The sequence below is a fragment of the Amycolatopsis sp. cmx-11-12 genome (assembly GCF_046269425.1).
In the GTDB taxonomy this organism is placed as follows: domain Bacteria; phylum Actinomycetota; class Actinomycetes; order Mycobacteriales; family Pseudonocardiaceae; genus Amycolatopsis.
The window spans coordinates 113,591-168,901 of sequence record NZ_JADNQM010000004.1; the positions used below are offsets into that span (position 1 = coordinate 113,591).

Annotated in this window: 57 protein-coding genes and 2 pseudogenes (2 of these 59 only partly in view); 32 read left to right on the forward strand and 27 right to left on the reverse strand. The window is 69.1% G+C overall.

Annotated features, from left to right (window positions below; all coding sequences use genetic code 11):
- Positions 1–941: the 3' portion of a tryptophan--tRNA ligase gene (gene trpS, locus ACLARN_RS07030; RefSeq protein WP_409490472.1), read on the forward strand. The gene continues 25 nt to the left of window position 1, outside the view; the window shows 941 of its 966 coding nt (coding positions 26–966); its start codon lies beyond the left edge, outside the window; its stop codon occupies positions 939–941.
- A 49-nt stretch (positions 942–990) separates the two neighbouring features.
- Here trpS and ACLARN_RS07035 read toward each other — a convergent pair whose 3' ends face one another.
- From ACLARN_RS07035 to ACLARN_RS07045, 3 genes are read right to left on the reverse strand one after another with little or no spacing between them, the layout of a single operon-like run.
- Positions 991–1,380, reverse strand: a complete 390-nt coding sequence (locus tag ACLARN_RS07035; protein ID WP_409490473.1) for a (deoxy)nucleoside triphosphate pyrophosphohydrolase — start codon at positions 1,378–1,380, stop codon at positions 991–993.
- Between the two features lie 10 nt (positions 1,381–1,390).
- Entirely contained in the window at positions 1,391–2,719 is a 1,329-nt protein-coding gene (locus ACLARN_RS07040; protein WP_409490474.1) for an ATP-binding protein, read from the reverse strand.
- Complete coding sequence (locus ACLARN_RS07045; RefSeq protein WP_409490475.1) at positions 2,716–3,444, reverse strand: response regulator transcription factor; 729 nt, start codon at positions 3,442–3,444, stop codon at positions 2,716–2,718. The genes ACLARN_RS07040 and ACLARN_RS07045 overlap by 4 nt, the downstream gene beginning before the upstream one ends.
- Before the next feature lie 144 nt (positions 3,445–3,588).
- On the opposite strand from ACLARN_RS07045, the gene ACLARN_RS07050 reads away from it, so the two are divergent.
- The 3 genes from ACLARN_RS07050 to ACLARN_RS07060 are packed head-to-tail and all read left to right on the forward strand — an operon-like array spanning position 3,589 to position 6,538.
- Complete coding sequence (locus tag ACLARN_RS07050; RefSeq protein WP_409490476.1) at positions 3,589–4,680, forward strand: LolA family protein; 1,092 nt, start codon at positions 3,589–3,591, stop codon at positions 4,678–4,680.
- The gene (locus ACLARN_RS07055; RefSeq protein WP_409490477.1) at positions 4,677–5,672 is read left to right on the forward strand and encodes an ABC transporter ATP-binding protein; all 996 of its coding nucleotides are present in this window, start codon (positions 4,677–4,679) and stop codon (positions 5,670–5,672) included. The genes ACLARN_RS07050 and ACLARN_RS07055 overlap by 4 nt, the downstream gene beginning before the upstream one ends.
- A complete protein-coding gene (locus ACLARN_RS07060) occupies positions 5,669–6,538 on the forward strand; it encodes an ABC transporter permease (RefSeq protein WP_409490478.1) in 870 nt (289 codons plus the stop codon). The genes ACLARN_RS07055 and ACLARN_RS07060 overlap by 4 nt, the downstream gene beginning before the upstream one ends.
- A gap of 100 nt (positions 6,539–6,638) precedes the next feature.
- Here ACLARN_RS07060 and ACLARN_RS07065 read toward each other — a convergent pair whose 3' ends face one another.
- From ACLARN_RS07065 to ACLARN_RS07080, 4 genes are all read right to left on the reverse strand, one after another.
- On the reverse strand, positions 6,639–7,745 hold the full coding sequence (locus ACLARN_RS07065; protein ID WP_409490479.1) for a serine hydrolase domain-containing protein: 1,107 nt from the start codon (positions 7,743–7,745) through the stop codon (positions 6,639–6,641).
- 73 nt (positions 7,746–7,818) lie between these two features.
- A complete protein-coding gene (locus ACLARN_RS07070; protein WP_409490480.1) occupies positions 7,819–8,841 on the reverse strand; it encodes an ABC transporter ATP-binding protein in 1,023 nt (340 codons plus the stop codon).
- A complete protein-coding gene (locus ACLARN_RS07075) occupies positions 8,841–10,418 on the reverse strand; it encodes an ABC transporter permease (RefSeq protein WP_409490481.1) in 1,578 nt (525 codons plus the stop codon). The genes ACLARN_RS07070 and ACLARN_RS07075 overlap by 1 nt, the downstream gene beginning before the upstream one ends.
- A gap of 223 nt (positions 10,419–10,641) precedes the next feature.
- Positions 10,642–11,694 (reverse strand): thiamine ABC transporter substrate binding subunit, encoded by a 1,053-nt coding sequence (locus tag ACLARN_RS07080; RefSeq protein WP_409490482.1) that lies wholly within the window; start codon positions 11,692–11,694, stop codon positions 10,642–10,644.
- 74 nt (positions 11,695–11,768) lie between these two features.
- Between ACLARN_RS07080 and ACLARN_RS07085 the strand changes: the two genes are divergently transcribed.
- The gene (locus ACLARN_RS07085; RefSeq protein ID WP_409490483.1) at positions 11,769–12,059 is read left to right on the forward strand and encodes a 4a-hydroxytetrahydrobiopterin dehydratase; all 291 of its coding nucleotides are present in this window, start codon (positions 11,769–11,771) and stop codon (positions 12,057–12,059) included.
- 339 nt (positions 12,060–12,398) lie between these two features.
- Here ACLARN_RS07085 and ACLARN_RS07090 read toward each other — a convergent pair whose 3' ends face one another.
- The 3 genes and pseudogenes from ACLARN_RS07090 to ACLARN_RS07100 all read right to left on the reverse strand — a co-directional run.
- Positions 12,399–12,746 (reverse strand): winged helix-turn-helix transcriptional regulator, encoded by a 348-nt coding sequence (locus tag ACLARN_RS07090; RefSeq protein ID WP_409490726.1) that lies wholly within the window; start codon positions 12,744–12,746, stop codon positions 12,399–12,401.
- Positions 12,747–12,777: 31 nt separating this feature from the next.
- Complete coding sequence (locus tag ACLARN_RS07095) at positions 12,778–13,152, reverse strand: type II toxin-antitoxin system death-on-curing family toxin (protein WP_409490484.1); 375 nt, start codon at positions 13,150–13,152, stop codon at positions 12,778–12,780.
- Positions 13,149–13,298: pseudogene (locus ACLARN_RS07100) on the reverse strand (CopG family transcriptional regulator); the annotation flags it as partial. The pseudogene ACLARN_RS07100 and the gene ACLARN_RS07095, both read right to left, overlap by 4 nt.
- A 109-nt stretch (positions 13,299–13,407) precedes the next feature.
- Between ACLARN_RS07100 and ACLARN_RS07105 the strand changes: the two are divergent.
- Together ACLARN_RS07105 and ACLARN_RS07110 are read left to right on the forward strand one after the other, a co-directional pair.
- Positions 13,408–13,782 (forward strand): hypothetical protein, encoded by a 375-nt coding sequence (locus ACLARN_RS07105; RefSeq protein ID WP_409490485.1) that lies wholly within the window; start codon positions 13,408–13,410, stop codon positions 13,780–13,782.
- Between the two features lie 92 nt (positions 13,783–13,874).
- Positions 13,875–15,236 carry a M20/M25/M40 family metallo-hydrolase gene (locus ACLARN_RS07110; RefSeq protein WP_409490486.1) on the forward strand — a complete coding sequence of 454 codons (1,362 nt, stop codon included), beginning with the start codon at positions 13,875–13,877 and terminating at the stop codon, positions 15,234–15,236.
- A gap of 149 nt (positions 15,237–15,385) precedes the next feature.
- Here ACLARN_RS07110 and ACLARN_RS07115 read toward each other — a convergent pair whose 3' ends face one another.
- Genes ACLARN_RS07115 through ACLARN_RS07125 form a run of 3 tightly spaced genes read right to left on the reverse strand, consistent with a single transcriptional unit; the run spans position 15,386 to position 16,873 of the window.
- Positions 15,386–15,994 (reverse strand): hypothetical protein, encoded by a 609-nt coding sequence (locus ACLARN_RS07115; protein ID WP_409490487.1) that lies wholly within the window; start codon positions 15,992–15,994, stop codon positions 15,386–15,388.
- 26 nt (positions 15,995–16,020) lie between these two features.
- Positions 16,021–16,455, reverse strand: coding sequence for an ankyrin repeat domain-containing protein (locus tag ACLARN_RS07120; RefSeq protein WP_409490488.1), 435 nt, complete (start codon positions 16,453–16,455; stop codon positions 16,021–16,023).
- A 13-nt stretch (positions 16,456–16,468) separates the two neighbouring features.
- On the reverse strand, positions 16,469–16,873 hold the full coding sequence (locus ACLARN_RS07125) for a hypothetical protein (protein ID WP_409490489.1): 405 nt from the start codon (positions 16,871–16,873) through the stop codon (positions 16,469–16,471).
- A 126-nt stretch (positions 16,874–16,999) separates the two neighbouring features.
- Here ACLARN_RS07125 and ACLARN_RS07130 point away from each other — a divergent pair, with 126 nt between their 5' ends.
- Positions 17,000–17,476, forward strand: a complete 477-nt coding sequence (locus tag ACLARN_RS07130; RefSeq protein WP_409490490.1) for a hypothetical protein — start codon at positions 17,000–17,002, stop codon at positions 17,474–17,476.
- 88 nt (positions 17,477–17,564) lie between these two features.
- On the opposite strand, the gene ACLARN_RS07135 is transcribed toward ACLARN_RS07130, so the two are convergent.
- Positions 17,565–18,119, reverse strand: a complete 555-nt coding sequence (locus ACLARN_RS07135) for a hypothetical protein (protein WP_409490491.1) — start codon at positions 18,117–18,119, stop codon at positions 17,565–17,567.
- 19 nt (positions 18,120–18,138) lie between these two features.
- Between ACLARN_RS07135 and ACLARN_RS07140 the strand changes: the two genes are divergently transcribed.
- Complete coding sequence (locus tag ACLARN_RS07140) at positions 18,139–18,507, forward strand: hypothetical protein (protein ID WP_409490492.1); 369 nt, start codon at positions 18,139–18,141, stop codon at positions 18,505–18,507.
- A gap of 15 nt (positions 18,508–18,522) precedes the next feature.
- Here ACLARN_RS07140 and ychF read toward each other — a convergent pair whose 3' ends face one another.
- Entirely contained in the window at positions 18,523–19,605 is a 1,083-nt protein-coding gene (gene ychF, locus ACLARN_RS07145) for a redox-regulated ATPase YchF (protein ID WP_409490493.1), read from the reverse strand.
- A 105-nt stretch (positions 19,606–19,710) separates the two neighbouring features.
- Here ychF and ACLARN_RS07150 point away from each other — a divergent pair, with 105 nt between their 5' ends.
- Both ACLARN_RS07150 and ACLARN_RS07155 read left to right on the forward strand, forming a co-directional pair.
- The gene (locus ACLARN_RS07150) at positions 19,711–21,162 is read left to right on the forward strand and encodes a DNA-3-methyladenine glycosylase 2 family protein (protein WP_409490494.1); all 1,452 of its coding nucleotides are present in this window, start codon (positions 19,711–19,713) and stop codon (positions 21,160–21,162) included.
- A 12-nt stretch (positions 21,163–21,174) separates the two neighbouring features.
- Complete coding sequence (locus tag ACLARN_RS07155; protein WP_409490495.1) at positions 21,175–21,675, forward strand: methylated-DNA--[protein]-cysteine S-methyltransferase; 501 nt, start codon at positions 21,175–21,177, stop codon at positions 21,673–21,675.
- 83 nt (positions 21,676–21,758) lie between these two features.
- Here ACLARN_RS07155 and ACLARN_RS07160 read toward each other — a convergent pair whose 3' ends face one another.
- Positions 21,759–24,710, reverse strand: a complete 2,952-nt coding sequence (locus tag ACLARN_RS07160) for an AAA family ATPase (protein ID WP_409490496.1) — start codon at positions 24,708–24,710, stop codon at positions 21,759–21,761.
- Entirely contained in the window at positions 24,707–25,858 is a 1,152-nt protein-coding gene (locus ACLARN_RS07165) for an exonuclease SbcCD subunit D (protein ID WP_409490497.1), read from the reverse strand. The genes ACLARN_RS07160 and ACLARN_RS07165 overlap by 4 nt, the downstream gene beginning before the upstream one ends.
- 178 nt (positions 25,859–26,036) lie before the next feature.
- Between ACLARN_RS07165 and rmuC the strand changes: the two genes are divergently transcribed.
- The 4 genes from rmuC to ACLARN_RS07185 all read left to right on the forward strand — a co-directional run bounded on the left by rmuC (position 26,037) and on the right by ACLARN_RS07185 (position 29,614).
- The gene (rmuC, locus tag ACLARN_RS07170; RefSeq protein WP_409490498.1) at positions 26,037–26,951 is read left to right on the forward strand and encodes a DNA recombination protein RmuC; all 915 of its coding nucleotides are present in this window, start codon (positions 26,037–26,039) and stop codon (positions 26,949–26,951) included.
- A 566-nt stretch (positions 26,952–27,517) separates the two neighbouring features.
- The gene (locus tag ACLARN_RS07175; protein WP_409490499.1) at positions 27,518–28,156 is read left to right on the forward strand and encodes a hypothetical protein; all 639 of its coding nucleotides are present in this window, start codon (positions 27,518–27,520) and stop codon (positions 28,154–28,156) included.
- A gap of 7 nt (positions 28,157–28,163) precedes the next feature.
- Positions 28,164–28,565, forward strand: coding sequence for a hypothetical protein (locus ACLARN_RS07180; protein ID WP_409490500.1), 402 nt, complete (start codon positions 28,164–28,166; stop codon positions 28,563–28,565).
- Between the two features lie 194 nt (positions 28,566–28,759).
- Positions 28,760–29,614: a DUF6542 domain-containing protein gene (locus tag ACLARN_RS07185; protein ID WP_409490501.1), complete on the forward strand. Its 855-nt coding sequence runs from the start codon at positions 28,760–28,762 to the stop codon at positions 29,612–29,614.
- Between the two features lie 91 nt (positions 29,615–29,705).
- On the opposite strand, the gene ACLARN_RS07190 is transcribed toward ACLARN_RS07185, so the two are convergent.
- Positions 29,706–30,719: a 4-hydroxy-3-methylbut-2-enyl diphosphate reductase gene (locus tag ACLARN_RS07190; RefSeq protein WP_409490502.1), complete on the reverse strand. Its 1,014-nt coding sequence runs from the start codon at positions 30,717–30,719 to the stop codon at positions 29,706–29,708.
- A 152-nt stretch (positions 30,720–30,871) separates the two neighbouring features.
- Here ACLARN_RS07190 and ACLARN_RS07195 point away from each other — a divergent pair, with 152 nt between their 5' ends.
- The 6 genes from ACLARN_RS07195 to ACLARN_RS07220 all read left to right on the forward strand — a co-directional run bounded on the left by ACLARN_RS07195 (position 30,872) and on the right by ACLARN_RS07220 (position 35,353).
- A complete protein-coding gene (locus tag ACLARN_RS07195; protein WP_409490503.1) occupies positions 30,872–31,537 on the forward strand; it encodes a lipid droplet-associated protein in 666 nt (221 codons plus the stop codon).
- Positions 31,534–32,799: an exodeoxyribonuclease VII large subunit gene (gene xseA / locus ACLARN_RS07200; RefSeq protein WP_409490504.1), complete on the forward strand. Its 1,266-nt coding sequence runs from the start codon at positions 31,534–31,536 to the stop codon at positions 32,797–32,799. The genes ACLARN_RS07195 and xseA overlap by 4 nt, the downstream gene beginning before the upstream one ends.
- Positions 32,796–33,191 carry a hypothetical protein gene (locus tag ACLARN_RS07205; protein ID WP_409490505.1) on the forward strand — a complete coding sequence of 132 codons (396 nt, stop codon included), beginning with the start codon at positions 32,796–32,798 and terminating at the stop codon, positions 33,189–33,191. Before xseA ends, ACLARN_RS07205 begins: the two co-directional genes overlap by 4 nt.
- The gene (locus ACLARN_RS07210) at positions 33,188–33,409 is read left to right on the forward strand and encodes an exodeoxyribonuclease VII small subunit (protein ID WP_125674025.1); all 222 of its coding nucleotides are present in this window, start codon (positions 33,188–33,190) and stop codon (positions 33,407–33,409) included. The genes ACLARN_RS07205 and ACLARN_RS07210 overlap by 4 nt, the downstream gene beginning before the upstream one ends.
- Positions 33,410–33,493: 84 nt before the next feature.
- Complete coding sequence (gene glpX, locus ACLARN_RS07215; RefSeq protein ID WP_409490506.1) at positions 33,494–34,564, forward strand: class II fructose-bisphosphatase; 1,071 nt, start codon at positions 33,494–33,496, stop codon at positions 34,562–34,564.
- A 9-nt stretch (positions 34,565–34,573) separates the two neighbouring features.
- Positions 34,574–35,353 (forward strand): S1 family peptidase, encoded by a 780-nt coding sequence (locus ACLARN_RS07220; RefSeq protein WP_409490507.1) that lies wholly within the window; start codon positions 34,574–34,576, stop codon positions 35,351–35,353.
- Positions 35,354–35,434: 81 nt separating this feature from the next.
- Here the strand turns inward: ACLARN_RS07220 and ACLARN_RS07225 are convergent, their stop codons facing one another.
- Complete coding sequence (locus ACLARN_RS07225; protein WP_409490508.1) at positions 35,435–36,424, reverse strand: NAD(P)/FAD-dependent oxidoreductase; 990 nt, start codon at positions 36,422–36,424, stop codon at positions 35,435–35,437.
- Between the two features lie 113 nt (positions 36,425–36,537).
- Between ACLARN_RS07225 and ACLARN_RS07230 the strand changes: the two genes are divergently transcribed.
- Positions 36,538–37,935 (forward strand): class II fumarate hydratase, encoded by a 1,398-nt coding sequence (locus ACLARN_RS07230; protein ID WP_409490509.1) that lies wholly within the window; start codon positions 36,538–36,540, stop codon positions 37,933–37,935.
- On the opposite strand, the gene ACLARN_RS07235 is transcribed toward ACLARN_RS07230, so the two are convergent.
- Positions 37,932–38,513, reverse strand: coding sequence for a TetR/AcrR family transcriptional regulator (locus tag ACLARN_RS07235; RefSeq protein ID WP_409490510.1), 582 nt, complete (start codon positions 38,511–38,513; stop codon positions 37,932–37,934). The genes ACLARN_RS07230 and ACLARN_RS07235 overlap by 4 nt on opposite strands.
- Positions 38,514–38,557: 44 nt before the next feature.
- Here ACLARN_RS07235 and ACLARN_RS07240 point away from each other — a divergent pair.
- Positions 38,558–38,860: pseudogene (locus ACLARN_RS07240) on the forward strand (SRPBCC family protein); the annotation flags it as partial.
- On the opposite strand, the gene ACLARN_RS07245 reads toward ACLARN_RS07240, so the two are convergent.
- A complete protein-coding gene (locus tag ACLARN_RS07245; protein ID WP_409490511.1) occupies positions 38,840–39,841 on the reverse strand; it encodes a DMT family transporter in 1,002 nt (333 codons plus the stop codon). The pseudogene ACLARN_RS07240 and the gene ACLARN_RS07245 overlap by 21 nt on opposite strands.
- Before the next feature lie 52 nt (positions 39,842–39,893).
- On the opposite strand from ACLARN_RS07245, the gene ACLARN_RS07250 reads away from it, so the two are divergent.
- The 4 genes from ACLARN_RS07250 (at position 39,894) to ACLARN_RS07265 (ending at position 43,795) form a co-directional block, all read left to right on the forward strand.
- Positions 39,894–40,142 carry a hypothetical protein gene (locus ACLARN_RS07250; protein ID WP_409490512.1) on the forward strand — a complete coding sequence of 83 codons (249 nt, stop codon included), beginning with the start codon at positions 39,894–39,896 and terminating at the stop codon, positions 40,140–40,142.
- A 237-nt stretch (positions 40,143–40,379) separates the two neighbouring features.
- Complete coding sequence (locus ACLARN_RS07255; RefSeq protein WP_409490513.1) at positions 40,380–41,222, forward strand: helix-turn-helix transcriptional regulator; 843 nt, start codon at positions 40,380–40,382, stop codon at positions 41,220–41,222.
- Between the two features lie 256 nt (positions 41,223–41,478).
- Entirely contained in the window at positions 41,479–42,990 is a 1,512-nt protein-coding gene (locus tag ACLARN_RS07260; RefSeq protein WP_409490514.1) for an ATP-dependent DNA ligase, read from the forward strand.
- A gap of 103 nt (positions 42,991–43,093) precedes the next feature.
- A complete protein-coding gene (locus ACLARN_RS07265; RefSeq protein WP_409490515.1) occupies positions 43,094–43,795 on the forward strand; it encodes a Pr6Pr family membrane protein in 702 nt (233 codons plus the stop codon).
- On the opposite strand, the gene ACLARN_RS07270 is transcribed toward ACLARN_RS07265, so the two are convergent.
- The gene (locus ACLARN_RS07270; protein WP_409490516.1) at positions 43,739–44,968 is read right to left on the reverse strand and encodes an NADH:flavin oxidoreductase/NADH oxidase family protein; all 1,230 of its coding nucleotides are present in this window, start codon (positions 44,966–44,968) and stop codon (positions 43,739–43,741) included. The genes ACLARN_RS07265 and ACLARN_RS07270 overlap by 57 nt on opposite strands.
- Positions 44,969–45,063: 95 nt before the next feature.
- Positions 45,064–45,531 carry a DUF309 domain-containing protein gene (locus ACLARN_RS07275; protein ID WP_409490517.1) on the reverse strand — a complete coding sequence of 156 codons (468 nt, stop codon included), beginning with the start codon at positions 45,529–45,531 and terminating at the stop codon, positions 45,064–45,066.
- A 35-nt stretch (positions 45,532–45,566) separates the two neighbouring features.
- On the opposite strand from ACLARN_RS07275, the gene ACLARN_RS07280 reads away from it, so the two are divergent.
- From ACLARN_RS07280 to ACLARN_RS07290, 3 genes are read left to right on the forward strand one after another with little or no spacing between them, the layout of a single operon-like run.
- The gene (locus ACLARN_RS07280; protein WP_409490518.1) at positions 45,567–47,006 is read left to right on the forward strand and encodes a GuaB1 family IMP dehydrogenase-related protein; all 1,440 of its coding nucleotides are present in this window, start codon (positions 45,567–45,569) and stop codon (positions 47,004–47,006) included.
- Positions 47,007–47,038: 32 nt separating this feature from the next.
- Positions 47,039–48,073 (forward strand): glycosyltransferase family 2 protein, encoded by a 1,035-nt coding sequence (locus ACLARN_RS07285; RefSeq protein ID WP_409490519.1) that lies wholly within the window; start codon positions 47,039–47,041, stop codon positions 48,071–48,073.
- Entirely contained in the window at positions 48,070–49,668 is a 1,599-nt protein-coding gene (locus tag ACLARN_RS07290; RefSeq protein WP_409490520.1) for an alkaline phosphatase family protein, read from the forward strand. Before ACLARN_RS07285 ends, ACLARN_RS07290 begins: the two co-directional genes overlap by 4 nt.
- Before the next feature lie 72 nt (positions 49,669–49,740).
- Here the strand turns inward: ACLARN_RS07290 and ACLARN_RS07295 are convergent, their stop codons facing one another.
- Positions 49,741–51,033, reverse strand: coding sequence for a PhoH family protein (locus ACLARN_RS07295; protein ID WP_409490727.1), 1,293 nt, complete (start codon positions 51,031–51,033; stop codon positions 49,741–49,743).
- 728 nt (positions 51,034–51,761) lie between these two features.
- Here ACLARN_RS07295 and ACLARN_RS07300 point away from each other — a divergent pair.
- Complete coding sequence (locus ACLARN_RS07300; RefSeq protein ID WP_409490521.1) at positions 51,762–52,001, forward strand: hypothetical protein; 240 nt, start codon at positions 51,762–51,764, stop codon at positions 51,999–52,001.
- 70 nt (positions 52,002–52,071) lie between these two features.
- Here the strand turns inward: ACLARN_RS07300 and ACLARN_RS07305 are convergent, their stop codons facing one another.
- Positions 52,072–52,848, reverse strand: coding sequence for an isoprenyl transferase (locus ACLARN_RS07305; RefSeq protein ID WP_409490522.1), 777 nt, complete (start codon positions 52,846–52,848; stop codon positions 52,072–52,074).
- Positions 52,849–52,981: 133 nt separating this feature from the next.
- On the opposite strand from ACLARN_RS07305, the gene trhA reads away from it, so the two are divergent.
- Positions 52,982–53,623, forward strand: coding sequence for a PAQR family membrane homeostasis protein TrhA (trhA, locus tag ACLARN_RS07310; RefSeq protein ID WP_409490728.1), 642 nt, complete (start codon positions 52,982–52,984; stop codon positions 53,621–53,623).
- A 281-nt stretch (positions 53,624–53,904) separates the two neighbouring features.
- On the opposite strand, the gene ACLARN_RS07315 is transcribed toward trhA, so the two are convergent.
- A complete protein-coding gene (locus tag ACLARN_RS07315; RefSeq protein ID WP_409490523.1) occupies positions 53,905–55,020 on the reverse strand; it encodes a BBE domain-containing protein in 1,116 nt (371 codons plus the stop codon).
- Positions 55,017–55,311: the 3' portion of an FAD-binding protein gene (locus tag ACLARN_RS07320; RefSeq protein WP_409490524.1), read on the reverse strand. The gene runs 155 nt beyond the window's last position; the window shows 295 of its 450 coding nt (coding positions 156–450); its start codon lies beyond the right edge, outside the window; it ends in the stop codon at positions 55,017–55,019. Before ACLARN_RS07320 ends, ACLARN_RS07315 begins: the two co-directional genes overlap by 4 nt.

Here is a 55,311-nt window from a genome sequence, read left to right on the forward strand (position 1 = left end):
CGTCCGGCCACGTCCACGTCGGGAATCACCTGGGGGCCATTTCCCGCTGGGCGGACGAGGGCGGGCCGGACGACCTGTACTTCGTCTCCGACCTGCACGCGATGACGAACTCGCACAATCCGGCGAAGCTGCGCTCGATGGCTTCCGAGCAGCTGGCCGTGCTGATCGCGGCCGGGATCGAGCCGGACCGCGTGTTCGTGCAATCCGACATAGCCCGCGAACTGGGCGCCCTCAACTGGGTCCTCGAATGCACCTGCAACTACGGCGAGGCCGCCAGGATGATCCAGTTCAAGGAGAAGTCGAAGGGCCAGGCGGGCGTCCGGCTGTCCCTGCTGACCTATCCGGTGCTGATGGCGGCGGACATCCTCTTGCAGGGCGCGGACGAGGTCCCCGTCGGCGAGGACCAGCGGCAGCACGTCGAACTGGCGAGGACGCTGGCGAAGCGGTTCAACTCCACCTACGGCGACGTGTTCACCATGCCGAAGGCGGTGCTGCCGCCCGCCGGTGCCCGCGTCATGGACCTCGCCGTGCCGACGCGGAAGATGTCGAAATCGACGCGGGAGGAGGCCGGAGTCGTGTTCGTCCTCGACGAGCCCGACCAGGTCAGGCGGAAGGTGAAACGCGCGGTGACGGACGGCGGGTCGAAACCCGCCTACGCGCCGGAAACCCGGCCGGGGATGGCGAACCTGCTGGACATCCTCGCGGCCTGCGTCAAGGAGAAACCCGAGGTCCTGGCCGACCGGTACGACTCCTACGGCCAGGTGAAGGAGGCCGTCTCCGAGGCGCTCATCGAGGAGTTGCGGCCGGTCCGGGAACGCGCGCTGGCGCTGCTCGCCGACCCCGGTGAGCTGGAACGGGTCCGGAAAGCGGGTGCCGTCCGGGCGGCGGAACGCGGTGAGCACCGGCTCCAGTCCGCGCTGCGGCTCATCGGCGCCGGCTGAGCCGCGTGAAGGCCCCCTTCACGCGGCTCAGCCGAGGGAAGGGGGGCCTTCACGCGGGAAGCAACAGAGCGTGGAGGGCGGGCAGGAGGATTCGATCCGCGGGCAGCCAGTCGAGATCGTCGAGTTCAGCGGTGGAGATCCACCGGACGTCCTTGTGCTCCACCGCCCGCGGCTCATCCCTCGCCGAGACCAGCGAAGCGGCGTAGATCCGCAGCACCTTCCCGCCCGGCAACGGGACGTCCTCGCCGACCCGGCCCCCGACCGTCACCGCGACGTCGAGTTCCTCCAGGCATTCACGCGCCAGAGCGGCCTCGTCGCCTTCGCCGTCCTCGACCCGTCCGCCCGGTAGTTCCCATTGCCCGGCGTGGTCGGCGGGCCAAGCCCGCTGCTGCGCCAGCAACTGTCCGTTCCGCACGATGGCGGCGCCCACGATGACCACGCGGCTCACCCTACTGAGGCCGTGCGGCCTGCCAGACGATCTGGAAGCGCGCCCCGCCATCGGGTGATTCGCCGACGCGTACCCGGCCCCCGCGCCGCCGGACGGCCTCCGCGACCATCGCCAGTCCCAGCCCGGTGCCGCCGGAGGACCGCGCCCGCGAATCGGACACGCGGTAGAACCGGTCGAAGACCCGCTCGCGGTGTTCCGGCTCGATGCCCGGTCCGTCGTCGTCGACCACCACCCGGACGGTGGACCGCGCCGCGAGCACCGACACCACTATCTCCCCGCGCGCGTACCGGCAGGCGTTGCGCAGCAGATTGCTCAGCACCAGTTCGACCTCAGCGTGCGTGGCCAGCGCCCACGCCGTCCCGGTCGTGCCGCTCACCCGGATGTCCGGCGCGTCGGCGGGCATCCGCGCGACCGCCGCCCGCACCTCGCTCACCAGCTCGACCGGTTCCGCGGGCGGCACCTCCCCCGCGTCCGACCTCGCCAGCGCCAGCAGCCCGTCGAGTAGCGCGGAAAGCCGTTCCGCCTCCTCGAGGACGTCGGACAGCGTCTCCTGCGAGAGTTCGGGATCGGGGTTGGTGACCGCGACCTCGGCCTGCACCCGGATCGACGCGACCGGCGACCGCAGTTCGTGCGCGGCGTCCCCGGTGAACCGCCGCAGCCGCTCGGCGGCCTCTTCCTGACGCGCCAGCAGCGCGTTGAACTCTTCGGCCAGCGCGCGGAGTTCGTCGTGCGAATCGGGCAGCGGCAGACGCGCGCCCGGAGGGAGCGCCCGCACCGACCCGCGCATCCTGGCCACCGGCCGCAACGCGAACCGCACCAGCAGCCACGTCGCGATCCCCGCGCCCACCGCCCCGACGGACGCGACCACGAACAGCCACAGCCCGGCGGAACGCACAGCGGTGGCGAAACCGACAAGACCCGCGCCGGCGACGACCAGCCGTTGCTGCCCGTCGGGCGCGGTGACCACGGTCCCCACCCAGCGCCAGCTGTGCTCACCACCGGTCGTGACCGATTCCCCCGCTTTCAGCGCGCGGACCTCCGAGGGCCCGAGATTCGCGGGCGGCACGCCGTCCACCGGGCCGCCGCCGGTGTCGAGCACCCGGACGGTGACCGCCGAGGCCGTCGGCGTCCGCCCCGTCGCGACGTCGGCCTTCGCGGTGTCCAGCTGGGCACTGAGTTCCTTGTCGACCGATTCGGTGAGCAGTGGCTGGAGATTGTCCCCCGCGACCGCGGCCAGCCCGAGCAGGAACCCGAGCGTGACGGCGGCCGTGAGAAGGGTGATCCGGACCTGGAGCGAACGGCGGCGCCACCAAGACGGCGACCCGATCACCCCTGGCCCGCAGGGGCGATGACCTCGTCGAGCTGCGCGTCCGAGGCCAGGTAGCCGTGCCCGCGCACGGTACGGACCAGCGCGCCCGCGCCGACGGCGTCGAGCTTGCGGCGCACGTAACCGACGTAGACCTCGACGACGTTGCGGGTCGCGGCCTGTTCGTCTCCCCAGACGGCGCGCAGCAGTTCGTCCTTGGTGACCACCGTTCCCGCCCGGCCGGCCAGCACCTCCAGCAGCGCGAATTCGCGTGGGCTGAACGCCACTTCGATGCCGTCGTAGCGGACCTGCCGCAGGCTCCGGTCGACTTCGAGCGCACCGATCCGCAACGGCCCTCGGATCGCGTCCGGCGACGCCCGCCGCAGCACCGCGCGTACCTGCGCGACCAGGACGACGAACGAGAACGGTTTCACGAGGTAGCCGTCGGCGCCGAGGTCGAGGCCGTCCGCCTGGTCGACCTCGCCGTCCTTCGCGGAGATCATCAGCACCGGCGTGGTGACGCCGAGCGCGCGCAGCCGTTCGAGTACGCGGTAGCCGGAAAGACCCGGGAGCATGATGTCGAGCAGGACGACGTCGAAGGAGCCCGTCTGCGCGAGTCGCAGGCCGCTGGGCCCGTCGGCCGCCGTGACCACGTCCATGTCCTCGGCGCGCAGGCCGCGCTGCAACGCCTTGCGCACGCCGGGCTCGTCGTCGACCACCAGTACTCGAGGTTTCACGTTCCTCATCATTCACGCTTTCACCAGCTCACGCGCGAGCTCTCAGCGCCATCTCAGCTCCGACGGCGGAGTCTGAGTGGTATCTCAGCGTTTCCGGGGAAGCGTTGTCGCCAAGACCCGAGCACACTGGGGTTCGGGGAACCAGGGAGAGACAGCATGGATCCGAAGAGGAAGGCCATCGCCGCGGCGGTGGTGGGGACGGCACTCGGCGTCGGCGGGCTCGCCGTCGTCGCGATGCCGGCCACCGCGGGTGACGCACCGATCTTGCCGCAGATCAGCGCCGAAGAGCTGGTGCAGTCCACGCTCAACGCGAAGCCGTCGTCGTTCGACGGGAAGGTCAAGGTCAACAACGACCTCGGCCTGCCCCAGGTCGGCAGCACGCTGCCCGGGGTGTCGGCGCTCGACATCGACTCGGCGCAGGTCTCCACCGACGGCGCGGGCAAGAGCAAGATCTCGCTCACCGAGGGCTCGAGCCAGCAGACGATCGTCCGGAACGGCCAGACCGTCTGGGAGTACAACTCCAAGGACAACTCCGCCACCAAGGTGACCGTCCCGGCCGAACTGGCCAAGGAGCACCAGAACAAGGTCGAGGGCCAGGCCGTCGACCCGGCGACGGTGGCTTCGGAACTGCTCGGCAAGGTGCGTGAGACCAGCACGATCGCCGTCGACGGGACGTCGTCGGTGGCCGGCCGTTCCGCGTACGAACTGGTGCTGACGCCGAAGCCGACCGAGCGGACGCTCCTGCGCGAGATCCGCGTCGCGGTCGACGAGCAGACCCGGATGCCGCTGCGGCTGACGGTGCTGGCCAACGGCACCGCCTCGCCTGCGTTGGAGGTCTCCTTCAGCGAGATCAACTTCGCGAACCAGCCCGCGTCGAACTTCGAGTTCACCCCGCCGAAGGGCGCGAAGGTGACCGAGAAGACCGCCGAGGTCGAGCCGAAGGACCGTGAGCTCGCCGAGCAGGCGAAGTCCGACCTCAAGGTCGTCGGCGACGGCTGGGACACCGCCATCACCGGCAAGATCCCGGCCGACGCGCTGGCGAAGGCCGGCGAGGCCAAGGGTGAGGACGGCCGCGCGGTCGACCCGAAGGCGCTGCTTTCGCGGTTCGCCAAGCCGGTCAGCGGCGCCTGGGGCAGCGGCTGGCTGCTGACCACCAAGGTCGGCAGCGGCGTGCTGACCGACGACGGCCGCTACGCCGTCGGCGCGGTGCCGGAGCAGGTCCTCTTCGAGGCATTGGCCGCGAAGTGACCACAACGTTCGAAGCCGGGGCGGGCGTCTCTCAGGAGGCGTCCGCTCCGGCGGTACCCATGGCGGCCCGCACCAGGGGCCTGCGCAAGGTCTACGGCCGCACGGTGGCCGTAGACCACGTCGACCTCGACGTTCCCGAAGGCGCCGTGCTGGGGATGCTCGGCCCCAACGGTTCGGGCAAGACGACGACCATCCGGATGTTGCTCGGTCTCGTGCGGCCCACCGAAGGCGAGGTCGAACTCTTCGGCAAGAAGATGCCGGACGAGGCGGCGCACGCGCTGCCCGACGTCGGCGCGCTGGTCGAAGGGCCGGGCTTCCACCCTTTTCTTTCCGGACGGGACAACCTGCTGCGCGTCGCCGCGGCCGAACCGAGGCTGGCCTCGGCCGGGATCCCCGGAGCGGTCGACTCGGCACTTGAGCGGGTCGGCCTGACCGACGCCGCGACCCGGCGCTACAAGGGCTATTCGCTGGGGATGAAGCAGCGGATGGGGCTCGCGAGCGCGCTGCTCGTGCCGCGTCGGATGGTTGTGCTCGACGAGCCGACGAACGGCCTCGATCCGGCCGGTACCAGGGAGATCCGCCGGATCATTGCCGAACTGCACGCCGACGGGGTCACCGTGCTGGTGTCCTCGCATCTGCTGGCCGAGGTCGAAGCGACCTGCACGCACGTCGCGGTGCTCCAGTCGGGGAACGTGATCGCCCAGGGCGAGCTCGCGGAACTGCTGGAGTCGGGGAACGCGGCACTGCTGGTGCGGACACCTGACGCCGAACTCGCGGTGGAAACGTTGCGGGAGAACAGGATCGGCAGCAGGCTCACGCCGGACGGCGTCCGGGTGGACCTCACCGCGGCCGAGGCGCCCGACGTCCTGCGTCATCTGGTGACGGCCGGGGTGGCCGTGCACGAGGCGGCGAGGGCGAGGACCGGGCTCGAAGACCTGTTCGCCCGGCTGACCCAGCCGGAGTCCACTGTAGACGGTGAGGGGGAGTCGTGACCCACGCTCTGGCCGCGGCACCTGCGGCACGGACCGGCCAGGACAGCGTCGGCTTGCTCCGGTTGTATCGCGCCGAACTGCGCTGGATCTTCCGGCGGCCCCGCACGCTGGCCGTGCTGGGACTGCTCGCGCTGATCCCGATCGTGATCGGGGCCGCGCTGACGCTGGTCGACGCGTCGGAAACGAGCGGCGGACAAGACGGGGCGCTGCTCGCCTCCGCGGTCAACAACGGGTTCATCCTGCCGGTCGCGGCCCTGACCATGACGCTGGCGCTACTGCTCCCGCTCGCTTCGGCGATGGCCGGGGCGGACGCGATCGCCGGCGAGGCGGCGCACGGGACGCTGCGGGGCTGGCTGGTCGCCCCGGTCGGCCGCGGCAGGCTGCTCACGATCAAGGCGTTCGGCGTCGCGACGGTTTCGGTGATCGCCGTACTGTCCATGACGTTCACCGGTTTCGCCACCGGGCTCATCATCAGCGGCGCCGACTCGATGTTCACCCTCACCGGCTCGACGCTGAGCGTCTGGGACGCGCTGGGCAGGCTCCTGCTCGTGGCTCTGTGGGTGACGCTGCAACTGTGGGCGGTCGGCGCGGTCGCGCTCGCGATCTCGTCGTTCACCGAGCACCCGATGCTGGTGGTCGCCTCGGTGCTGGCCGGGACGATCGTGTTCACCATCCTCGGCTTCCTGGACGCGGTTTCGTGGCTGCATCCGTTCCTGCTCAACAAGGACTGGTCACTGGCACCGGCTTCGGTGCTGATGGATCCGCTGGACACGGCGTTGCTCGGCGAAGGCGCTCTCCGCGCCGCTTGCTACATCGCCATCGGGCTCTCGATCGCCTACGCGCGCCTCACTACGCGCGACGGGTGACCGCTCGGTCCAGGTGGTGCCTGGCGCAAGTAATCCTCTAGTTGCGGTAGTTGCGTGTGCAAGGACCGCAACCAGAGGACTACTTGCGACCCATCCGCGGTCAGCGGCAGAAGACCGCCTTCGCCATGGGGAGCACCGCTTCAGTGGGCGGGTCTTGCTCGTACGGGTTGAGGGACACTGTCAGCGACTTGCCCTTTCCGTCAGTGAAGGCGACGGTGACGTAGCCGATCAGCTGCCCTGTGTGCCCCCACACCGGCTTGGGGCCATCCGCGCAGGGGATCGCGAACTCCTGCAATCCCAGGCCGTAGCGGAACAGCGGAACCGCCTCCCGCATTCGCCGCATCTCCGTGAGGCTCTTCTGGCTCGTCAGGCGTCCCTTGAGCAGAGCGGTGACGAACGTGGTCAGGTCGCGCGTGGTGGAGATCATCTCGCCCGCCGCCCAGTCCAGTGACGGATCCATGTCGGTGGCGTCCACGATCGTCGGCGGCGTCCCGGGCAGTGGTTCGTAGCCGCGGGCGTGCGGCTTGGGCAGGGAGGGACGGTGGCCCGGCACGCTGGTGTGCGTGAGGTGGAGCGGGCGCAGGATCCGTCGCGCCACCTCCTCGCCGTACGGGTGCCCGGTCAGCCTCTCGACCAGCAGGCCGGCCACGACGTAGTTGGTGTTCGAGTAGTGCCAGGACTCGCCAGGGTTCTCGAAGTCCGGGCCTTTCGCGAACGCCACCTTCAGCAGTTGCGAAGGCGTGTAGTCGTCGAAGCGGGCATCGGCTCGCCAGCGATTGGTCGAGTGGCCCGGTTCGCTCATGTAGTCGTGCAGGCCGCTGGTGTGCTGCAGGATGTGCCGGACGGTGATGCGCCCGCCATCGGGTACGACGCCCGGCAGATGCCGCTCGATCGGATCGTCGAGTGCCAGCCGTCCCTCGTCGGTCAGCTGCAGGAGCACCGTCGCCGCGAAGGTCTTGGTGACGCTGCCGATCCGGAAGTGGCCGTCGGCGGCGGCCGGTGCCCCTGATGCCAGGTCACGTACGCCCACCGCGTGCGACCACTGGCCGGTGCCGGTCCGGACGTGGATCAGCCCGGCCGTGATGTGGCGGTCGGTGGCGAGGGCGGTCAGCCGGTCGTGCAACTCGGCGACGGGAATGTCCGGCGTGGCCGGTGCGGCGGCCGGACTGATGGCGAGAACGAAGGACAAGATCGTCTTCAGGAGCATGGTGACGACGGTATGCAGGGCGGGCCCCGCGAGCCCTGAGGAAAACCGCAGGTTTCAGACCGGACTACCGCATTTAGGGGCCGACTTGCGGGAGTTGGGCGACGCCGTCCGGGTCCAGGGCGAGCCGCACGGTGTCGCCAGGACGCAGATCGGCGGTCACCGGTGCGACGGCGTCCACAGTGGACTCATCGCCGAGCGCGACCACGAGCCGGACGTGCTCCCGCCGGTGCACCACGGCGGTGACCGCGCCCTCGACGCCGTCCGGGGAAACCCGCAAACCGTGCGGCCGCAGCCCCAGCCGCACCGCGCCGTCCTCGACGTCGGGCAACGCGACCTCGCCGAGCGCGGTCCGCACCACCCCGCCGGACACCTCGCCGTCGACGAACGTCGTGACGCCGAGGAACCGCGCGACCCCCTCGTCCACCGGTTGCCGCCAGACCCGGCGCACCGCGCCCTCCTGCCGGATCTCGCCGTCGTCCAGTACGGCGACCCGGTCGGCCAGGGTGAACGCCTCTTCCTGGTCGTGCGTGACCAACAGCGCGGTGATCTTGCTGCGCCGCAACAGCGCCGCGAGGTCGATGGCCAGCTGTTCCCGCAGTCCGGCGTCCAAACCGGACAGTGGTTCGTCCAGCAGCAGCAACCGCGGTTCCGGCGCCAGCGCGCGGGCCAGCGCCACCCGCTGCGCCTGCCCGCCGGACAGTTCGGTCACCCGCCGCCGCTCGTAACCCTTGAGCCCGACCAGGTCCAGCAGCGCGCGGACCCGCTCCGCGTGCTCGGCGCGCGGGACGTCGTGCATCCGCAGGCCGAACGCGATGTTCGAGGCGACGTCCTTGTGCGGGAACAGTTGCCCGTCCTGGAACACCAACCCGAACTCCCGCCGGTGCACCGGGACACCGGCGAGGTCCTCACCGTCCCACCGCACGGCGCCCGAGGTCAGCGGCTCCAGCCCGGTGATCGCCCGCAGCAGCGTCGACTTCCCCGAACCGGACGGGCCGAGCAGCGCCAGCACCTCGCCGTCGGCGATATCCAGCCTGGCGTCCTTCACGGCCGCGAAAGATCCATAGTGGACGGTCAGATCCCGTACCGACAGCGACACTAGAACTCCCCTACCGAATTCTGCCCGCGGACCGCGCCGAACCGGTCGATCAGCACCACCGCCACCACGGTCACGATCATGAGCAGCGCGCAGGCCGCGTAGGCCATCTGGTTGTTCAGTTCACCCGGCCGCGAGATCAGCGTCGCGACGGCGACCGGCAGCGTCGGCGCGTCCGGCCTGGCCAGGAAGCTCGTCGCGCCGAACTCGCCGAGCGCGACCACATAACCGAAACCGGCCGCCGCGACCAGCGAACGCGCCGTCAGCGGGAGGTCGATCTCGCGCCACACCCGGCCGGGACTCGCGCCGAGCGTCGAAGCGGCCTGCCGCAGCCGGACGTCGACCGACCGCAGCACCGGCAGCACCATCCGCACGATCAGCGGGATGATCACCAGGGCCTGCGCGAGCGGCACCAGCAGTGGCGACGTCCGCAGATCACCCGGCAGCGCGTCGAGCGTGATGAGGTAGCCGAAACCGACGGTCACCGCGGAAACGCCCAGCGGCAGCATCAGCGCCGCGTCCATCGTCTCGCCCATCCCCCGCGCCAGCCTGCCCGGCGTCCGGCGCAACGCCACCAGCACGACCGAGGCCAGCACGCCGACGATCATCGCCAGGATCGTGGCGTCGAACGCCGTCCGCAGGGACATCGACGCCGCGTCCCAGCCCGAGACCTGCAGCGCGCCCTGGGATCCCTGGCCGCCGAGCGCCGCGTACCCGGCGAGGCTCCAACCGTCCGAAGTGGACACCGACTCGACGAGCAGCGCCACGATCGGCGTCATCAGGAGCACGATCACCGCGAGACCGGCGGAAACGGCCCACCACTCGCCGCCTCTCGGCCGCCGCGCGGTTTCGGACCGCGAGCGCAGCCGGACCGCGTTCCCCCGGCGGCGCCTGGCCAGCGCGCCCACCACCAGCGCGGCGACGACGGCGGCGAACTGCACCAGCGACAGCGCGGCGGCACCGGAGAGGTCGAGCAGTTCGACCGTGCGCAGGTAGATCTCGGTCTCCAGCGTCCGGAACTTCGCCCCGCCGAGAATGAGCACGACCCCGAAGCTGGTGGCGCAGAACAGGAACACCACCGCGGCCGAGGACGCGATGGCGGGCGCGAGCGCGGGCAGCGTCACCGAACGGAAGGCACGCCACGGCGACGCGCCGAGAGCCCGCGCGGCGTCCACGGTACGCGGGTCGAGATGGCTCCACAGCCCGGAAACGGTGCGCGCGACGACGGCGACGTTGAAGAAGGCGTTGGCCAGCACCAAAGGCAGCAGACCGCCGTCCGGCCAGAGCGCGCGGAACGCCAGGCCGACCACGACGGTCGGCAGCACGAACGGCACCAGCACGAGCGTCCGGACCAGCGAGACACCCGGCAGCCGCACCCGCGCGAGCAGGAACGCGACCGGCAGGCCCGCGAGCACCGCGACGATCGTCGAAACCCCCGCGCTCGCCACGGTGAATCCCGCGAGTCTCCAGGTCAGCGGGTCGCCGATGGCCGTGCCGACCCCACCGGAACCGAAGCCCCGGCCGATGATCGCCGCGACCGGCCAGGCGAAGAACACCACGAGGAAACCAAGCGGCAGCACGGCGAGTGCGGCCAGCCCGGCGCCACGGGAAGTCAGCCTGGTGGCGCCTAGCCTGTGTCTCTCAGTGCGCGCTTTCGGATTTCCGCAGCCGGGCCGCGGAATGGGCTGCTCACTCACGTGGCCGTGTCAGCGGCCCGTCTCCGCAAATCCGAGGCCTCCGACCGAAGAGACACGCGCGCGCGTGTCCTCGCCCCACCTGCCAACTTCAGTTTGGGAGACACTCCTAGCCTTCGAACAGCGTGCGCCACTGGGCGATCCACTGCTCGCGACCGGCCTGGATCTTGGCCGGTTCGAGCGTCTTCGGCTGCTGCGGCAGCGGCGCGGCCTGCGCCCAGCCCTGCGGGAGTTCGACACCCTGGCGTGCCGGGTAGACGTACATGTTGCTCGCCACGGTCACCTGGAACTGCTGGGACAGCAGGAAGTCCACCACCTTGCGGGCCTTCTCGACCTGCTTGCCGCCTGCCAGCACGCCGGCGTACTCGACCTGGCGGTAACAGGTGTCCAGCAGCGCCTTCGTACGCGGCTTGCCGTCGTCGCCGAGTTCGGCGGCGGGCGAAGAAGCGTAGGAGACGACGATCGGCCGCGGGCCCTTGCCCGAGGAACCGGAGAATTCCTTGGTGTAAGCCTCTTCCCAGCCGCTGACCGTCTTGAGCCCGTTCGCCTTCAGCTGCGTCCAGTACGCCTGCCAGCCCTGCTCGCCGAACTGGGCGACGGTGCCGAGCAGGAACGCCAGCCCTGGCGACGACGTCGCGGGGCTCTCGGCGACCATCAGGTCCTTGTACTTGGCGTCGGCCAGATCCGCGAACGACTTCGGCTCCGGGATCCCCTTTTCCGCGAAGTACCGGGTGTCGACGTTGACACAGACGTCGCCGAGGTCGACAGCGGAGAGCCGGTGCTCGGGGTCGACGGAGTAACGCTGCGGGCCGCGATCGGCCTCAGGGCTGGTGTACTGCTCGAAAACGCCCTCGGCGAGCGCGCGGGAGGCGAACGTCGAGTCGATGCCGTACGCGACGTCGCCGATCGGGTTCGCCTTGGTCAGCACCAGCTTGTTGGTCAGCGCGCCGGCGTCACCCTGCTTGAGCACGGAGATCTTGATCCCGGACTGCCGCTCGAACGCGTCGAGGACCTCCTGCGGGGCGAGCCACGAGTCGTGCGTCACGAGCGTGACCGTCGCCGGTGCCTGCGGGTCGTTCCCCGGAGTCCCGGAGAGCGAGCAGCCCGCGGCGAGGGCCGCCACCGTGCCTGCCGCAACCAGCGTGCGGAGGGCGCGTTTCATCTAGCCTCCTGCGATTTCAAGGGGGGACCCGTGGCAAACGTGCAGCGTAGCCGACGACGTACCACCATGGAGTCATGGCGGAAATCTTGAACGACAAGCAGGCCGACGAGGCCGTGACCAAGCTCTCCGGCTGGACCCGTGACGGCGTCACGATCGAGCGGACGGCGAACCTCCCGACCTTCCCGAAGGCGATCGAAGCGGTGAGCAGAGTGGCCGAACTGGCGGAGGCGGCCGACCACCATCCCGACATCGACATCCGCTGGCGGACCTTGAAGTTCCGGCTCAGCACACACTCCGCCGGAGGGCTGACGGAGAAGGACTTCGCGCTCGCGTCGCAGATCGACGAGGTCCTCGACGCCGTGTGACCTCCGCCTCGACCGCGCCACGACTCCACCTCTCGGACGTCTACCCAGTACGACCGACGAGAAAAGGACGAATGATGACGCAGGCGATCTTGGTGGGCTTCTCCGCATTCGGCGCGATGGTGGCGGCCGCTGCCGGAGTGCTTTGGTACACCGCGCGCGAGCGGCATCACCAGCACGATCAGTGATCTTCACCACACTGGTGTCGGCAAGGTAACGCGGAGCCTGATCGACGCGCTGTTCCCGGCGGACCTGTCGCTTCTCTCCCCAAGGGAACCGCCGTGAACAACGCCTCGATCACCGCCGCCCAGCGCGCCTGGGTGACCGCCTTCGCCGCCGCCATCACACTGCTGACGATCGTCGTGCTCGGCCTACTCGGCTAGATACGCCTAGCCCGGGCCCCGCCCAGTCGCGGCATGCCTCCACCGGCTCGAACAACGTCCGGCCGAGCGGGGCGAGTTCGTACTCCACTCGTAGCGGCGTCTCGTCGTACACCGTCCGCGTGATCATGCCGTCGCGCTCCAGTGCCCGGAGAGTCTCCGTGAGCACCTTCGCCGTGACGCCCCTCAAGGGCACCCGCAGTTCGGACAACCGGCGCGGTCCTTCTTCCAGGCACAGCACGACCAGACCGGCCCACTTGTCGCCGATCCGGAACGGCGTCAGGTTCGACGGGCACCCTGGCGCGAACATGTCGGGACTCAGTGGCTTCACCCGTTCGAAGTTACCCGAGCGGTTTGGTCCACACCGCCAGTTTCACGGCGGCCTCGGCATACCTCAGCGAGCCGACGGACATCGCGATCACGAGGTCGTACGCGTCGTCTTCCGGCGCGTCGAGATCGTGGCCGTTGAGCCCGTAGAAGACGAACGTGGCCATCCAGGCGAGGCGTTTGTTGCCGTCGATGAGCGCGTGGTTGCGCGCCAGCGACTCCAGCAGCACCGCCGCCTTCTCGTGCAGCTCCGGATACGCGTCCCGGCCCATCAACGACGCCTGTGGCCGGTGCGCGGAGGAGTCGAGCAGGCCGAGGTCGCGGATCTTGGGCACCCGGAGGTCTTCCGCGAGCGCCAGGAGGTCTTCGACGGTGAGGTACTCGATCACTGCGCGAGACGGTCGAGAAGAGCGGCGTAGCGCTCCCGGCCGTCCTTGGACAGCGCCCGGACACGGTCGTCACGGACGCGGCGCGCGGCCGCCTCGGTGATGGCGCGGACGGTCGCCTCGTGCTTGCTCACGCCGTCGGCCTCGGCAAACCGCTACGTAGGTCTGCGTAGGCCCGATTGCCGCTTCCAGGCCGACGCCCTTCGCGGCCGCAAGCGGGACTCTTCAGTGGTCGAAAACCCAGTGAGGAGTTCCACCATGAACCGTTCCACCGCCGCCGTCGCCAACGCCTTCTTCCTCTTCGTCGGCGTCGCCGGACTGATCATCCAGATCGTCTCGGGGGTCCCCGGCTTCCCGGACATCCCGCCCGGCCCGTTCATCCTCGGCGTGACCGGGATCCTCGTGCTGACCTTGGCGGCCAAGTACCGCTGGATCCTCTTCCTCGGCATCGCCGCGCCGGTGTTCATCCTGGTGGGAGTCCTGCTCGAAGGCTCGTTCTGGGGACGGCTCGCCGACCCGGGCGACTTCGGCCCGTTCCTCGGGACCGCGCTGCTGATCGGCGGGGTGATCGCGGCCGCCACCTGCGGTGTCGCCGCCGTCTCACAGGCCTACCGCCGGGTGGCCGTGGGCTGAACCGGAAAAAGGGGACGATCGGAGGTTGCTCTGGCAGCCTGGTGACTCTTAGCTACTCGAACGAAGATTCTCCGAGAAGTGAGGGGTGTTCCATGGCAGGTCTGCGCAGACGTGAGGTGCTCGCGGGTGCGGTGGCTTTGGCGGGCGCGGCGACGATCGGGCTGAACCCCGGCACCGCCGCCGCGGCCACGCAGCAGCGTCCGGGCGCACAGTTCCCGCCGTCGCTGGACTTCGGCGACTACCCGGTGATCGCGCGGGTCCGGTCGCGGCGGGCGCTGGAGCACCTGCGGGTGCTCAGCGACAAGATCGGCCCCCGGATCGCCGGGACCGAAGGCGAACTGCGCGCAAGGGACTACATCGCAAAGGTGCTGCGCGAGCTGCGTTACCAGGTCACCTTGCAGCCGTTCCCGATCGCCGACAAGTTCCTCGGCGGCCTGTCGATCGGGCGCGACAGCTGGCAGACCGGCTCGTCGCCGCAGGGCGCGCAGGACGTCACGCGCGAAGCCGTCGTCGTCGACGCCGGTGACGGGACCGCACTTCCGGATGACCTGACCGGCAAGATCGTGCTGATCGCGGCCGTGACGAACAAGGCCGACGCGTACCTCATGGCCGCGCAGCGCGGGGCGGTCGCCGTGCTGCTCGGCCGGATCGGCGCCGACCCCGCGCGCAAACTGTCCGCCTTCTCCCCGACCCTCGCCACGCCGGTCACCGTCCCGGTGCTCGGCCTGGCGCAGGTGCAGGTGGAGCGGCTGCGCGAGCGGCTCGCCAAGGGCTCGGTCAAGGTGAAGGCGTCGGCCACGCACCACAAGAACCTGACGTCGTACAACGTCATCGCCGAGCGACCGGCCACCTTCCCCGGCAAGGACAACGGCGTGGTCATGGTGACCGCGCACTACGACAGCGTCCCCGGCTCGCCCGGCGCCAACGACGACGGCAGCGGCACCGTGCTGTGCCTGGAGCTGGCGCGCGTCCTGCGGCACCTGCCGACGAACAAGACGCTGCGGTTCGCGCTGTGGGGTTCGGAGGAGTACGGGCTGATCGGCTCGCGGCACTACGTCAAGAACCTGTCCGACCCGGAGGCCAAGCGGATCGCGGGCTGCTTCCAGAACGACATGGTCGCCACCAGCTGGGACCCGGCGATCACCTACTGGCTGCTTTCGGTCGACGGTGCCGACAACGCCACGACCGCGGCCGTCAACGCCGCCGCCAAGCGGCTCGGCTACGACCCGCGGGTCAAGGGGCCGGTGGCGCGCGGTTCGAGCGACCACGTGCCGTTCTTCGAGCGCGGGATCGCTTCGGGCAACTTCAGCTGGCGTGGCGAAACCGGTCCGGCGCTGCTGGAGCCGACCTATCACACGCCGGAAGACACCATCAAGGACAACGTTTCCCTTGAGCGGCTTCAGGTTTCGCTGGAGCTGATCGGGTCGGCGGCGTACAACCTGCTGCGGAAGTAGCGGGGCTCGCCGGGTGTCCCCGATATTCGTCGGGGACACCCGGCACAGGCGCCGGATACTGGCCGGGTGCAACGGCCGGCCGACGTGTCCGGAGGCGATCCGGCCGAGGGCGGAACAGCGCCGAGCGTCGTCGCCCTGACAGACTGCCCTCAGCGTGTGTAGGCCACCGGTCCCAAGGCGATCGGGTCCGGATTCTTCGCGACCCAGACGACGGCGAGTTCGCTCAAGCGATCGAGGTGGCCGTCCTCACCGCGGCCTGACCTGACCTGCCTGACGATCTCCTTGGCCTCATCGAGTTCTTCTCCGCCGAGAGGTTCGCCCCGCGTCAGGAAACCCGGGATCGCGTCGGCCATCGCGCGATAAGCGCCATCCCAGTTCGCTCCGCCGTTCCGGAACATCTCGTCGGCGATCCGGCCGGTGACGCGGATGGCCTCGCACTGCACTGTCGCGCCCGCACCGCTCGACGGCACGAGGAGTTCCCAAAGTGCTTTGTGCCGCTCCTGCCAGGATCCGTCGGGCACGACGATCGGCGATACCCCGTCGTGCGTCGACCGCCGGGCGACCGGCTCGACCCCGAAGATCCGGTACAGCTCACTGAGCGCGGCGTCGGTCTCTTCGAGGAAATCGGGGTTGAAGTTCTCCCGGTGGAACTCGAAACCACTACCGATCCGCTCGACCTTTCGGCGCATCTCGGCCGTGATGCTCGCTCCGCGTTCGAGCAGCAGCTTCGCGATCTCGACACACTCGCGGATATTCACGTTTTGCGTACTGATCAGGCCGCGCATCAACAACGTTTGCCGCGCCTGTCGAGCACCTCGGTCGAGGCCCCGTGCTCGATCAGCACTCGCGTCGCCTCGACCCTCAGTCTGTCCACCGCGGCCTGAAGCGGCGTCCGCCCGGATCTGTCGGCCGCCTCGATGTCGGCACCGAGTGAGAGCAGCAAGGGAATCTGCGCGACCGGCTTCGGAGCAGCGCGTGAAGCTCGCGCATGAAGCGGGGTCCTGCCGTAGCTGTCCGGGGAGTCGACGGCGAGCCCCTGCCCGGACAGCCAGACGATGAGCTCATCCGGGCATTCCGGGAAGCCGATGGCGGTCCCTTTGGCATAGCCACCCCGCGCGTCTATCTCGCATTGGCCGAATACGGCTTTGAGTTCGTCCACCGAGGCCGAGGTCAGCATTTCCTCGAAGTCTTGGGGAAGAGTCTTCCGCTTTCGCGCCATCGCGCTCGTCCTTTCAGCCGAACTTCGGGCGCAGGTGTTCGCGCATTTCCCGGAAGTTCTTCGGTTTCACGGCCCAGCGGTCCTCGTCGGCGTCCTCGAACGTCACCTCGTACTTCCCGGCCGTCCGGTCGAACTGCACGAGGATCTTCACCGGCAGCCTCTCACCGGGCCGGTAATAGCCGTCCAGGTACGCGCCCACCGCCGATTCGATGCTCGACCACTTGCAGGACACGGGCGTGATGACGTCTCCGGGCGAGTACGCGTACCCATGCACACTGCGAAACCCTTCACCGAACTCCAGGATCATCGCCAGCGATTCCCAGCCGCCCACCGAGCCCTGCGCGTCCGCGGCCAAGGGCCGATCGTCCATGGCCTCGACCAACGACCTGATGAGATCGACGGTGGCATCGTTCGGCACTGTTCTCCTCGGATTCGGCTCCTACGCGACGGCGAAGATCCTACGATCCGACGCCCGCCGACCGCAGGAGAATAGAAGGACCGTCCTGGTCCTTTCTTACGGCTCACTCTGGCAGGCTTCCCGGCCATGAACGGTGTGCTGACCAGCGTGGTCGCGATATCGGGAACCTTGGCCGGTTCGACCCTCACCTACCTGCTCGGTTTGCTGAACACGCGGCGAACAGAGCGAACGACTCGTGATGAGCGGCTTCGGCAGGAAAGGATCACCGCTTACGTGGCCTTCGCCGAAGCCATGACCGAACTGCGGCAAGCCGTGATCGCGAAGTGGTTCCTCAACCAGCGCGCGGCACCGGCCGAGGACAGGCAGGCCGCGCACACGGAATCGGACAAGCGCGGAGCGACGGCCGATCACGCGCGGCTCAGGATCCAGATGCTCACCGACGATTCCGAGATTCTCCGGCTCGTCGACGCCACCTTCGAACCGATCGCGGCCCTGCATCGAGCACCGGATCTCGCCGCCGTGAAACAGCATGAAGAGCACAGCCAGGAAACCCTGTCAGTGTTCATTCGAACCGCCGGGCGGCAAGTCCGGGGTCTCCCCTGACGAAGTTTGTCCGGACCAACCCGAAGCCGAAGTGCGTGACCCCGTCGAACTCGAATCGGAGCGTGCCGGGGTATCCGTGTCGGTTCGGTCATGACGCCCAGCCGCGGGCGACCTGGCCAAGGACGTCGACGATCTCGCGGGACACGACCTCCAGCTGGCTGCGGCTGCCGATGATCGGACGCGGGTAAGGAGCATCCGGATCGGGCTCGCCACGTGACCGGAGGATCACCCGCGCGATCACGTGCAGCATCTCGGGCTCACCCTGCTGTTCGCCGCCCGCGAGCACCGTCAGGCCGCACTCCAGGGAGTTGAGTCCCCGCCCGAGCCGGATCGCCAGGCTGCACACGACCTGCCCCGCGGCGACCTCCACGGTGAACGACCGATGGCGCGGGGCCGGGAAAGTCGATCCTCGCGAGACCTCGGCCCCGGCCGAGCGATACGCCTGCATGAACTCGCTCGCGGGGAGTGCGGCGAATCCGCCGCTCGCGGTCAGCAGGGAGTCTTCCTCGTAGGTACCCGTCGCCTCGGCGGACCAGTCGCGCCTGGCATCGCACCAGCGGTACCAGGCCTCCGCGAAATCCGTGCGCGCCAGTGCACAGGCAGGCGGCGAGAGCGTCATCCGGTTCCTTCTTCGGTCGGTCACGGCGTGATCGAATGGCCGCATGAAGAAGACGAAACGTCGGCCCCTGCGGTTCCTCGTGATCGCACGCACGGCCCCCGGCCACCACCCGCACCCCATGGAGGTGGCCGTGCACCCGGCAGGCGCGGCTTCACGTTTCTCGATCTCGGTGGGCCCGCATCCCGTGAACGCGGGTGGGCAGGTCGCCCTCTCCCAGGTGCTCGACGAGTCCCGGACCGGACTCAATCCGCTCTGGCAAGAGGAGTTCGACGAGGCGGACCTGCACTGGGTGGTTCCGTACCTCGTTCGCCTCCAGGCCGGAGAGGACACGACGGACGAGATCGTGGCGGCCTACACGGCGCGGCACGACAAGGCACCCGCGACGATCTTCCAGGACCGTTACGGCGTGTGATCACCCCGGCGGAGGTCAGACGTTGAAGCGGAACTCCACCACGTCACCGTCGGACATGATGTAGTCCTTGCCCTCCATGCGCACCTTGCCCGCGGACCGGGCCGCGGCCATGGAACCGTTCTCGATCAGGTCGTTGAACGACACGACTTCGGCCTTGATGAAGCCACGCTCGAAGTCGGTGTGGATCACGCCGGCGGCCTGCGGGGCGGTCGCGCCCTGCGGGATCGTCCAGGCGCGGGACTCCTTGGGACCGGCGGTCAGGTAGGTCTGCAGGCCGAGGGTGTGGAAACCGGCGCGGGCCAGCGAGTACAGGCCCGGCTCGTGCTGGCCGACGGACTCCAGCAGCTCGCGCACGGAGTCCTCGTCGTCCAGCTCCAGCAGTTCGAATTCGACCTTCGCGTCGAGGAACACCGCGTCGGCGGGGGCGACCATCTTGGCCAGCTCTTCGCGACGGGACTCGTCGGTGAGGATGCCTTCGTCGGCGTTGAAGACGTAGAGGAAAGGCTTCGTGGTGAGCAGGCTCAGCTCGCGCAGCGCCTCGAAGTCGACCTCCTTCTGCGCCTGGAACAGGGTCCGGCCGCCGTCGAGGATCTCCTTGGCCTTGACCGCGTTGTCGAGGGCGGGCTTGGCTTCCTTCTTGGTCCGCGCCTCCTTCTCGAGCCGGTGCAGCGCCTTGTCCAGGGTCTGCAGGTCGGCGAGGATCAGCTCGGTGTTGATCGTCTCGATGTCGCTCGCCGGGTCGATCCGGTCGTCGACGTGGATCACGTCCGGGTCGTCGAACACCCGGACGACCTGGCAGATCGCGTTGGCCTCGCGGATGTTCGCGAGGAACTTGTTGCCGAGCCCGGCGCCCTCGGACGCGCCCTTCACGATGCCCGCGATGTCCACAAAGGACACGACGGCGGGCACGGTGCGCTCGGAGCCGAAGACCTTGGCGAGTTCGTCCAGCCGCGGGTCCGGCAGCGGGACGACGCCGACGTTGGGCTCGATCGTCGCGAACGGGTAGTTCGCGGCGAGCACGTCGTTGCGGGTCAGCGCGTTGAACAGGGTGGACTTGCCGACGTTGGGCAGGCCGACGATGCCGAGGGTGAGACTCACGGGCCAGAAGTCTACGTGCCGCCCGCCGCCCCATCCGCCGAGGCCTTGATCGCCGTGTCGGATTTCCGCCAGCCGAGCCCTCGACCTGGTGGCACGATCGATGTCATGACCGAGCAGACCTTGGCCGAACGGGCCGTGTGGCGCGACACCGAACGGTGCTACCGCGCCGTCGCCGCCCGTGACTCCCGGTTCGACGGCCAGTTCATCATGGCCGTCCGCACCACCGGGATCTACTGCCGCCCGTCCTGCCCCGCGTCGACGCCGAAGCAGCAGAACGTCCGCTTCTACCCGACGTCGGCCGCCGCGCAGTCGAACGGCTTCCGCGCCTGCCGCCGCTGCCTCCCCGACGCCGTCCCCGGCTCGCCCGACTGGGACATCCGGGCCGACCTCGCCGCGCGGGCGATGCGGCTCATCTCGGACGGGACCGTCGAGCGCGACGGCGTTCCGGGGCTCGCGCGACGGCTCGGCTATTCCGAACGCCAGCTCGGGCGCGTCCTCACCGCGGAACTCGGCGCCGGACCGCTCGCGCTCGCCAGGGCACACCGGGCGCACTCGGCGCGGCTGCTGATCGAGATGTCCGGACTCCCGCTGACCGACGTCGCGTTCGCGGCGGGCTTCTCCAGCGTCCGCCAATTCAACGAGACGATCCGCGAAGTGTTCGCGACGACGCCTTCGCAGCTTCGCGCGGCGAGTCTGCGTCGAGGGCGTCGCAAAGCCGAAGAGTTACCGACCGGGACCAGGCTGAGCCTGCGGCTGCCGTTCCGGAAACCGTTCGACGCGGCCGGGGTGCTGAACTTCCTGGCCGATCGGGCCGTTCCCGGCGTCGAGCACGTGACGCGCGACGAGTCCGGGGTGACCGGCTACGGGCGCACGCTGCGGCTCGCGCACGGCTCCGGTGTGGTGTGGCTGGCGGCGAAGGACGACCACGTCCTCTGCGACCTGCGGCTCACCGACCTGCGTGACCTCAGCAGCGCGGTGGCCAGGGTGCGGCGGCTGCTCGACCTGGACGCCGATCCCGAGGCGGTCGCGCGGGTCCTCGGGGCCGACCCGGCGCTCGCACCGCTGGTCGAGGCTATCCCCGGCATCCGGGTGCCCGGCACTGTCGACGGCGACGAACTCGTGCTGCGCACGCTGCTGTCCCCCGCCGAGGCGGCGTCGCTCGCCGACGCCTTCGGCGAACGCCTGCCCAGCTGCGACGAGTCGCTGGAAGGGTTGACCACACTGTTCCCGACGGCGGCCCAGGTCGCCGAACACGGTCCGGAACAGGTGGCTGCCGTGGCCCGCGCGCTGGCGGACGGGGTTTCGGTCCACGTCGGCCGCGACCCCCTGGAACTACGGGCGGAGCTGCTCGAAATCCCGGGAATCGGGCCCCGGACCGCGGACTACGTCCTGATGCGCGTACTCGGCGCACCGGACATCTTGCTGACCGGTGATCCGGCGCTGCGCCGAGGCGCGGCCGCCTTGGGCATCGCCGACGAAGAAACGACGCTGGCCGAACGCGGCCGGGCCTGGCAGCCCTGGTCCTCGTACGCCGGCATGTACCTGTGGCGCGCTTGAAAAGGGAGAATGATGAGCATCGCGTATTGGTCCACAATGGACACGAAAATCGGCCCGTTCACCGCCGTGGTGGCGGGTGACGGGGCCGTGCTCGCCTCGGGCTGGACCGGTGACGTCGGCGAGCTGACGCCGCTGATCTCGCCGTCGCTGGCTCCCGGCGAGGTGAAGCAGCGACGGGATCTGGGACCGGTGAGCACCGCGATCCGCCGGTACCACGACGGTGACCTGGACGCGGTCGCCGACATCGAGGTGCGGCAACGGTCCGGCGCTTTCCGGGAGCACGCTTGGGAAATGCTGCGGAAGGTGCCCGCCGGCGAGCCGGTGAGCTATGCGGAGTACGCGGCGCTGGCGGGGAATCCGTCGGCGGTGCGGGCGGCCGCGTCGGCTTGCGCGAAGAACGCGGCGGCGTTGTTCGTGCCGTGCCACCGGGTGGTGCGGACCGGCGGTGCGGTGGGGAACTTCCGGTGGGGCGTCGCGGCGAAGCAGTGGCTGCTGACCCACGAAGCCGCCTGAGTACCCCTCCGCACGTGTTATGAACGGACCTTTCATAACAGATTTTGTTATGAAAGGTCCGTTCATAACAGCCGCAGGGGCACTCAGGCGGCGTGGATCTCCACCGAGGAGCCGGTGCGCGCCTTCCGCACCCGCAGCCGGGTCGGGATCCGCTGCCGCAGTTCCTCCACATGCGACACCAGCCCGACCACCCGCCCACCGGCGCGAAGCTCGTCGAGGATGTTCATGACGATGTCGAGCGTCTCGGCGTCCAGAGTGCCGAAGCCCTCGTCGATGAACAGCGTGTCCAGCAGCGCGCCGCCGGTTTCGGCGGCGACGACGTCGGCGAGGCCCAGCGCCAGCGAGAGCGACGCGAGGAACGACTCGCCGCCGGACAGCGTCTTCGCGGGCCGGACGGTGCCGGAGTAGTCGTCGAGCACGTCGAGACCGAGTCCGCCGCGGGTGCCCCGGGCACCGGCCGCGTCGGAGTGCACGAAGGAGTAGCGGCCCTGGCTCATCGTCCGCAGGCGAGCGGTCGCCGCGACCGCGACCTCCTCCAGCCGCGCGGCCAGGACGTACGAGCGCAGCGACATCTTGCGCGCGTTCTGCCCGCGCCCGTTGACCACCTCGGCCAGCGCCTTCAGTTCGCGATAACGCTCTTCGACCGGCGCCAGTTCCGCCATGAAGGACGTCATCCGCTCGGCCAGCCCGGTCAGGTCCGTGTGCCGGGTCTTGGCCGCCCGCAGTGCCGCGAAGGCCCGTTCAGCCTCGCCCCGGGTGTCCCGCGCCGCTTCCTCCGAAGTCGCGACGTCGATCTCGTCCTCCGGTGAGATGCCGAAGAGTTCCGGTTCGGCGAGGGCCTGCCGCTCGGCCTTCTCCATCACGTTGGCGTCGGCGAGGCTGTTCTCCAGTTTCGTGATCTGCTCGTCCGGCCGCGATGCGGCACGCATCTCGTCGAGATCCGCGAAACCCTTGGCCCGCAACGCTTCCTTGACCAGTTTCGCTTGCTCGTCGCGGCGTTCGCGGGCGCCGACGACGGCGAGCCGCGCTTCGGCCAGCGCGTCGAGACGGGTCGCGAAGCCGAGCAGGTGCCGACGCTTCGCCCCGACGTCGGCGAACTCACCGCGCGCGGATTCCAGCCGCCGTTCCCGTTCGGCCAGCCGCTCCGTCAAGCCGCGCACCTCGGCGGCGGCCTCGACCGCACGCCGCTCGGCCACCCCGCGCTGGTCGGTCAGCTGCTCGATTTTCCGTTCCAGGTCGAGAAGTCGTGTGTCGAGCGCGGGTTTACGCCCGGCCGTCTCCGACAACGAGGTGACCACTTGCCGTGCCTCACCGAGTCCGGCCCGCAGTGTCTCGGCGGTGTGCTCGCCCAACCGTCCGACCAGGACGTCCAGGCGGTTTTCGGCTTCCTGCAACGCGGCTTTCGCCTTTTCCCGCCGGACGTGTGCCTGCTGCTCCGCGAGTTCGGCGCGGCGTTCGTCCTCGGGATCGACCAGTCCGCCGGTGTGCGTCGCCGGCAACGGGTGCTCGGTCGCCCCGCAGACCGGGCAGTTCTCACCCGCGTGCAGACCGGCGGCGAGTTCGGCCGCCATCCCTTCGAGGCGCCGCTCCCGCAGGTCCAGCCGGTGTTGACGGGCATTCTGATGACCGTCCACGGCTTCACTGACCACTCCACGCGCCCGCGTGACGGCCTGTTCCGCCCGAGGCACTTCGTCGGCGTCGCGGACCAGGGCGGTCAGCTCGTCGAGGCGGGTGCGGGCGCCGTCGAGCTTCGCGACGGCTTCGGCGGCCGCGACCGCTTCAGCACGCAGGGCCGAGACCTTCTCGGGCGCGGAAGCGAGTTCGGCCGCGAAGTCTTCGACCTGCTTCTTGGCCTTCTCCGCGACGGCGTTCAGCTGTTCCCGTCGCGCCAGATCCCGTTGCTGCTGCTCACTTTCCGCCACGAGTTCAGCGAGAGCACCCGCCTCTTCACGCAAATTGCCGGCGCGAGCGCGAAGTTCGGCGGCGGAACTGTCCGTGGCGTCGGGCACTTCCTGAGCACGGAGGGCTTCCGTGGACTCGGCCTCCGCGAGCTGATCCAGCCTGCGTTCGAGGAGATCGGCCTCCGCGATCACACCCGCCGCCCGGTGAGCGGCCTCGACCTCTTCCGCCCACTCCGCGCGCTGCCCCGCCTGCTCGGCGATCGCCGAAAGGCGCGTGTACGCGGTGCGAACCCGGCGGATCCGTTCGGCGGTCGACCGGTTCTCCTGCCAGACGACCTCAGCGGTTTTCGCTGCCGCGCGAGCTTTCGTGTCCCATTCCTGTGCCTTGGCGACACGCTCGGCCGACTCGGTGAGCACCGCGTCGACCCACTCGGCCTGTCCTTCTTCGGGCGCTTCCTCCTGGGCGACCTGCGCGAATCGCGCGACCCACTCCCGCAGCGACTGCTGCCGCGCCGACAACTCGCGGCCACGTTCGGCGCGCAGGTTCGCGAACCAGTTCTCGACGTCGGAGAACCGCTCGGTGCCGAACAGCCGCTCCAGCAACTCCTCGCGCTCGGCCGTGTTCGCCCGCAGGAACCGCGCGAATTCACCCTGCGGTAGCAAGACCACCTGGAAGAACTGCTCGTGCGTCATGCCGATGAGCCGTTCGACCGTGCGCGCGACCTCGTCGATGCGGGTGATGCCTTCGGCGACGTGTCCGGCGGGCACCGTGCCGACCCAGCTCAGCACCGCTTTCGCCTGCTGGAGGGTCATTCCCTCGCCGCGGCGCTTGGGCCGCTGGTACTCGGGGTTGCGCGCGATCCGCATCCGCTGGCCCTGCACGGTCAGTTCGAGCACGACCTCCGTGACCTGGTCCGGCTCGGCGAGATCGCAGCGCAGCCGTTTGACCTCGCCACGAGCGCCGGGAACCGTGCCGAACAGCGCGAACGCGATGGCGTCGAGCAAGGTCGTCTTCCCCGCGCCGGTGTCGCCGTGCAGCAGGAACAACCCGTCGGCGCCGAGCGCGTCGAAGTCCACCACCTCGCGGCCCGCGTACGGCCCGAAAGCGGCGACCTCCAACCGGTGCAACCTCATACTTCGCGCTCCCTGCCCGCGGCGCCCAGAGCCGCCAGCACCAGCCGCTCCTCGCTCTCCGACGGCGCGGATCCGCGGCAGTCCTCCAGGAAACTGCGCGTGATCTCGACGTCGGATCGCCCGCGGACGGCTTCGGCGTACTTCAGCGCCGCGCCGTCGTGCCCGCCTTCCGGCTGCCAGTCCATGTGCACGGCGTGCGGGAACCGCTCACGCAGTTTGCGCATGGCGTCGATCGGGCGGACCCGGTCGGTGACCGTGAAGGAGAGGAAATGTTCGGTGAGGCCGTCGTGTTCCGGATCCGACAGCAGATCCGCCAACTCGCCGCGGAGCATCGCGAGCTGCCGCGGAACCGGGAGTTCATGGCGCCGGACCTCGGCGAGACCGTCGGCGTCGAGGTCCACCAGCCACACCGATTTCCGTTGGCGCGTCTCGGAAAACGAGTACGCCAGCGGACTGCCCGAATAGCGCAGGTGCTCGGCGAGGGTCTGCGGCCCGTGCAGGTGGCCGAGTGCGACGTAGTCGACGCCGTCGAACACCGAACCCGGCACCTGCTCGACGCCGCCGACCGCGATGGTCCGCTCGGATTCGGTCGGTTCGCCGCCGGTGACGAAGGCATGCGCGAGCACCACCGACCGCGTTCCGGACGGCCTGCTCGCGAGGTCTTCCCGGATCCACCGCATGGCCTCGGTGAGGACACCGGTGTGGCCACGGGCTTCGGGTACGCCGAGGGCGTGGCGGGCGGGCTCGGGTTCGAGGTACGGGATGCCGTAGAGGGCGACGTCACCGTGTTCGTCGGGCAGCAGCACCGGCTCGGCGAGGCCGTCGATCGTGGCGCGCAGGTGCAGGCCGCCCGCCGCGGCGAATTCGGCGAACGCGCCCAGCCGCGGCGCGGAGTCGTGGTTGCCCGGCGTCATCACCAGCTGCGCCCCGGCCTGACGGAGCCTGCCGAGCGCGGTGGTGGCCACGCGGACGGCCTCCGCCGAGGGCACCGCGCGGTCGTAGATGTCCCCGGACACGAGCACGACGTCGACCGATTCGGCGACCACGAGGTCGGCGAGATGACCGAGCACGGCTTCTTGCTCGGCGAGCAGATCGGCGCCGTGGAAGGTGCGGCCGATATGCCAGTCGGACGTGTGCAGGAGCTTCACGCAGCCCAAGGTAGAGCCGCGCACCGGCCGAGCAAGGGAGGCGCGCCCTTGGCACCGCCGCGCTTTCCGACACGCCGGGGACGGCGCAGGTCAGATACCGAGCGCGACCGGCCACCGGAGTTTTTGTCGGTGGGTTCCGCCATGATGTCCCCGACTCGGATCCGGAGGGGAGGTACCGGTGGCGACGGTGATCACCACCGCGGCCGTCGTGCTCGCGCTTCTGCTGCTCGTCGCCGTCGCGCTGCTGTGGCGGCTGTACAACGACGGCATGCGGAGGGCGGACGCGGCGGCGAAACTGGTCGCCGCCGAACGGTCGAAGGGGGACCAGCAGCAACTCGCGCTTCGCCGGTACGAGGTCGCCTTCGCTTCCATCAGCGGCCGCGGTGAACTGGGCGAACAAGTGCTCCTGGAGACCGCCCGCGCGCTCGGGCTCCGCGAGGAACTGCACTTCACCCTGCAAACGGACCTGGCAGGCGGCGGCGCGGCGAAACCGGACATGGTGCTTCGGGTCGGCGGCGGACGGACAGTGCCTGTCGACGCGAAGGCGAGCATGGCCTGCTGGGCCGAGGCGGTCGAGACCAACGACCCCGAAGAACGGCTCGACGCGCTGCGCGTCCACGTCCGGCAACTCCGGTCACGAGCGGCCGAGCTGGCGGGCAAGGGCTACCAGCGCTGGGCCGACGCGATCTACGGGACGATCATGTTCGTCCCGTCCGACGCGGCCGTGGTGGCCGCGCTGGACACCGACCCGGAACTGCTGCGCTGGATGCTGGACCGCCGGGTCTTCCTCTGCGGGCCCACCGGCTTCGCCGTACTGGCGTCCGCCGCGCTGTTCGCCGCGACCGAGCGCGCCCTGGTCGAAGACGTCGAGCAGGTTCGTGCGGGCGCCGCGGCCGCACACCGGGCCGCGGGCAACGCGGTCGACGCGCTGAACCTGTCGAGCACCCACCTTCAGCGCTTCATCTCGGCCCGGCGACGGGAACTGGAAGCGCTCGAGAGCTTCCGGAGCACCGTCTCCCCGCTGACGGACGCCGCGGGCAGCCCGGCTCAAGTGCCGATGATCCGGAAGGCGGACGAGCTTCCCGCGTCGTGACGGTCCTCGTGAGCGGTAAAGGGCGGTTAAGGCACCTGGCGGTGAGCGAGGGCCGAAGGCCCGGCCTACCTGCTTGCAGGAGCGTTGTCGGACAGGCCGACGGTGGCCGGGGCGGGTTCCACCACGTGTTCCGCGTCCAATCACGCAAGTTCTCCGGCTGGACACGCGTGATCTCCATCCAGTCACGCGTGTCCTCCCTAAGACCACGCGACAACGAGGGGGGTCCTTTCGCGCGGCCACGAATTCGCCAACAGCATCACCCAACGACCCAAAATCCACACAGTGCCCACTCACGACAGCCGCACCGATGCCTCGCCGGCATCCTGGGCCGCGCACCATCGTTAGCACTGAGTCCCAACGAATCAATGAACCCGAAACGAACTCTCGCACAACTTGTTCCTCTGGATTCGACCCAGAGCACCCACTCGAATGGATGAAGCGGCCGCCGAAATTTTCCGAGTACGCTCGATACGGGGTGAGACTGCATGGGGATGCATTTTGTCGATTCTCGATCTTGCCCGATCGGCAACATCACTTGATGCACCATGATCTTGGGGGTCATCAGAATGTCCTTGAAGACTTTCACTGGCACACGCAAAAAAGCACACTTAATCGCACTCGGAATCGGTTCACTTTCCCTCATCATCGGGCTCACCGGCACTCCCGCTTCAGCCGCATCCGCAGCGGGCGAGGTACGGGAGATCTCCATCGAGACGAAGTCGGCGAAAGAGTTCGATTCGGTCCTGAAGCTGACGTTCGACAAGCCTGTCACACAAGGGGAAGCGGACCGTATCCGGCAGGACATGTCCAAGCAGGCCCCGGTGCAAATGTCGAAGGTGGAGGACTACATCTCCTGCGAGGGAGATCTCACGAGGTCGAACCAGCATGGAACGTGGACCGTGCAGTACGTCTGCTTCAACGGATACGGCACGATTCCGTGGGGATTCAAGATCGCACCCAATGTGCAGGCCATCGCGGCGAGCAATGTGACCGAAGACGGTTTGCGCTGGTGGCGAAACGGGGCGAGCATGCCGAAAAACGCGGGACACAATGTGCCCGCTTGGTACCATTTCCACGGAACCATGAATCCGGTCTACCACTACAACACGGTTCAGTATCAGGATTACCTGACATTCCGGCACAATCTGGGATCAGGCGGGACGGCGACGCTGACCTTCGCGGGCGCGCTCGACCTTCTCCCATAATGAGGACATGAACGATTCGATCGACTACGCGCGACAGGTCTCCCAGGCGGTACTTGACCGCCTGGGAGACCTGTCGCCGCCGTGGCAGGTGCTCGCCGTCGAAGAGCATGTGGAGACCTCGGCGCCGCCGCCGGGTTTGACGGTGCCGAACAGTCTGCTGGTGACCATCGGCGGCGAGGACGGTTCCGTCCAGGTGTACTTCTCACTCGACGTCCCGGTCGACGAAGCCACGGCGGCGACTGCCGGCCAGATCCAGGACCACGCGATCGAAGAAAGCGTCGGCGCCGCCCTGCCGCCGTGCCCTGGCCATCGCCATCCGCTGAGCGCGAGATCGATCGACGGCGTCGCCAACTGGGTCTGCCCTCACGATGCGACGTACCACCGGGAGCCGATCCTGCCTCCCGGCTGACCCGCGACTACCTGCGGTTTCCGGAACCGGAGGCTCCGTTTCACCTCTCCTGACAACCTTGTCGCCCCCTCGCCCGTCTTACCTTCGAGAAACACCCGGGCAGTCCGTCCGGGTGGTCGAGGATGACCACTACCAGGCGATTGACCTACCGCCTGTTGGCGGTATGTCCGCAGCTTGGATATACGGTGGGGCCTGTGACCGCGATTCGCGATCGCCAGAGCGATCCTGATGCCGACGACGTTCCCGTTGCCTGGGACGAGCGTCCCCTCGTCGGCGCCAGGCGTGGGCTGCCCTGGTGGGCGGCCGTACTGGTGGGCTTCGGGCTCGCCATCCTTGGCGCCTTCGTCGACATGATGATGCAGAAGGACCTGGGCCTGCTGTTCAAGGCGTGCTATGCCGTCGGCGCGGTGGCCGCGGTGGTGGCCGTCCAGCGCCGCGGGCTGTTCGGCCCGATGGTGCAGCCGCCCCTGGTCCTGGCCGTGACCGTGCCGGGGGTCATCCTCCTGACCTCGGACGGCAGCAAGGGCACGGACCTGCTGTCCAGAGCCGTCGACGTCGGCGGTCCGTTGATCAACGGTTTCCCGACGATGGCCATCACCACCGGCGTCACCTTGGCGATCGGCGTTTTCCGCATCTACCGCGAACGCGATCCCGACGCCCCGGTGAAGCTGAAGTCGAACGCCAAGCCGGAGCGTCGCGAGGAGGCCAAGCCGGCCGCGGCGGGCCCTCGCCGTCCGGCCTCCCGGACCGGGCAGACGCCGCCCCCGCCGTCGCGCCGTGGCGCGCCGCGGGATGACACGCCGCCGCGACGCCGTCCGGTCGATGACGAACGCCGTCCTCGCCGCGACGCCGAACCCGGTGTTCGCAAGCCACCGCCGCCGGGACGTCAGCCGCGACGTCCGCGTCCGCCGGAAGACGGCGAACCTCGCCGTCGCGACCCTCGCGGCGAGAGCGCCCCCGGTGCCCCGCGCCGCCGTCCGCCGCGGGCGGACGACCCTCGCCGTGGCGGTCAGCCACCGCGCCGCCGCCCCTGGGACGACGAGCGCTGAAGCAAGGGACCTTTGCTCTCACCTAAGCCGCTGACCAGCGGAAAGGGCCGCCTGAGGAGTTCCTCGGACGGCCCTTTTCGTATCGGGAGCCTCAGGCCTTGCCGACCTTCCGCAGTTCGTGCGGCAGCGCGAAAGCGATCTTCTCGTTCGCCGTGGTGACCTCGTCGACGTTGCCCCAGCCACGCTCGGCCAGCCACGCCAGCAGGTCCATGACCAGCACCTCCGGCACCGAAGCGCCACTCGTGACGCCGACGGTCTCGACGCCTTCGAGCCACGCTTCGTCGACTTCGTGCGCGAAGTCGACCAGGTGCGACGCGCGCGCACCCGCCTTCAGCGCGACCTCGACCAGCCGCTTCGAGTTGGACGAGTTCGTCGAGCCGACGACCAGCACCAGGTCGCACTCGTCGGCCATGGCCTTGACCGCGACCTGGCGGTTCGTGGTGGCGTAACAGATGTCGTCGCTGGGCGGGTCGGCCAAGCCGGGGAACTTGTCCCGCAGCTGGTCGACGCGCTCCATGGTCTCGTCCACCGAAAGGGTGGTCTGTGAAAGCCAGATGACCTTCGAGGGGTCGCGGATCTCGACCTTGTCGACGTCCTCGGCGGTGTCGACGAGCTGCACCTTGTCGGGAGCCTCGCCGGCGGTGCCCTCGACCTCTTCGTGGCCTTCGTGGCCGATCAGCAGGATGTCGTAGTCGTCCTTCGCGAACCGGTTGACCTCTTTGTGCACCTTCGTCACGAGAGGGCAGGTCGCGTCGATGGTCCGCAGATTGCGCTCGGCCGCCTCGGCGTGCACCGCGGGCGAAACGCCGTGCGCGGAGAACACCACCAATTCGCCTTCCGGCACCTCGGAGGTCTCGTCGACGAAGATCACCCCGCGTTCGCGCAGGGTGTCCACGACGTGCCGGTTGTGCACGATCTCCTTGCGCACGTACACGGGTGCGCCGTAGAGCTCGAGTGCCTTTTCGACGGCGATGACCGCGCGATCGACGCCCGCGCAGTAGCCGCGAGGCTTGGCGAGCAGGACACGTTTGCCACCTGCCGGCACACCGGACTCGGTGATCGTCGGACTGCCGGCTGGCGTGATTCCGGGACTCGCAGAACTCATGACCCCCAGGGTACGGGCTGCCTCGGGGGCTCCTCGCACTCACGTTCAGGTGACCTGGGAACCCCTCTAAAGTATGTGCGTGGAGTCACGTCCTGTGAGCCGACCCACCCGTTCGGTTGGGCAGGATGGACCAGATACGGCAGGCTAGACGTATGAAGCCTCTCCCGCTCCCCCTCCGGGTCGCCGCGGGCCTCGCCGTCACCACCGCCGAGCGGGTTCGCGAACTCCCCAAGCAGCTCACCGGGCTCCCCGTCACGGTGGTCAGCCAGGTGCTCCAGTTCTCCATGCGCGTGCAGCAGCACGTCACCGAACTCGCGATCAAGGGCGACGACGCGCTGTCGGTCCTTCGCCCGGTCGAGGACACCCCCAGCTGGGCCACCTTCGACGAGGACCTCCCGCCTGACGTGCCCGAACGCCGCTACGAACGCGACTCGTGCGTGGTCCCGCTGCGTGAGGACGCCGACGTCCCCGAACCGCGCGCCGAGTCGAACGGTCACTTCCACGACCTCGAAGCACTCACCGAGGACCCGTGGGCCGAGGAGGAGCGCGCGCTCGCCGAGGACCACGCCGACGGCGAGTTCGACAGTTCCGCGGCACTCGTCGATTCGAGTCCGGCCGGGCTGGAGGACTACGACACGCTCACCTTGCCGCAGTTGCGCGCCCGCCTGCGCCGGTTCGACCTGGCGCAGCTGGAAGAGCTGCTGACCTACGAACGGGCGAACGCCGACAGGCCGTCGTTCGTCGGCATGCTCGCGCGTCGCATCGGGAACGTGAAGAAGGCGGAAACAGAAGACGGCGACAGCGCGGAAGGCCAGTGAGCGCCGAGCCCACCTCCGCTCCGGCGGGCCCGTCCACCACCGCCGAGAACCCGTGGCCGGTCCGCACGGTCGCCCGCAAGGTCGGCGAGTGGATCAACCGGCTCGGCGTGGTCTGGGTGGAGGGTCAGGTCACGCAGATCTCGGCCCGCCAGGGCACCAACACCGCCTTCCTGACGCTGCGCGACCCGTCGGCGGACGTCTCGATGTCGGTGACCTGCCCGATGGGCCTGCTGCGCACGATCGAACCGCCGCTGCGCGAGGGCGCGAGTGTCGTGGTGCACGCGAAGCCGACGTTCTTCATGAACCGCGGTTCGTTCAGCTTGCGCGCCAACGAGATCCGCGCGGTCGGCATCGGCGAACTGCTCGCGCGGATCGAGCGGCTGCGACGGCTGCTGGCCGCCGAGGGCTTGTTCGCACCCGAGCGCAAACGCAAGATCCCGTTCCTGCCCAAGGGAATCGGGCTGATCACCGGCCGCGCGTCCGCCGCCGAACGCGACGTGCTGGTGAACGCGCAGGCCCGCTGGCCGCATGTCGCGTTCAAGGTGATCAACACCGCCGTGCAGGGATCGCTCGCCGTCCCGCAGATCCTCCAGGCACTGTCCAAACTGGACCGCGACCCGGACGTCGACGTCATCGTGATCGCGCGCGGCGGCGGCAGCGTGGAAGATCTGCTGCCGTTCTCCGACGAGGCCCTGTGCCGCGCGGTGTCGGCGGCCGGGACCCCGGTGGTCAGCGCCATCGGGCACGAACCGGACACCCCGCTGCTCGACCACGTCGCCGACCTCCGCTGCTCGACACCGACCGACGCCAGCAAGCGGATCGTGCCCGACGTGCGCGAGGAGACCCAGCGGGTCCACCAGATGCGCGACCGCGGCCGCCGCGCCCTGCACGGCTGGGTGGACACGCAGGTCAGGCTGCTGAACCAGATGCGCAGCCGCCCGGTGCTCGCTGACCCGCTCGGCCCGATCCAGCGTCGCTCCGACGACGTCGAGATCCACCGTGAACGCGGGCGCCGCGCGATGCTCACCCTGCTCGCCAAAGACCAGGCGGAGATCGCCAGCGCCCGGGCGCGGCTGACCGCGCTCGGCCCCGCGGCGACCCTCGAACGCGGCTACGCGGTGGTGCAGTACACCGACGCCGAAGGCAACCTCCAGGTACTCCGGTCCGTCTCCGAAGTCGCGGACGGCGCGAAACTGCGCGTCCGCGTGGTCGACGGCGCACTCGGCGCCGTCGTCTCAGGAGAGCCGGAGGAGGGGCGTTGACCTTTCTGCCGTTGACCGTGGACGCCGCGAAGCGCGCCGACGCCCCCGAAGTGCTGCGCAACGCGCTGCTGACCGACCGCGCCGCCGGGGAATGCTGGACGGTCCTGCTGGCCGGATGCGAATTCGGCGTCAAACGCGGCCTCGACGCCCAGCTGCGAAGACTCTCGGAGGCGACAGCGGAACATGTCGGCACCCGATGGTGGTTCTCGGACGGCTCCGCGCACCGCAAACGGGTGGCGCGGGCCCAGGAGAACCTCCTCGCGGCGATCGCGGAGGGTGACGGCCAGGAGTTCGCTCTCGCCTTCGTGGGTTACGACAACGCCATGGCCGGCGCGGTAGTGTGCGCGGGTATCGGCAAGCACCGACGTCCGGTAGAAGGAAGCACAGCGTGAGCGAGACCGCCGAACTCGGCTACGAACAGGCCCGCGACAGGCTCGTCGAGGTCGTCCGCGAGCTCGAAGCGGGCGGGCTTTCCCTGGAACAGTCGCTGGCCCTGTGGGAAAAGGGCGAGCAGCTGGCCAAGGTCTGCGAGCACCACCTCGAGGGCGCGCGCGAACGGATCGAAGCCGCGCTGTCCTCCGTCGAGGACGAGACCGGCAACGGTCAGTGACGTTCACCATGCTCCTGCGCCACCGAACCGCCGTGGGTATCTGAGAGACTGGGACCCCGCCGAGTTCCTGACCCGGGAGGCCTCATGCCCACCCCCACCTCGTCCGCCAGCTCTTCTCGACGCCCTGAAGCGCCCGATCGCAACCTCGCGATGGAACTGGTCCGCGTGACCGAAGCCGCCGCGATGGCCGCGGGCCGCTGGGTGGGGCGAGGGGACAAGATCGGCGGGGACGGTGCCGCCGTGGACGCGATGCGCCAGCTGGTCTCGACCGTGTCGATGCGCGGTGTCGTCGTCATCGGCGAGGGCGAGAAGGACGAAGCCCCGATGCTGTTCAACGGGGAAGAGGTCGGCAACGGCGACGGACCGGACTGCGACGTCGCAGTCGACCCTGTCGACGGGACGACCCTGATGGCCAAGGGCATGCCGAACGCGCTGGCCGTACTCGCGGTCGCCGAACGCGGCGCGATGTTCGACCCGTCAGCGGTGTTCTACATGGAGAAGCTCGCCGTCGGCCCGGACGCCGCCGGCAAGGTCGACCTGGCCGCCCCGGTCGCGGAGAACATCCGCCGGGTCGCGAAGGCCAAGAACTCCAGCGTTTCCGACGTCACCGTGTGCGTCCTCGACCGGCCGCGTCACGAGCAGCTGATCAAGGAGGTCCGCGAGGCGGGCGCCCGGATCCGGTTCATCTCCGACGGCGACGTCGCGGGCGCGATCGCCGCGGCCCGGCCGAGCACCGGCGTCGACATGCTGCTCGGTATCGGCGGCACCCCCGAAGGCATCATCGCCGCCTGCGCGATGAAGTGCCTCGGCGGTGAACTCCAGGGCCGCCTGTGGCCGAAGGACGACGCGGAGCGCGAGAAGGCGCTGGCCGCGGGCCACGACCTCGACCGCGTACTCGGCAACGACGACCTCGTCCGCGGCGACAACGTGTTCTTCTGCGCCACCGGCGTCACCGACGGCGACCTGCTGCGCGGCGTGCACTACCGCGCGGGCGGCGCGACGACTCAGTCGATCGTGATGCGCTCGAAGTCCGGCACGGTCCGGATGATCGACGGCTACCACCGGCTGACCAAACTCCGCTCGTACTCGTCCGTCAACTTCGACGGCCACCTCGACGATTCACTGGAAGACGGCGTAGTTCCCCCGCTCCCCTAAGGAGAATCCGTGCTCAAGCGCGTGCTCGTGGTCCTGTTCGCGGCGATGGTCTTCACGCCGGTCGGACAGGCCACGGGCGCGGGCGACCTCGTCGGCGGCAGAGAGGCCGACGAGCCGTATCCGTTCATCGTCTCGCTGCATTCGGCCTCCGGTAAGGCTTTCTGCGCCGGCGCGCTGATCGCGGCGGACTGGCTGGTGACGGCCGGGCACTGTGTCGAGGGCAAGAACCCGGCGAACCTGGGCGCGCGGATCGGCAGCAACGACAACACCCAAGGCGGCGAGATCGCGAAACTCGCCGAGATCGTCGTGAATCCGTCCTACAACCCCGATCCCGAGCACGCGGGCGGCGACCTCGCGCTGGTGCGGCTGGCCGCCCCGGTGAAAGCGGCGCCGGTCCCGATCGGGGCCGTCGTGGCACCGGGGACGCCGACACGGCTGCTCGGCTGGGGTCAGACGTGCCCGACTTCGGGCTGTGGCAAGGGTCCGGCGAAGTTGCGGCAGCTGGACACGAAGATCGTCGAAGGCACGCGCTGCACGGCGAAGTTCGACGGCGCCGTCGAACTGTGCACCGACAACCCGGGCGGGAATTCGGGTTCGTGCTACGGCGATTCCGGCGGTCCGGAAATCGCGAAGGTAGCCGAGAAGTGGGTGCTGCTGGGCACGATCAGCCGTCCGGGTAACGCGGACCCGGTGTGCGCGACGTCGCCGTCGATCGCGACTTCGGTGGTGGCCTACGCGCAGTGGATCGCGGAGAAGACCGTTCCGCCTACGCCCGCTCCGCCTGCTTAACGTGTTATGAACGGTCCGTTCGTGTTATGAACGGTCCGTTCATAACAGGATTTGTTATGAACGGACCGTTCATAACACTCGCTACTCCGCGTTGCTGGAGTGACCGGGGAACAGATGCGCGTCCGGATCCAGCATGACCGCGATGTTGTTGACCGCCGTCGCCGCTTCCCCGAACCCGGTCGCGATCAGCTTCACCTTCCCCGGATACGCCGCGACGTCGCCCGCCGCGTAGACCCGTTCGCGCGGGGTCGCCATGGTCGAGTCGACGGCGATCGCGCGATGGTCGATCTTCAGTCCCCAGCTTTCGATCGGCCCGAGATCGGCGGTGAAACCGAGCGCGGCGACCACCGAATCGGCGGGCAGCACCTCGGCCGCCTCGCCCTTGACCTGGATTTCGACCTCCGCCAGCGCACCGTCGCGGTCGAAGAACCGGGTGACCTCGGCATCGGTGACGATCCGCACGCCGAGTTCCCGCGCCTGCCGCACGATCGACTCGGCCGCGCGGAACTTGGCGCGCCGGTGCACGAGGGTGACGCTCGCGGCGACCGGATGCAGGGCGAGCACCCAGTCGAACGCCGAGTCCCCGCCGCCGACGACGACCACGTGCTGGCCGGCGTGCGCTTGCAGCGCGGGCACGAAGTGGACCATGCCGCGGCCGAGCCAGCCGTCCCCGGCAGGCAGCGGACGCGGGGTGAACTCGCCGATCCCGGCGGTGATCAGCACCGCCCCGGCGCGCAGGACCTGCCCGCCGTCGAGGGTGATGGTGATGCCGTCCTCGACGCTTTCGAGCTTCTCGGCCTTGCGGCCGAGCAGATACGCGGGCTTCCACGGCGCCGCCTGGTCGAGCAGGCCCTGCACCAGATCCCGTCCCCGGATTTCGGCGAACCCGCCGACGTCGTAGATCATCTTTTCCGGGTACATCGCGGTGACCTGACCGCCAGCTTCCGGCAGTGAATCCACGACGGCCATCGAAAGGCCGCGGAATCCCGCGTAGTAGGCGGCGAAAAGGCCCGTCGGACCTGCCCCGATGATGACGAGGTCGTACGACGTTTCCCCAGCGGACTCGCTCATTCGGCACTCTCCCGGCCGGTGGTGGGCGGCGTGATCGAGAACACATCCGATCCTAGCCCTCGCGTGCCGAAAGACACGGAGCGCGCCGGGGATCCCTGCGCGAAACTTGAGGCATGGCTGAACAGGAATACCGGATCGAACACGACACCATGGGCGAGGTGCGCGTCCCCGTCGACGCCCTCTACCGCGCGCAGACGCAGCGCGCCGTCGAGAACTTCCCGATCTCCGGCCGGGGCCTGGAGCGCGCCCAGATCCGCGCGCTCGGCCTGCTGAAGGCCGCCGCCGCGCGGGTCAACGCGAAACTCGGCGTGCTGGACGCCGAGGTCGCCGAGGCCATCGCGAAGGCGGCCGACGAGGTCGCCGAGGGCAAGCACGACGCGCACTTCCCGATCGACGTGTTCCAGACGGGTTCCGGGACCTCGTCGAACATGAACGCCAACGAGGTCATCGCGACGCTCGCGTCGAAAGCGCTGGGCCGCGACGTCCACCCGAACGACCACGTCAACGCTTCGCAGTCCTCGAACGACACCTTCCCGACGACGATCCACGTCGCCGCGACGGAGGCCGTCCTGTCCGACGTGATCCCGGCGCTGGAGTATCTGGGCGCCGCGATCACGAAGCGGGCGGCGGAGTGGGCGGACATCGTGAAGTCCGGCCGCACGCATCTGATGGACGCCGTCCCGATCACCTTCGGCCAGGAGGCGGGCGCGTGGGCGTCGCAGGTCCGGTTCGGTGTCGAGCGGCTGAAGTCGGGCCTGCCGCGACTCGGTGAGCTGCCGATCGGCGGTACCGCGGTCGGTTCCGGGCTGAACGCGCCCGAGGGCTTCGGCGCGGCTGTTTCGCGAGAACTGGCTTCGGTGACCGGACTCCCGCTGACCGAGGCGCGCGACCACTTCGAGGCGCAGGCGACGCAGGACAGCGTCGTCGAGACCTCCGGTCATCTGCGCACGGTCGCCGTGTCGCTCAACAAGATCGCGAACGACCTGCGCTGGCTGGGGTCCGGCCCGCGCACCGGGCTCGCCGAACTGGCGCTGCCGGATCTCCAGCCGGGCTCCTCGATCATGCCGGGCAAGGTGAACCCGGTGATCCCGGAGGCGACGCTGCAGGTGGTCGCGCAGGTGATCGGGAACGACGCGGCTGTCGCTTTCGCCGGCGCGGCGGGCAACTTCCAGCTCAACGTGAACCTGCCGGTCATCGCGCGCAACGTGCTCGAATCGGCACGACTGCTCGCGGCGGTCTCGCGACTGCTGGCGGACAAGGTTTTCGCGGGTGTGACGGTGAACGCCGACCGCGCACGGGAGTACGCCGAGGGTTCGCCGTCGATCGTGACCCCACTCAACTCCTACATCGGTTACGAAGAGGCCGCCGCCATCGCGAAGCAGGCCCTCAAGGAGCTGAAGACGATCCGCGAGGTCGTGATCGAACGCGGTCACGTCGCGAACGGCAAGCTCACCGAGGCCCAGCTGGACGAGGCTCTCGACGTGCTCCGGATGGCGCGCGGAGGACGCTAAGCACCGAGAGCGACCATAGCCGCGTGGAGCGGTGAAGCGAGCGAAGCCGCCAACCCGCTCGAAGGCAGCGGCTCGGTGAACAGGTGCAGCCACGTCAGCACCGGACCGAGCAGTATCGCGTGCACGAGCGCCGGATCGGGCCGTCGCGAGAGTTCTCCTCTCGCGACGGCCCGATCCAGCATCAGGACCAGATATCCGCGCTCACGCCCGAGGAACACCTCACCGAACCGCGCCTCCAGCACCGGATCCGCCCGGACGTCGGCGAGCAGCGACGGCAGCGCCTGCCGCAGTTCAGCACTGTCCAAAGAGGACTCGATCACCTCGAGAACCGCCGCCACGTCCCCGCGCAGCGAACCGGTGTCCTCCGGCGGTTCGAGCTCCTCCGGGTGGATCACCGCGGCGAACACGAGTTCCGCCTTGGACCGCCACCGCCGGTACACCGCGGCCTTGCCGACCCCCGCCCGCGCCGCGACCGCGTCGATCGTGCAGCGCTGGTAACCGGTTTCGGTCAGCAGCGCCCGCACGGCTTCGCGGACCGCCTCGTCGATTCCCGCTTCCCTCGGCCTGCCTCGTGTCATGCGGACCAGTTTACGAGACCAGCAGTTCCGTATATTGTCGGGGTATGACCTGGACCAGAACCTCCCGCGAAATCCTGCCCGTCCGGCCGTCCGCTCTCTGGACGTCGCTGGCCGACTTCACCCGGTGGCCCGACTGGGATCCGGACCTCGATCGCGTCGAACTGCACGGCCCCGCCGAGGTGGGATCGACCGGATTCCTCGTACCGAACGGATTCCGCGGCCGGGTGCACTCACGGGTCGCCGAGCCGTTCACCATCACATCCCTGACCCAGCACCGCGAGATCGCCTTCCGCCAGCCGATTCCGCTCGGTGCCATGGATCTCGTGCTACGGCTGACCGCGGTCGACGGCGGGACGGAGTTCGTCCAGAAGGTCACCTTCGCCGGACCGCTGCGCTCGGTCATGGTCGCGATCATCGGCGGCGACGTCGTGAAGCATTTCGGCTTCAAGTGCGCGCGACTCACCGAACTCGCGGCGGCGCAAGCCGATCGCGACGCCCGATGACACCAGCGCGACGCCGATCACCTGAGAGAATCGGAAATCCTGCATTCCCAGCAGGAGTGAGACGGCGAGCCCGGAGACCGGCATGAGCCCCACCAGCACCCCGGCCCGGTCCGCGCCCAGCGCCGAAACCGCCGAGTACCACAGAAGAAACGCGATCGCCGTGACGACGACCGTCAGATAGCCGAGCGCGATCAGTTCACGCCCGTCCGGCCACGCCCAGGCGCCGGACGGGTCGGCGATCGTGCCGACCACCGCGCCGCCGACGCCCGCGGCACAACAGCTCCAGGTCGCGGTCGCCAGCGGTCCGAGCCTGTCGAGCACGCCGACGGCGAGCAGTGTGAACAGCGCTTCGCACACCATCGCCAACGCCGCGAGCACCAGTCCCTGCCAGCGTGCCGCACCGCCGCCGGAGAGCACCGCGATGCCGAGTCCGGCGAGCACCGCCCCGGTCACCGGCGCCCACGAGGGCCGTTTCCCGTTCGTCAGCGGGCCGGCGAGCGCGAGCACGAGCGGCGTGCCGCCGAGGAACGCGGCGACCAAGCCGGGTTCGGCGTAGCGCTGCGCGAACAGCAGGCACGCCTGGAACCCGATCATCCCGGTCGCGGCGAGCGCGATCAGCGACGGCACGTCGCGCGGGCCGGGCAGCGGCAACGGACGTCCGGTCAGCCGCGCCCACGCCAGCAAGAGCACTCCCGCCAGCGCGTAACGCAGCGCCTGTCCGGTGATCACCGGGTAGCCGTCGAGCATTCCCGTCACCGGCACGGACGCGCCGACGATCAGCACCCCCAGTACGCCGATCGTCATACTTCTTCGTTCGCTGTCCATGGCTCCACGATGTCGGCCTTTTGGCCTTCTTCACAGAGCCAGAACATGGTCGATGGACAGGACCGTAAGTCGGCGCAACCGGGTCGCGCGCCACCTCCGTCTCTCCGGCATGCGCCTGTGGCACGGCGCGCCACCACCGTCCGCCCCGGAAACGTTGGTATTGCGGGCCAAGACCTACGTCGGCATGCCGAGCCTGAAACCCGCCGTGCTCCCCGAGTTCAGCCTCTACGGCGGCGGACGGCTGCTCGTGCCCGGCGAAGAGTCGTGCGAAGACCTGATGGTGCCGCCTCAGAACTATTGAGCGGTAAGGCAAAGGTCGCGTCGGGTGAGGGGTGTGTGGAAATAGGGACGTTGAGTGTCCCTATTTCCACACACCCCTCCGGGTCCGGTGGTCACAGGGACTCCTCGTACGGGACTGTGTGGATTTCGGGTCATCCAACGTCCCAAAATCCACCCAGTGAGGGACCGAGCACCTCTCAAATAACCTGGGTCTGACAGGACCAGGCACGTGGCCCCGGCCTCCGGGATACTTGTCGACATGACCGACACGGCCGAACTGGGCGACTTCCTCAAGGCACGCAGGGCCGCGCTGGACCCGGCGGACCTCGGCCTGCCGACGGGATTCAACCAGCGCCGGGTCGCCGGGCTGCGGCGCGAGGAGCTGGCGCAGCTGGCCGGGATCAGCGTCGACTACTACACGCGGCTCGAACAGGGCCGGGCGCGGAACGTGTCCGACTCCGTCCTCGATTCGCTGGGCAGGGCGCTGCGGTTGCACCGCGACGAGGAGACCTACCTGCGGAACCTGGCCGCCCCGAAACGCAAACGCGTCGCCCGGCCCCGGGCTCAGCGGGTCCGGCCGGAACTGCAGACGATGCTGAACGCCATCCACTCCCCGGCGTTCGTCTTCGGCCGTTACCTGGACGTGCTTGCCTGGAATCCGCTCGGCTCCGCGCTGTCCTTCGACTTCGCCGCCTGCTCGCCCGGCGAGCGCAACATCCCGAAGATGTTCTTCCTCGACGAGCACGCCCGCGAGCTGCACCCGGAGTGGGAGACGGTCGCGAAGGAGGTCGTCGCGAATCTGCGCTCCGAGAGCGGGAAGTACCCGGACGACCCGTACCTCGCGCAGCTGGTCGGCGAACTCTCACTCGGCAGCGAGGAATTCCGGAAGCTCTGGGCGAAGCACACCGTGCGCGAGAAGGCGCACGCGTGGAAGGTGATGATCAACCCGATCGTGGGCGAACTCCGGCTGCGCTACGAGACGCTGCGGCTGCCCGACGACCCGGATCAGGCCCTGGTGATCTACACGGCCGAGCCCGGCTCCGACAGCGAACGGGCGCTCGGCCTGCTCGCCAGCTGGGTGGCGGATCCCGCGCACGCCTGAGCGGCCCGGTCCCGCTGCCCGGCCGTGCCATGAACGGCCCGTTACTTGCAAAATTTGCAGGTAACGGGCCGTTCATGGCATCGAGGAGGGCTGAGATCTGAAGTACGTGAGTCGCCCCAGCGCCGTGAGATGAAGGACGCTTTCATAGCAAATTTTGCTATGAAAGCGTCCTTCATTGCAGCCGCCCAGCCCCCGCCGCACAGCCCCGCCCCAGCTTCGACGCGAAACTGTCGGTGTCCGGGGTCATGATGGACCCATGTTGCTCACCGCGGTGGTGACCGCGTCGGCCGAGCTGGCCGCCACGAGGTCCAGGAAGGCGAAGATCGCCACCCTGGCCGCACTGCTGCGTGCCGCCGGTGAGCTGGAGCTTCCGGCGGTGGTCGCGTTCCTCACCGGGCAGCCGACGCAGGGCCGCATCGGCACCGGCTGGCGGACGCTGGCCGAACTGGACGCGGCTCCGGCCGCCGAGCCGTCGTTGTCCGTGGCCGAGGTCGACACGGCACTCGGCACGGTGGGGGCAGCGTCCGGTTCGGGATCGGTGAAGCTGCGAGCGGAGACGTTGCGGGCGCTTTTCACCAAGATGACCAAGGCCGAGCAGGAGTTCCTGTTCCGGCTGCTCACCGGCGAGCTGCGGCAGGGCGCGCTCGAAGGGATCATGGTGGACGCCATCGCGGCGGCGTCCGAGATCCCGGCCGAGGACGTGCGGCGGGCGTTCATGCTGTCCGGGCAGCTGCCGGTGACGGGTCTGGCGGCGATGACCGGCGGCCGGGAACGGTTAGCCGAGTTCAAGCTGGCGCTGGGCAGGCCGATCCGGCCGATGCTGGCTTCCCCGGCGGAGTCGCTGGAGGAGGCGGTCACCGAGCACGCCGAGGCGCTGGTCGAGTACAAGATGGACGGGGCGCGGATCCAGGTCCACCGCGACGGCGACGAGGTGCACGTCTACACGCGGACGCTGCGGGAGATCACCGGCAGCGTCGGCGAACTGGTGGAGCTGGTGCGCTCGCTGCCGTGCACGTCGGTGGTGCTCGACGGCGAGACGCTGGCGCTGACCGACGACGGCAGGCCGAGGCCGTTCCAGGAGACGATGAGCCGCTTCGGCAGCACCCGTGAGGAGCAGGTCAAGGCCCTGCTGTTGCGGCCGTACTTCTTCGACTGCCTGCATCTGGACGGCGTCGATCTGCTGGACGCTCCTCTGTCCGAACGGAACGCCGCCCTGCACAAGGTCGCGGGCGAGCACGTCATCCCTGGCGAGATCGCGCCCACCTCGGCCGAGGGAGTGCTGGAAGCGGCGATGGCCGCCGGGCACGAAGGCGTGATGGTCAAGGATCTCGCGTCGCCGTACGCGGCGGGCCGCCGCGGGCGCGCGTGGCTCAAGGTGAAACCGGTGCACACGATCGACCTCGTCGTGCTCGCCGCGGAATGGGGACACGGCAGGCGCACCGGCAAGCTGTCGAACCTGCACCTCGGCGCGCGCGACCCCGACGGCGGGCCGCCGATCATGGTCGGCAAGACGTTCAAGGGTATGACCGACGAACTGCTGGCCTGGCAGACGAAGACGTTCCAGGAGATCGAGACCCACCGCACGGACTGGGTGGTGCACGTCCGGCCGGAGGTCGTCGTCGAAATCGAACTCGACGGGGCTCAGGTCAGCACGCGGTATCCGGGTGGGCTGGCGCTGCGCTTCGCGCGTGTCGTGCGCTACCGGCCCGACAAGGAGGCCACCGACGCCGACACCATCGACACCGTGCGAGGACTCCTCAAGCCCTGATCGCAACCAGAGGACTAATTGCGGCGAAGGGACGCCCCCGATCGAGTGGCGGCTTGCGGTGGTGACGGGACGTCCCGGCCCGGTCACCCATAAAGTAGACAGAATGCAGGCTTCCAAGATCGCGCGTGCCTGGTTCGGCGCGACGGCACTGGTGGTGATCGCCGGCCTCGCCGCGCAGATCCCGGTCTCCGCGGGCACCACGGGCGGCACCTTCCAGACCCCGGCCGGACGGGTGGCCAACCTGCTGGCCTTCTTCACCATCGACTCGAACATCCTGGTCGGCATCGGCTGCCTGCTGCTCGCGGTCGGCGCCGCGGGCCGGTCGAGGATCTTCGGCGTCCTGCGGCTCGCCGGCCTCGTCGGCATCACCGTGACCGGCGTCGTCTTCCAGGTCGCGCTCGCCGACCTCTACGAACTGCACGGCTGGGCCGTGTTCGCCGACACGATGCTGCACAAGGTGTCGCCGCTGATGTGCGTCGCGGGCTGGCTGCTGTTCGGGCCGCGCGGCCAGTTGTCGTGGCGGGTCCTGTCGTGGTCGCTGCTGTACCCGCTGGGCTGGCTCGCGGTCACGCTGGTCCGCGGCGCGCTCATCGGGTTCTACCCGTACCCGTTCGTCGACCCGGGCATCAACGGCTACGGCACCGTCGCCTTCAACTGCGTCCTGATCGGCGTGCTGTTCATCGGCCTCGCGGCGGCCGCGGTCGGTTTCGATCGCACGTTCACCCGGCGAGATGAACTGGATGACTACTTAGCCGCGGACCCGGCGGAAGGCGTTGAGCGGATCCGCGACGCCGGCCCGCACTAGCGTCCGCACCGCGCCGAGCCGCCGGTCCACCGGTTTCCCGGCGGCCACCCGGTGCATCTGCTGGGTGTGCCACTGGATCTCGAGCAGGCTGTCCGCCAGCCGGATGCCGGTCTTCGGGGCCCCGCGTTCGGCACGGACGTCCTCGCCGCCCAGCAGACGACCGGGCAGCGCCGGATCGACGATCAGCGGCCTGCCGAGACCGATGACGTCCAGCGCGCCGGAGCGAAGCGCGTCCGCCATCCCCTCCGGACTGGTGAAGCCGCCGGTGACCATCAGCGCGACGTCGGTGACCTGCCGCGCTTTCGCGGCGTAGTCGAGGAAGTAGGCCTCACGTCGGACCGTGCTCGCCTTGCCGGAGCCCATCATGGCGGCCTTCTCGTAGGTGCCGCCGGAGACCTCCAGCAGGTCGATGCCCGCTTCCCCCAGCTCACGGACGACTTCGAGCGATTCCTCCTCGCTGAAGCCGCCGCGCTGGAAATCCGCGCTGTTGAGCTTGACCGCGATGGGCACGGAATCACCGACCTCGCCGCGCACGCGAGCGACCACTTCGAGCAGGAACCGGCGCCGCCGCAGGGCGTCACCACCCCAGCCGTCGGTGCGCTGGTTGGTGAGCGGCGAAAGGAACTGCGACACGAGATAGCCGTGCGCGCCGTGGATCTGGACACCGGTGAACCCGGCGTCGACGACGGTGCGCGCGGCCACGCCGAACCGGTCGATGATCGCTTCGATCTCGTCGCCGGTGAGCGCCCGCGGCGTCGCGAAGACCGAGCGGATACCGCGGTCGCCGAACGGCACCGCGGACGGCGCGACCGGCTGCCGGGACAGGAACCGCGGGCTCTGGCGTCCCGGGTGGTTGAGCTGGACCCACAACCGGGTCTCGGTCCCGTCGCCCGACCGGGCCCAGGGCTTGAACTCGGTCGCGTCCGGCTCCCGGGGCACGGCGACGTTGCGAGGCTCGCCGAGCGCGGTGGGGTCGACCATGACGTTGCCGGTGATCAGCGTCCCGGCACCGCCTCGCGACCACGTCCGGTACAGCTCGGCCAGTTCGGCGGTCGGCCGGTTGCGGCGATCGCCGAGCTGCTCGCTCAGCGCGGCCTTGGCCAGCCGGTTCGGCAGGATCGCGCCACACCGCAGTTTCAGCGGTTCGGCCAGCAATTCCTTGGGCTCGCTCATCGCGCTTCTCCCGCCGGTTACCTACTGAGGAGTATCCCTACTCAAAGTAACATACTCGCGGTATGTCGAGTACTCAAGGTTCGGCGCTTCCGGCTTTAGCCGAGTAACCGCGGCGCGACCGGCTCCACCCGCGCGCGCACCTTCACCTCGTCGGCCATCTGCCGCGCCCAGACCTGCAACCCCGGGATGTCGATCCCGTGCGGCCTGGCTTCGCGGAACGGCTCGATGTTGTCCGCGCCGCGTTCCAGCAGCGAGGCCGCGCCGTTCCCGTTTCCCCTGGCCACATGGGTCAGGCCGACGGCGAGCTGCGCGAGAGCGCGCCACAGCTCCCGCTCCGCCCCGTCGGTGGCCTTCCACGCGTCCTCGAACACCTCGTGCGCGTGAAACGGACGGCCCGCGTCGAGCAGGCGCTGGGCCTCGGTGATGGTGTCCTCGGGGGCCCGTTCGATGCCCTCGGGCTGCCGCTCGACACCGTCGGCGCCGTACGGGAGCGGCCTGCCGAGACCGTCACGAGGGCGTGCGTTGCGGGCTCGTCCGGCTTCGTCGCGATCCCGGTCCGTCATGCCGTCATTGTCCCACGCGGGTATCCTGGGGCCTCGTGCGCTTTCTCGACGGGCATCGGCCCGCTCACGACCTGACCTACGACGACGTGTTCCTCTTGCCGAACCGTTCGGACGTGGAGTCCCGCTTCGACGTCGACCTGTCCACTGTGGACGGCACCGGCGCGACGATCCCGATCGTGGTGGCCAACATGACCGCCGTCGCCGGTCGCCGGATGGCCGAGACGGTCGCCCGGCGCGGCGGGCTCGTCGTACTCCCCCAGGACGTCGACACGGCCGCGGTCACCGACATCGTCGCCTGGGTGAAGAGCCGTCACACCGTCTGGGACACCCCGCTCGTGCTGACCGGCGGGGACGCGGTGGCCGACGCGCTGAACCTGGTCGGCAAACGCGCCCACGGCGCCGTCGTCGTGGTGGACGAGGACGGCAAGCCGGTCGGCGTCGTCGACGAAGCGGCGTGCGCCGGTGTCGACCGCTTCGCGCGGCTCGGCGACGTCGCGGAGCCCGCACTCGTCACCGTCCCGTTGGACACCCCGCCGCGCGAGGTGTTCGAGCGCCTGCACGCCCACGGCGGCCGCCTCGCGCTCGGCATCGACGAAAACGGCAGGCTGGCGGGCGTCCTGACCGAGATCGCGGCGCTGCGCGCGGAGATCTACACCCCGGCCGTCGACGGCGGCGGGAACCTGCGCGTCGCCGCCGCGATCGGCGTGAACGGCGACGTCGCGGCGAAGGCCGAGGCCGTTCTGGCGGCGGGCGTCGACGTGCTGGTCGTCGACACCGCGCACGGTCACCAGGAGAAGATGATCTCCGCGCTCAAGGCCGTCCGGTCGGTGAACCCGAGGGTCCCGGTGGTCGCTGGGAACGTGGTCACCGCGGAGGGCACGCGCGACCTGATACACGCGGGCGCGGACGTCGTCAAGGTCGGCGTCGGCCCCGGCGCCATGTGCACGACGCGGATGATGACCGGCGTCGGCCGCCCGCAGTTCTCCGCCGTCGCCGAATGCGCGGCCGCGGCCCGCGAACTGGGCAAGCACGTCTGGGCGGACGGCGGTGTCCGGCACCCGCGCGACGTCGCGCTCGCGCTGGCCGCCGGCGCGTCATCGGCCATGGTCGGCTCGTGGTTCGCCGGTACCCACGAATCCCCCGGCGACCTGCGCTACGACGAGCAGGGCAAGCCGTACAAGGAATCGTTCGGCATGGCGTCGAAGCGCGCCGTCGGCGCCCGCACGCGCACGGACAACGTCTTCGAGCGCGCCAAGAAGGGCCTGTTCGAAGAGGGCATCTCGGCGTCGCGGATGGCGCTGGACCCGGCTCGCCCCGGCGTCGAAGACCTGCTCGACTCCATCGGCTCCGGTGTCCGCTCGGCCTGCACGTACGCGGGCGCGCGGACGCTGGAGGAGTTCCACGAGCGCGCGCTGCTCGGCATCCAGTCGGCCGCGGGCTTCGCGGAAGGGCGGCCGCTGCCCGCCGGCTGGTGATCCGGCGCCCCGAAAGCACTAGGGTGCACCGGGTGAAGCCCCTGAGACGGATCGTGGCGGCGGCGGTGGACCGCCGCCACGCAGAGGAAATCGCCGCGCTGAGGTCCACGGTCGCGGACCAGGCCGCGGAACTGGACCGGTTGCGCGCGACGCTGGACCACCACACCGCCTGGCTGGAGGACCACGGCCGGGCGCTGCGGGACGGCGACGCGCGCACCACCACCGTCGAGGCCAGGCAGGAAGCCATCGAGGCCAGGCAGGAGGCACTCGACGGCTGGCTGGAAAGCCACGACACCGCGTTCGAAGGCCTGCATCTCCGGACCGAAAACCTCGAAGCGGCCCGTGACGTCCGCACTTTCACCCACTGGCTCGACCGGCACGAACTCACGGCCACCCCGAAGATTTCGATCGTCCTGCCGACGCACAACCGCGCCACCCTGCTCCCCCGCGCCGTCGCGTCGGTGCAGGCACAACGTTACGAGAACTGGGAACTGGTGATCGTCGACGACGCCAGCGCGGACTCGACGCCCAAGGTGATCGCCGGGTTCGAAGACCCGCGCATCCGCTCGATCCGCGTCGAGCACGGCGGCGTCTGCGCCGCTCGCAACGCCGCGCTGGCCGAAGCCACCGGCGACGTCGTCACCTATCTCGACGACGACAACACCATGCATCCGTTGTGGCTCAAGGCCTTGGCGTGGGCGTTCGGCGAGCATCCGGAGATCACCGCGGCCTACGGTGGATTCGTCATCGACGACATCGGCGGCCTTCCGACGCTGTTCCTGCGCCGCTACGACCGGGAAACCCTGCTGCGGGAGAACCTCGCCGACATCGGCGCGGTCGCGCATCTGGCCGGCCTGCCCGAAGCCCGGTTCGACGAGTCGCTGGTCGAGATGGGCGACTGGGACCTGCTCCTCGCGTTGACCGCGGAGCGCGCTCCGCTGGTCGTCCCGGCGATCTCCTGCTACTACTCGACGACTTCCGGGGACCGGCTCTCCCACGGCCCGACCTACGAGGCCGACTTCGCCGCCATCCGCCGCAAGCATTCCGGAACGGAGGACGGCTCATGACCGATCCCGCGAAGATCCTGGTCGTCGCACTCGACGCCTGCGACCCCGGAACGATCCGCGATCTCGCCGCGGCCGGCGAGGTACCGGCGCTGGCACGACTGCTCGAAAGCAGCGCGTCGGCGACCACGCACAACCCTTACGGCCTGTTCGTCGGCTCCCTGTGGAGCAGTTTCTTCACCGCGCGCACGGCCGCGCGGACCGGGTTCCACTGCTGGGAAGAGGTCGACACGTCGACCTACGAACGGCGACTGACCAGTCCGCTGGAGATCCGGGGCACCCCGTTCTGGGAAACCCTTTCCGCGGCGGGCAAACGCGTCGCCGTCCTCGATGTTCCGCATTCCCGCGCGGACAAGCCCCTCAACGGGGTGATGGTGAGCGAATACGCCTGCCACGACCGGCATTTCGGCTTCCACACCTCGCCGCCGGAGCTGGCGAAGGAGATCGAGGCGGAGGTGGGGCTCACGCCGATCCTCACCGCCGAACCCGAGCTGGTCCGCGACTGGGCACCGGACGACTACCTGCACCGCGAAGGTCCACATCGGACAGCCGACGAAGAACGCGCGCTGACGCACGGGCTCGTCGCCGGAATCGGGCAGAAGACACAGGTCTCGACCAAGCTGCTCGCCGAGGGCGGCTGGGATCTTTTCCTTTCGGTGTACGGGGAATCTCACAGCATCGGGCATCAGCAGTGGCACCTGCACGATCCCGCGCACCGCGACCACGACACCAAGCTTGCCGCCGAGCTGGATCCGATCCGATCCGTGTACCGGAGTCTCGACGACGCCATCGGCGAGCACCTCGCACTGGCCGGGCCGGACACCACGGTCTTGGTGTTGCTGAGCCATGGCATGGGGCCACGGTACGAAGGAAGCCATCTGCTGCACGAGATCCTGCGACTGCTCGACGGCGTGAGTTCGGCGGGGATGCGCGGCAGTGGCGCGATGACCCTGGCCAAACGAGGCTATTCCGCGCTGCCCGGTCCTCTGCGGATGACACTGGCATCGGTCGCGATGCCGTTGCTGCGCAAGCGATTGGCCGCCGCACCGCTGCCGGCGGTGCCGAACTGGGCGACCGCCGAGCAACGATCGAAACAGCGATTCTACCTGTCTCCCAACAACTTCGTCTTCGGTGGGGTGCGGATCAACCTGGCAGGCCGCGAACCGCACGGCGTCGTCCAGCCCGGCGCCGAGTTCGAGGCCGTCTGCGCACAGCTGACCGAAGACCTGCTTTCCCTGGTGAACGTCGCGACCGGGAAGCCCGTCGTGCGCGAGGTTTCACCCACGAGCGATCACTACGACCGCGAAGCCGACGACACCCTGCCGGATCTCCTGATCGACTGGGCTCGCACCGGTCCGATCGAGACCGTGTGGTCACCCAAGACCGGGGTCGTCTACGGCCCGGACGAGCATTGGCGTACCGGAGACCATCGCCCGGACGGCCTGCTGCTCGCCAGCGGCCCCGGTTTCGAGCCTGGCGCGCGGCTACCGGATCTGGACGTCGTCGACCTGGGAGCGACCCTGTCGGCCATGCTCGGCGTCGAACTCACCGACGACGTCGACGGAAAGCCGCTCCCCTGGACGAAGCCGGTCACCTGACCCGCGAAGGGCTGTTATGAACGGACCTTTCATAACAAAATTCGTTATGAAAGGTCCGTTCATAACGCGCCGCTATCCGTGATCCTCCAACATCTCGGTGACGAGCGCCGCGATCGGCGAACGCTCGGAACGGGTCAGCGTGACGTGCGCGAACAGCGGGTGACCCTTGAGCTTCTCGATCACCGCCGAAACGCCGTCGTGCCGTCCGACCCGCAGGTTGTCGCGCTGCGCGACGTCATGCGTGAGCACGACCCGCGAAGCCGTGCCGAGCCGCGAAAGCACGGTCAGGAGCACGTTGCGCTCCAAGGACTGTGCCTCGTCGACGATGACGAACGTGTCGTGCAGCGACCGGCCGCGGATGTGGGTCAGCGGGAGCACCTCGAGCATGCCGCGGTCGAAGACCTCGTCGAGGACGTCCTGGCTGACCAGCCCGCCGAGGGTGTCGAACACCGCCTGCGCCCATGGCTGCATCTTCTCGCTCTCGGAACCGGGCAGGTAGCCCAGTTCCTGGCCGCCGACCGCATACACCGGCCGGAACACCACGACCTTGCGGTGCTGGCGGCGTTCCATCACCGACTCCAGCCCCGCGCACAGCGCGAGCGCCGACTTACCCGTGCCGGCGCGTCCGCCCAGCGAGACGATGCCGACGTCGGAGTCCAGCAGGAGATCCAGCGCGACCCGCTGCTCGGCCGAGCGGCCGTGCAGCCCGAACGCCTCCTTGTCACCCCGCACGAGCCGGATCCGCTTGTCCGCGGTGACCCGGCCCAGCGCGCTCGAACTGCCCGCGAGCAGCCTCAGGCCGGTGTGACAGGGCAGTTCACCGACCTCGGGCATCCCGAACTCCGCCGGATCCACGGATGACGACGCCCCGCTGAACAGCGCGTCGACCAGGTCCTGCGGGACGTCCACGTCCGCCATGCCCGTCCAGCCCGAGGGCGTCACCTCCTGCGCGCGGTACTCGTCGGCTTCGAGGCCGACGGCGCCCGCCTTGACACGCAGGGGGATGTCCTTGGTCACCAGCGTGACCGACGCGCGTTCCGCCGCCAGATTGAGCGCGCAGGCGAGGATGCGGTGGTCGTTGGAGTCGGTGCGGAAGCCGACCGGGAGCACCGTGGGGTCGGAGTGGTTCAACTCCACTTGCAGGGTGCCGCCGTGCTCACCGATCGGGATCGGCGCGTCGAGCCTCCCGTGCTGACGACGCAGGTCGTCGAGCATGCGAAGCGCTTCACGCGCGAACCAGCCCAGTTCGGGATGGTGACGTTTCGCCTCCAGTTCACTGATGACGACCAGCGGGAGTATGACCGCGTGTTCGGCGAAACGGGTCACCGACCAGGGGTCAGAGAGCAGGACCGACGTGTCGAGCACGTAAGTGGACCGCTGGGATTCGGGCGAGATCGAGGCTTTCTCCGGGCCAGGGGCACCGGTCGAAGAACGGCCAGAGGCCTTGCGGGGTGAACGCTGCGCAGTCACGACGGCATCTCCCTCGTGGGCGTGGCACCACGCCCGCACTCGCTGGGCCGGGCACTTCCCTGGCCAACCGCTCCTTCCGACGCTTTCCGCGTCAGACGGCTCGGCCACGAGGGCCGGGTGCCGGCCCCCTCGCGCATCCACTGGGCGGCTGTGCCGCCCTGTCGACAACTGCCACGACCAGGGCCTCCCGTGAGAGTCCGCATGGGACGCGAACCCTCACTTCCGGAAGGTACCTGCGTCCGGGCGATCGCGCAGGCAGCCACCACGGTGATTCGCCAAACCGTCATCTCACTGTCGGTCGCGTGACATCAACACCTGGTCACCGTCACACTGGGTAGTGATGATCACCATTCAGGGACGCTCGTCGACGTGACCCGGATGGATTAACGCGACAGAGGGCGTTCGCCTGATCGAAATCCGGGTTCTACCACGTTCGGTAGCGGAGCGCATTTTGTGTCCGAGACAGAGAACCGTACCGAGTGAAGAGGGCCATTTTCGGCTCACACAATGGGCTTACGAGACGGTCACCGGACCTGAATAGCGAGTAATTTTCTCACTGCGGGCACACCCACCGGAACTCCGTGCCCCGGATCCCTGAATATCTCTACCAAGGAGTGTGCGTAGTGCTGAAGAAGGCTGGTTTCGTTTCCGCCGTCGCCGCGGGTCTCATGATGGTCGGCGGAACCGCGTTCGCCGCGACCGACGGCACCCCGGACCCCACGTTCGGCGACGCTTACAACACCTTCATCGAAGGCGGCGGCGCGCTGGGCTACGGCGCTGCTTCCCTGGTCGCCGGTGCCTACGCGGGCATCGCCACCACCCCGGCTCTGATCCTCCACTCGCTGGAGCACCACCACCACTGATCTTCAGTGTGGACGTCGAAGGCCCCGGAAGTGCACTCCGGGGCCTTCGTCTTGTCCCAGGTCAGGAACCTCAGGAACCGAAGCGCCGGTGACGCCAGGCGTAATCACGCATGGCGCGCAGAAAATCGACCCGGCGGAACGCGGGCCAATACGCTTCGGTGAACCAGAATTCCGAATGCGCCGATTGCCAGAGCAGAAATCCGGAAAGCCGCTGCTCACCCGAGGTACGGATAATCAGATCCGGATCCGGCTGGCCCGAGGTGTACATGTGTTCGGAAATATGATCGACGTCCAGTATCTTCGCGAGCTCGCGGATCGAGGTGCCCTCGTCGGCGTGCTGGAGCAGGAGTTTGCGGACCGCGTCGGCGATCTCCTGACGCCCTCCGTAACCGACCGCGACGTTGACCTCCATCCCGAAACGCCCTTCGGTGCGTTCCGCGGCCGCGCTGAGGGCCTTCGCGACCTCCGGAGGCAACAGGTCAAGGGCTCCCACGATGCGGAGCCGCCATGGCGTGTGCGGCGCGGCGAGTTCGTCGGTGACGTCGGTGATGATCTTCAGCAGGGGGCTGAGTTCCTCGGCCGCGCGGCCGAGGTTGTCGGTCGAGAGCAGCCACATGGTGACGACCTCGACGTCTGCCTCGTTGCACCAGCTCAGGAAGTCGGCGATCTTCTTGGCGCCGGCACGGTGGCCGTCGGCGACGTCGGTGAAGCCCGCTTCGCGCGCCCAGCGACGGTTGCCGTCCAGCATGATGGCGATGTGGCGTGGATGACGCCCCTTGGCCTGCTGGATCAGGCGCCTGCCGTAGGCGCTGTACACGACGTCTGACAAGAAGGACCGAAGACTCACGCCACCGGAGGGTACGCACCCTTCGCGCCTCGAGTGGGACGCGCCACGGACACTGGCTAAAAACCTACGGTGCCGTAATCTGGGAGGAGTGAGCGTAGAGTCCGAACAGCAGCCGTCCGGCCCCGCGCCCTTGGTGGACACACGTCCTCGGTTGCGGGGGCACATCCACTTCTGGTCCTTCTTCGTCGCAGTCGTCGGAGCCGTGACCCTGATCAGTCTCGCCGCGTCCACTGTGTCGCCTATAGCCACTTTGTCCACTTCGGTCTATGGGCTGACCGTGCTCGGCCTCTTCGGCGTGAGCGCGCTCTACCACCGTCGCTTGTGGAGCCCACGAGCATACGAATGGATGAAGCGCGCCGACCATTCGATGATCTTCTTGTTCATCGCCGGCACTTACACGCCGTTCACTCTTCTGGCGATGTCCCAGCCGACCGGGTACATCGTCCTGGCGATCGTGTGGGGCGGCGCGATCGGCGGCGTCACCCTGAAGATGCTGTGGCCGAACGCGCCACGGTGGCTGGGTGTACCCATCTACATCGCACTCGGCTGGGTCGCCGTCTTCGTCCTGCCCGAACTGGGCGCGCACGCCGGCATCGCGGCGCTCGTGCTGCTCTGCGTCGGCGGGCTGTTCTACACGCTGGGCGCGGTGTTCTACGCGGTGAAGTGGCCGAATCACTTCCCGGAGACGTTCGGGTACCACGAGTACTTCCACGCTTGCACGGTTCTCGCGGCTGTTTCGCACTACATCGCGATCTGGCTGGCGATGTACGCCTAGCGTCGCGTGATCCTGCGGGTCTTACCCGTGATTGGGCGGCGATCTCGCGTGATTGGACGGAGATCTCCCGTGACTGGAGGGACAACACCCGCAGCCGGATTCCGCCGGGTGTCATCCGTCCTCAATCACGCGAGATCTCCGTCTGATCACGCGTAACCGCCGTCTGATCACGCGAGATCGCCGTCTGCGGTACGAAACCCAACGCCAAGCAAGCAGGATCACGCGACACTAGGCATCACGCCCCCAAGGTGGCATTGGGGGCTTCAGCATCGAGCAGCTCGTCAAGTGCCCGGCGGCAACTCAATCCCCAGTGCGTGTGTGAAGACGTTCCGCGGATCCCACCGCGCCTTCACCCGCCGCAAACGCGGGTAGTTCCCCTGGTAGTACAACGTCGACCAAGGCACCCCGGACGTGTTCCAAGCCGGATCGGCAAGGTCGACGTCGGGATAGTTGATGTACGAACCGTCCTCGACCGGCACCCCACCGGTCGCGGAGTAGACGTCCCGGTACAACTCACGCACCCAGGCCAGATTCGCTGCGTCGTCGCCTGGCTCCAGCCACAGTGAGCTGTAGACGGCCTTCATGATCGCCCCGCGCTGCGCGATCGCGGTCGCCTCGGGAGCGACGGCGGCGACTTGGCCTCCGTAACCGATGATCTGTATCCCGCCCCGCACCGTCGTGGCCTCGCTCAAGTGCCGGTGGATCGTCGCTGTCTGGGCCGGCGTGAACGACCGGTGCAGGTACGCGGCCTTGATCTTGTACCGCCGCGTCGCCACGTCGCCGGGTTGCCCGAGGCCGGGCCAGGTCGTCGCGTGCGACCACGGCGCCTTGTACCGGTAGGTGTACGCGGGCTCGACACCGAGCGCGGCGACGAGGTCGGTCACCAGCCGATCGACACCGGGGAGGTCCGCGTCGGCTTGAACGGTGAGTTCGAGTGTGCCGGTGTCGCGGTGCTTCAGGTGAAGGATCGGGTACAGGCCGGTGTTCGGTGAGCCGGGGGCGCTGTTGCGTTCCATCCAAGCGCCGAAGTTTCCGACGATCTTGCTGAACGCCTGGTCGTCCCAGGTCCAGACGGCAAGGCAGGTCAGCATCTCCCGCGGTTGCGGCGGCAGCAAACGGGACGGGTCGGTGCCGGTGGCGCCGGGCGAACGCAGCCAGTAGCGGGTCACGACGCCGAAGTTGCCGCCACCGCCGCCGGTGTGCGCCCACCACAGGTCGTGGTTCTGGTCGCGGGAGGCCACCACGGCACGGACGCCCGACCTCTCGGCCACGACCACCTCGACGGCTTCCAGGTGATCGACCACGGCCCCGTACCGCCGCGACAGCGGGCCGTACCCGCCACCGGCGATGTGCCCGCCCGCGCCGACTTCGGGACAGCCTCCCGCCGGGATCGTCACACCCCAACCGCGCCCGAGGGCTTGTACACCTGTCCGAGGGTCGCGCCGGGCTCGACGAAGAAAGCACGTCGCGCGGGGTCGTAACCGACGGCGTCCATTTGCGACAGATCGATCAGCGTCCGCGCCGCCGGATCGGCCGTGAAGTTCTCGAAGCAGTGCCCGCCGCTGCGCACCGCGATCCGCCGCCCGGACCGCACGGCGTCCGACACCGCGCGGACGACCTGGCCGGTCGATCCGGTCAGGCGCACCTCGTCGGGCTTACCCACGAAACGGAAGTTGTTGGCACGCACC

Coding starts and splice junctions, on each gene's coding strand:
- ACLARN_RS07045 (WP_409490475.1), bottom strand. CDS start 3,444: ATGATGAGGAACGTGAAACCTCGAGTACTGGTGGTCGACGACGAGCCC.
- ACLARN_RS07050 (WP_409490476.1), top strand. CDS start 3,589: ATGGATCCGAAGAGGAAGGCCATCGCCGCGGCGGTGGTGGGGACGGCA.
- ACLARN_RS07065 (WP_409490479.1), bottom strand. CDS start 7,745: ATGCTCCTGAAGACGATCTTGTCCTTCGTTCTCGCCATCAGTCCGGCC.
- ACLARN_RS07080 (WP_409490482.1), bottom strand. CDS start 11,694: ATGAAACGCGCCCTCCGCACGCTGGTTGCGGCAGGCACGGTGGCGGCC.
- ACLARN_RS07085 (WP_409490483.1), top strand. CDS start 11,769: ATGGCGGAAATCTTGAACGACAAGCAGGCCGACGAGGCCGTGACCAAG.
- ACLARN_RS07090 (WP_409490726.1), bottom strand. CDS start 12,746: ATGTTCGCGCCAGGGTGCCCGTCGAACCTGACGCCGTTCCGGATCGGC.
- ACLARN_RS07105 (WP_409490485.1), top strand. CDS start 13,408: ATGAACCGTTCCACCGCCGCCGTCGCCAACGCCTTCTTCCTCTTCGTC.
- ACLARN_RS07110 (WP_409490486.1), top strand. CDS start 13,875: ATGGCAGGTCTGCGCAGACGTGAGGTGCTCGCGGGTGCGGTGGCTTTG.
- ACLARN_RS07120 (WP_409490488.1), bottom strand. CDS start 16,455: ATGGCGCGAAAGCGGAAGACTCTTCCCCAAGACTTCGAGGAAATGCTG.
- ACLARN_RS07130 (WP_409490490.1), top strand. CDS start 17,000: ATGAACGGTGTGCTGACCAGCGTGGTCGCGATATCGGGAACCTTGGCC.
- ACLARN_RS07140 (WP_409490492.1), top strand. CDS start 18,139: ATGAAGAAGACGAAACGTCGGCCCCTGCGGTTCCTCGTGATCGCACGC.
- ACLARN_RS07150 (WP_409490494.1), top strand. CDS start 19,711: ATGACCGAGCAGACCTTGGCCGAACGGGCCGTGTGGCGCGACACCGAA.
- ACLARN_RS07155 (WP_409490495.1), top strand. CDS start 21,175: ATGAGCATCGCGTATTGGTCCACAATGGACACGAAAATCGGCCCGTTC.
- ACLARN_RS07160 (WP_409490496.1), bottom strand. CDS start 24,710: ATGAGGTTGCACCGGTTGGAGGTCGCCGCTTTCGGGCCGTACGCGGGC.
- ACLARN_RS07175 (WP_409490499.1), top strand. CDS start 27,518: ATGTCCTTGAAGACTTTCACTGGCACACGCAAAAAAGCACACTTAATC.
- ACLARN_RS07180 (WP_409490500.1), top strand. CDS start 28,164: ATGAACGATTCGATCGACTACGCGCGACAGGTCTCCCAGGCGGTACTT.
- ACLARN_RS07190 (WP_409490502.1), bottom strand. CDS start 30,719: ATGAGTTCTGCGAGTCCCGGAATCACGCCAGCCGGCAGTCCGACGATC.
- ACLARN_RS07195 (WP_409490503.1), top strand. CDS start 30,872: ATGAAGCCTCTCCCGCTCCCCCTCCGGGTCGCCGCGGGCCTCGCCGTC.
- glpX (WP_409490506.1), top strand. CDS start 33,494: ATGCCCACCCCCACCTCGTCCGCCAGCTCTTCTCGACGCCCTGAAGCG.
- ACLARN_RS07225 (WP_409490508.1), bottom strand. CDS start 36,424: ATGAGCGAGTCCGCTGGGGAAACGTCGTACGACCTCGTCATCATCGGG.
- ACLARN_RS07230 (WP_409490509.1), top strand. CDS start 36,538: ATGGCTGAACAGGAATACCGGATCGAACACGACACCATGGGCGAGGTG.
- ACLARN_RS07235 (WP_409490510.1), bottom strand. CDS start 38,513: ATGACACGAGGCAGGCCGAGGGAAGCGGGAATCGACGAGGCGGTCCGC.
- ACLARN_RS07245 (WP_409490511.1), bottom strand. CDS start 39,841: ATGGACAGCGAACGAAGAAGTATGACGATCGGCGTACTGGGGGTGCTG.
- ACLARN_RS07250 (WP_409490512.1), top strand. CDS start 39,894: ATGGACAGGACCGTAAGTCGGCGCAACCGGGTCGCGCGCCACCTCCGT.
- ACLARN_RS07255 (WP_409490513.1), top strand. CDS start 40,380: ATGACCGACACGGCCGAACTGGGCGACTTCCTCAAGGCACGCAGGGCC.
- ACLARN_RS07260 (WP_409490514.1), top strand. CDS start 41,479: ATGTTGCTCACCGCGGTGGTGACCGCGTCGGCCGAGCTGGCCGCCACG.
- ACLARN_RS07265 (WP_409490515.1), top strand. CDS start 43,094: ATGCAGGCTTCCAAGATCGCGCGTGCCTGGTTCGGCGCGACGGCACTG.
- ACLARN_RS07270 (WP_409490516.1), bottom strand. CDS start 44,968: ATGAGCGAGCCCAAGGAATTGCTGGCCGAACCGCTGAAACTGCGGTGT.
- ACLARN_RS07275 (WP_409490517.1), bottom strand. CDS start 45,531: ATGACGGACCGGGATCGCGACGAAGCCGGACGAGCCCGCAACGCACGC.
- ACLARN_RS07290 (WP_409490520.1), top strand. CDS start 48,070: ATGACCGATCCCGCGAAGATCCTGGTCGTCGCACTCGACGCCTGCGAC.